This is a genomic window from Longimicrobium sp., from assembly GCF_036399255.1.
Taxonomy (GTDB): Bacteria; Gemmatimonadota; Gemmatimonadetes; order Longimicrobiales; family Longimicrobiaceae; genus Longimicrobium.
Genome location: NZ_DASWNM010000123.1, coordinates 1 through 57,159, shown reverse-complemented (window position 1 = coordinate 57,159; position 57,159 = coordinate 1). Strand labels below are relative to the sequence as shown.

The following is a 57,159-nucleotide window of genomic DNA, read 5'->3' as shown; positions in this document are numbered from 1 at the left end:
GGGCGGTGCTGTGGATGGTGGGCGGCCACGTGGTGAAGACGGGGCTCGCGCCGGTGCTCATCGACCTGATGCGCCGCGGCGCCGTCACGCACCTGGCGTCGAACGGATCGGCGGGGGTGCACGACTACGAGATGGCGCGCTGGGGCGGCACCAGCGAGGACGTGGAGGCGGGGCTGGCGGACGGAAGCTTCGGGATGGCGGACGAGACGGGGCGCGACATGAACGCCGCCTTCGCCCGCGGAATGCGCGAGGGGTGGGGGATGGGCGAGTCGCTGGCCCGCGACCTGGAGGGGCGCGACGACCTGGCGTATCCCGGCCTGTCGCTGCTGCTGCAGTCGCGCCGCCTGGGCGTGCAGTACACGCTGCACCCCGCGCTGGGCGCCGAGATCATCCACCAGCACCCCGCCGCCGACGGCGCCGCCATCGGCGACACGGGCCACCGCGACTTTCGCCGCCTGAGCGCCGCGCTGGCCAGGCTGGACGACGGCGGCGTCGTGATCAACGTGGGCTCGGCGGTGGTGATGCCGGAGGTCTTTCTGAAGGCGCTGACCGTCGCGCGCAACCTGAACGGCGGCGCGCCGCGCGGCTTCACCGCCTGCGACCTGGACATGAACCGCCACTACCGCCCGCGGATGAACGTCGTCGAGCGCCCCACGCGCTCCGGCGGAGGCCGCGGCTTCTCCATCACCGGCCATCATGAGATCATGGTGCCGCTGCTGGCGTGGGCCGTGGCGGAGCGCTGCGGTGAACGGGTGAGCGGGTGAAGGGGGAGGCGCGCCGGTAGGGGGCGATCCGGGCCGAAGGGATCGCGGGTTGAAGCCCGCGCGAGGAGAAGCCCCGGCCAGGGCTCGCGGAGCTCGCCAGGCGGGGCTTTGCGCGATCGGAGGCGGTGGCGCCGGAGTGCGGGCCCGGCGCACGCGAGCAGGTGAAGCCCGTTCGGTGAGGAACGAACCGAGACGGGGCCTGTGGCCCTTTCAGCCGCGGGCTTTGGCCCGTGGGGGTGGCGCCGCGGGATCGGATCGACGCGGGCGTCACCCGCTCACCCGCTCACCCCTTCACCGCAGGCGCGGCAAGCACCGATCAGATCTCCTGGATGTTCACCGGGCCATTGGTGGTCACCACGCGGATGGTGGGGCCGCCGCCGTTGAGGTCGGTGCTGATGCGGCCGCCGGGACGGTAGCCGCGTCCGCCCTCGCGGCGCGGGGGACGCATGCCGCGGGGCGCGTTGATGGGCCCGTGCATCGTCCCGCTTTCCAGGTGCGCCGCGTAGCCGCGCGGCATCCGCAGGGTAACCGGCCCGTTCACCGTCTCCACGTCCAGCCCCTCGCCGCTCCAGCGCCGCCCGGCCAGCGTAACGGTGATGGGCCCGTTCTGCGCCCGCGCGTTCACGTCGCCCGCCATCCGGTCCAGCGAGATGGGGCCGTTGTGCGCCCGCAGCTGCACGGTGCCCGCCAGCCGCTCCACCGCGATGGGGCCGTTCTGCGTCCGCACGTCCAGGTTGGTGCGGGCGGGGACCAGGATCTCGTATCCCACGGCCCAACCGCGGCCGTCCCCGCTGACGTCCGGCCCCGTGGCGCCGATGGTGCCGGAGGTGTTCACGCGAATGCCGCGCGCCATCTCGCGCGCCTCGTCGGCCGTGCGGGCGTTGGTCTGGATGCGGGCGCGCACCACCACGTCGCGTCCGTCCCAGGCGCGCACGGTCACGCCGCCGTTCTGCCCCGCGTCCACGCGCACGGTGCCGCGCGCGGGAATGCGGGTTTCGCGCACCTCGCAGTGCACCTGCCGGTTGTCGTTGCCCCACTGGTTGCGGCGGCAGCGCTCCGCCCAGTCCTGCGACGAATCCTGCGCCGCGGCCGGCGCGGCGATCGCGACCAGCGCGACAAGAGAGAAAAGGCGTGCAGTGCGCATCATGAGCTCCGAAAGCGTGGGATGGATCAGGGGCGGCACCGCGCCGCCGTCTGCTCGGTTGCTCTGATGCGGGGCATCCACAAAGGGTTTGGACGCGACGCGCTCCGCGTACGGGACGTACGATGAGGACGGCGCTCCGAGGTGCCGGCGTGCGGGCGCCGGCGGTGGCGTTCTCATCGCCAGCCGGAAACACGGCCGGCCCCGCAACCGTGCGGGGCTGGCCCTGTATCCCATCAGCCCGGGTGCGACCCCGGGCCTCGTGCGGAAAGAAAAACGAGGACGCGTGCAGGCTGTACCCTGTCCCCTGTCCCGCCTATCCCCTCAGCGCCGCCTCGGCCATCCGGTTCGCCGCCGCCGCTTCGCCGGGCACCGCCAGCTCCTCGATGAACATCACCTGGTCCTGGTTCAGCACCACGTAGCCAAAGGCGTGGCCGCTCTGCAGGCAGCGCGCGTTGGTGACGGAGATGAAGCCCTTGAGCGTCGACAGGTGGTCCGCAAGGCGGCTGCCGGGCGAGCGGTGCAGGTCGCCCTCCAGCACGCGGCCGCCGCACAGGTGAAAGCGATGGGGCTGCGCGCGCTTGTTGCCGACCAGTGCGGAGGACCCGGGATTGGCGGGGCGGGCGACCAGGGTGGGGGTGGCACGTGCGATCATGGGCGTTCCAGCCGGAAGAGAGTGCGTGGAGGATGACGCGGCTCTCCTAGGCAACGGCGGGACCACCCCGGAAGACCCGGCTTATCCCCATCCACTGGAACGATTTAGATCGTTTCGGCGTATGGGGCGGCGGATACGGAGAATCGACCGGCGGCGGGACGGAGCGGGGCGAATGTCCGGCAATCCGCCAGATGGAATGCGGCGGACGGAGGGGGTGTACGAAATCCGTACGCCGTACGGGGCCCGGACACGACGACGCCGCGGGAACGCTGTCCCCGCGGCGGCAGCCAGCCTGCGGTGATGTCGTGCGGAGGCGCCGGTCAGCGTCCCTCGTCGCGGAACACGCCGCCAAAGCGGCCGGAGCCGGCGGACGGGCGCACGCCGGGGGCGTCGTGGCGGGCCAGGACGCGGTTGGTGACCGTCGCGGCGATGTGCTCGTCCATGGGAAGCATCTCCATGTACAGCTCCAGCGCGCGGTCCACGTCCACCTCGTCGCGCAGAATGTCGAGCAGGTCGAGCACGTTGGCTACGTGCGTCTCCACGATCGCCTCTTCGGCGCGCGCGGCGGCGATGAGGAGCTTGCGCTTGGCCTCGTTGCTCAGGCGGCGGCGCCGCAGCCAGTCGAACATCGGTTCCCTGTCCTTCGTTTGTAGCAGCGTTGTGCGGGGCCCTCAATCTGACCACCCGCCCCGGCGGGCCGCAAGCCCGGAAGGGGCTTGGATGCGGGACGCGTTCCAGTGTATATTCTTGCGGGTGACCACCGTGCCGTCCATGCGCGCGGCCCCGCCCCCGAAACCCGCCCGCTCACGGGCCGTGCCCCATCTCCCGCCTTTTTGAAGGGCCAAGGGAAAGGCTGAATGGGAACTTCATATCTGAGCTCCGAAGAGTACGACGAGCTGGCGCACAAGCACTACGACGCCGGCGACTACGACGAGGCGCTCCAGGTGCTTCGCGAGGGCCTGAAGCAGTACCCCGAGTCCGTCCTGCTGCAGGTGGGGCTGGGGTACACGCGCGTGGCCCGCGAGGAGTACGCGTGGGCGCGCCAGTGCTTCGAGCGCGCGCTGGAGCTGGACCCCGAGTACGAGGACGCGTGGGTGGGGCTGGGCGAGTCGCTGCTCAAGTTCGGCCGCGTGGACGAGGCGCTGGAGTGCTTTGGCCAGATCGACGAGATGGGCCTGGCCGACGACCTCGAACTCGGCCTTACCGTGGGCCGCGCCCTGTACCGCGAGGGGCTGTTCACCGACGCCCGTGCCCGCTTCTCGGCGCTTTCCGCGGCCCATCCCGACTCGGCGGAGCTGGCGGCGGCGCGCGGCTACACGCTGCACGCCCTGGGCGACGACCTGGGGGCGCGCCGCGAGCTGCGCCGCGCCGTGCGGCTGGACGGCGAGCTGCACGAGGCCCGCATCTACCTGAGCCACCTGCTGCACGACCGCAACGACCCGCGCGGCGCGCTGGCCGAGCTGGAGCAGGTGCCGCCCGAGGAGCACTGGGACACGCTCTCGCTCTGGCGCTACATCGAGCTCAAGACGCAGCTGGACGGGGTGGCCGAGGACGACCCCTGGTTCATGCCCTGGCGCGAGCGGCTGGCCGAGCTGGACGCCGAGCCCGACGACATCGACCACCTGCTGGCCGAGGTGGAGGCGAACTTCGAGGGGGCGGTGGACGAGGGGGCGCAGGCGGCGCTGGAGCTTTCGGCGCAGATGGACTTCATCATGAAGATCCTGGGCCAGCCCCCCACCGACGGCGCCCAGCACTCGCCGGCCGCGCACCGGGTGCGGACGGCCGAGGGCTCGGTGTTCGAGGGGTCGTGGGACGACATCGTGGCGGGAATGCGCGACTCGTGCGGCGAGCCGGCCATTACGCTGACGGCGTTCATGCGCCGCGCGGCGCGGCAGATCCAGGAGCGCACGGGGCGCGACGTGCCCTGCCACAGCGCCGAGGCGTTCCTCAAGGCGGGGGCCCGCATGGGGCTGCTGCACATCGAGGAGTGACCCGCATTCCGGAGCCGGTGACCATTCTGCCCCCGCTCGCGCGCCGCCGGCCGTGAGCTTCGATCCCGAGAGCACTCTTCGCCCGCTGCGGCAGCGCGCGTCCGACGTGGACGCGCTGCGCGCCGGCGCCCCCGCCGCCGCGCTGGTGGTGCGCGTGGCCCGCGCGGCCGAGACCACGCTGCGCCGCATGCTGCGCGACGACCCCACCGCCCCGGTGGAGCTGCGGCTGCGGGCCCTTAGTGCCGACGACCTGTCCACCCCCGACCTGCTGGCCGAGCTGCGCCGCCGCAACCGGCTTCCCATGGAGCTGGCGGCCGGGTTCCACGACCTGGACCTGGCCTGCGAGCGCATCTCGGGCGGGGCGGACCCGGGGCCGCGCGACGCGCAGCTGGCCATCCACGTGGCCGACGGGCTGCAGGCGCACGTCCTCTCGTTTCCCGCGGACGGCCTGCTGGAAGACCCCGCCCTCCCGGACCCGGACGAGTCCGTGCTGGTGCACGACGACGAGGAGCTGGTGCACGCCGTCCCCGCGTCGCGCCGCGGGGTGCCGCGCGAGACGCTGATCGCCCTCGCGGCGCTGGTGATCCTGCTGATCGTCGCCATCCGCCTGCGCGGCGGGGGCGACGACGACGCGCTGCGGCGCGGCGAGGCCGAGCTGCGCGCGGGCCGCGTGGCGCAGGCGGAGGCGTCGTTCCGCGCCTACGCCGACGAGCACCCGCGCGAGCCGCAGCCGCGGGTGTACCTGGCCCGCATCTACCGCGAGGCGGGACGCATCCCCGACGCCGAGCGCGAGATCCAGGCGGGGCTGCGCGCCGCGCCGGAGGATGCCGGGCTGCGCGTGGAGCAGGGCTACCTGCTGCTGGACACCGGGCGCCCGGCCGACGCCGTCCCCGTCTTTCGCCAGGCGGTGCTGGGCGACAGCACGTCGCAGCGCGCGTGGGCGGGGCTGGTGAAGTCGCTGCGCGCCACCGGCCGGCCGACGGACGCGGAGCAGGTGCTGCGCCGCGCCCCCGCCGGCCTGCGCGCGCTGATGCGCACGGCGGACGCGCGGGATACGGCGGCGGCGACGACCCAGGCTCCGGCGGGGACGGCGGAGCCCTGACGCGGAGCGGGTGAGCGGGTGAACGGGTGAACGGGTGAACGGGTGAGGGATAAGCGGGCAGGATGAGCGGATGAATCCGCTGCTGGAAAAGCGACAAGCCCCGTCTCCGCTCGCCAAGGCTCGCGGAACGGGGCTTCGACCGCTTATATAACGGCGACCCGGGAGTGCGACGTCCGGTCCACCGCGACCGGAAGCTTCTTTCTCACGCACTCACGCACTCACGCACTCACGCACTCACGCACTCTTCCGTGGACGCACTCGACCGGCTGTACCGGCGCGTATCGCTTGCGCTGGCCCGCGACCCGGGCCGGGCGCTCACCATCGGCGCGCTGTACCAGGAGGTGGTGCCGTACCGGCTGATCCGCACGGAGCTGGGCTTCGCGGAGCTGGCGGAGTACGAGCACGCGCTGCTGCGCCTGCTTTCCGGCGAGCGCGAATACCTGGAGACGGAGCAGCCCGAGGTGGCGGAGGAGTTTCGCCGCGAGCTGCAGGCACCCAACCCCATCCTGGGCATCTACCGCGACTACGCGGACGTGGGGGTGCAGCCCAACCCGTTCGCCCCGCAGCCGGGGGACCTGACGGCGCCGCCGCCGGTCGTCGTGGCGGTGCCCGCGGCACCGGCGCCGGCGCGGGTGGAGCTGCCGCAGCCGGCGGAGCCCGCCGCCCGCGCGGCCGAGCCGGCCATCCCCCCGCGGCCGCGCCCCAAGCCCTGTCCCGGCTGCCGCGCGGCGCTGCCGGTGGACCGCGACGCGCGCTTCTGCCCGTTCTGCGGCAAGTGCCTGGTGCCGGTGCCGTGCGCCGACTGCAGCGCCATGATGGAGCCGGAATGGAGCTTCTGCGCCACCTGCGGCGCGCCCCGGCACGCCGGTGCGACGGCCGCCCCGCCGCGCCCGGAACAACGCTTGCGGTAGCGGCGCACGTTCAGGCGGCCCCGCCCGGTGCATGCATCGGCGGCGGTCGGGGTTTACAGGTGTTGCGGACGGAGCCGATGCGGAACGTGCGGTGGATGACGGCGGCGGCGCTGCTGCTGGCCGTTTTTGTCTCGGGATGCAGCCGGGGCGGTGAAGGTGGGGGCGGGGGTGGCCGGCGGCCGGCGGCGAAGGGTACCGCGGCGCCGGGCGATTCCGGCCCGCCGCCGGGGCAGCTTCCGCAGGGCGTAACGGCCCGGCAGGGGAGCGAAGGCCGCACCCTGTATCGCGAAAGCTGCGTGATGTGCCACGGCGAAGGCGGCGCGGGCACGCCCCTGGGCCCGTCGCTGGTGGACGACGAGTGGAGCGCCGGCGACGGCCAGTTCGAGGGCATCGTCCAGGTGGTGACGGCGGGCGCTCCCGCGACCGAGCAGTTCGGCGTGCCCATGCCGCCCAAGGGGAACGGCGCGTTCACCGACGCGCAGATCCGCGCCGTCTCGGCGTACACGTACTCGCTGTCGAGACCGGCGGGCGCGCGGTAGCCGCCGGCGTCCGCAAGACACCCCCTGCATCCGGCCTCGTTCCCTCTCGGGGGACGGGGCCGCCTTCATGCGGGCGGGCGCCGTCCGCGCGGGTCCGCGCCGGACGCCGCCCGCGGCCCTCCAAGAACGAAAACTGCATGTTCCGCCCGCCGTGATCGGTACGGACGCATTTTCCGCGGCCGAGCTGGCGCTCCGTCTGCACGAGAGCGCCGGCTCCCTTTCCGCATTCCGCGCCCTGATGGACGGAGTGCGGGAGGCCCTGCCCGTCACCCGCGCCTGGTGGGTGGGGCACGAGTCCGCCGAGCCGTGGCCCGACGAGGCGGACCCGCCCGCCGGCCCCGCCGCCCGCGCCGAGGGCGAGGGGGGCGTCGAGCGCGCGGCCCCCGGCGACCCGTGGGGAGACGGGGTGCCGCCGGGCGCCGAGGCGCTGGTCCTGGCGCTGGGCGACGGCATGGGCGGGGTGGTGCTGCTGGGCGACGCGGGCGCGCTGGGCGAGCCCGAGGGCTGGGCGCGCGTCCGCACCGCGCTCGCCGCCGTGGCCCGCCGCGAGACGGAGCGCGACACCCTGCTGCACCGGGCCGAGGAAAGCGAGGCGCTGCACATCCTGGGGCTGGCCGCCAACCGCACGCTTGACCCCGACGAGGTGCTGAGCCTGGTGGCGCGCTTTACCCGCACGCTGCTGGGCGCGCACTACGTCACCGTGAGCACCCGCGACGGCGACCACGTGCGCACCATGGCCGCCGTGGGGCTGCGCGCCAACGATCCCCTGCTGGACGACGATCCCCTGGCGCTGCGCGTGCTGCAGGCCGAAAGCCCCCTGCCCCTGGGCGGCGAGGGGGGCGTGGCGCCGGAGGAGTTCCCCTTCCACGCCACGGAGGGGATGCAGGCCGGGCTCGGCGTGCCGCTCTCCCTGTTCGGCGACACCTTCGGCGCGCTGGTGGTGGGGTACCGGCGCCCGTACACGCCCACGCCGCAGGACGTCCGCCTTACCCTTACCCTGGCCGGCCACGCCGCCGTGGCCATCTCCAACGCCCGCCTGCACCGCGCCCTGGCCGAGCGCAGCCACGACCTGGCGCGGGCGCTGGACGAGCTGCGCGAGACGTCCACGGCCAAGGAGCGGTTCTTCGCGTCCATGAGCCACGAGCTGCGCACCCCGCTCAACGGCATCCTGGGGTACCAGGGGCTGGTGCTCGAGGGGATCGCCGGCGAGGTGCCGCCCATGGCGCGCGGGTACCTGGAGCGCGCCAACCGCGCCGGGCGCACGCTGCTGCGCATCGTGGACGACGTGCTGGACTACGCGCGCATCGAGGGGGGCCGGGTGGAGCTGAACGTTCAGCCCGCCACCGTGGCCGAGCTGGTGGAGGAGGCGGTCTTCACCGTGCAGCCGCTGGCGGCCGACAAGGGGCTGCGCCTGGTGTCCGGAGATGCGCCACCGCGCAGCATCCGGACGGACCCCGGGCGCGTGCGGCAGATCCTGGTGAACCTGCTCTCCAACGCCGTCAAGTTCACCCCCGCGGGGGGCGAGGTGGCGGTGCTGGCCCGCGAGCTTCGCCGGCGGGGAGGCGCGGTGAACGGGCTGGAGCTGCGGGTGCGCGACACCGGCCCGGGGATCGCGCCCGACGACCAGGCCCGCGTGTTCCTGGAGTTCGAGCAGGTGCGGGGAACGCAGGGGGGCACCGGGCTGGGGCTGCCCATCTCGCGCAAGCTGGCGCGGATGCTGGGCGGCGACCTTACGCTGGAAAGCCGGCTGGGCGAGGGCTCCACCTTTGTGCTGCGCCTGCCGCTGGAGGCCCCCGTTCCGGGCACGGCCCTTGCCACTTGAGCCGGCCGTCCGAGAAACGCCCTTTCCTTTGCCGGTGACGTAACGATGTATACCATGCGCACATGGCTTCGCTCCGCCGCGATCTTCGCGGGCGTGCTTTCCTTCGCCTCGTGCACCGACGGACAGGCGGAGGGGATCACCGCGCCCGCGACGGCGCTGTCGTCCGCCTCCACCGGCCCCGCGCTGCTGGAGTGCCCGGCAGAGACCTCGACGAGCACGTCGTCGCTCATCGGGCCGCTGGGCGGGGTGGTGAGCGTGGGCGGCCACCAGCTGGTCGTTCCGCCGCTGGCGGTGCTGCTGCCCACGCAGTTCACGGTGACGGTGCCTGCGTCGCAGTACCTGCGCGTGGACGTCACCGCCGGCAACGGGCAGCACTACCAGTTCCAGAAGCCGGTGAGCCTTACCCTGAGCTACGCCCGGTGCACGCGCAGCAACATCCAGAAGGAGAACCTGCGCATCTTCTACGTGGATGACGCCAACGTCATCCTGCAGGACATGGGCGGCACCGACGACAAGAACGCCCGTACCGTCACCACGGGAACGGACCACCTCAGCGGGTACGTGATCGGCCAGGGCTGATCCAGGGGCGGCCCGGACGGGGAGTGGCCGGTTTACCGGGCCTCGCGGAGAGGGAGCGCCGCGGGGCCCGTTTGCGCGAAAGGATGAAGCCCATGCGGGAGACGGCGGCGGCGCTGCGGACACGCGCGGCGGCGGCGGAGCGGGAGGGCGGCTGGGCGGCCGCGGGCGCGGCGTACGGCGCGCTCTTCGACGCCGCGGTGCGGGAGCGCAGGCTGGCCGTGGCGGCCGACGCCCTGCGCGGCCAGGCGCGGGTGCGGCAGCAGGAAGAGCGGTACGAGGAAGCCGACGAGTTCGCCTGCCTGAGCCTGGAGATCGCCGAGCGCAGCGGGCTGTGGCAGGCCGCGGCCCGCGCGGTGAACACCTGCGCCGCCATCCGCTACCTGCAGCGCGACTACGGCGAGGCGCGCCGGCTGTTCGAGGCGGCGCTGGAGCGGGCGCTGGACGTGGGTGACGACGTGCTGATCGGCTGGACCTGCCTGAACCTGGGGGTGCTGGCCAACATCCGCGGCGACCTGCGCGAGGCGCGCACCCGCTACCTGGAGGGGATCGCCTCGTTCGTGCGCTCCGGCAACAAGCAGAACGCCGCCCAGGTGTACAACAACCTGGGGATGGTGTGCGCCGACCTGCGCGAGTGGATGGAGGCGGAGGTCTGCTTCGACCGCGGGATCGAGATCGCCGGGCGCGTGGCCGACGTGCCGCTGCTGGCCGCCCTGTACGCCAACCGCGCCGAGCCGCTGCTGCGGCTGCGCAACCTTGCCCGGGCGCGCGAGTCGCTGGACCGCGCCGAGGAGCTGGCGGCGCGGGTGGACGCGCGCGGCACCCTGGCCGAGGTGGCCCGCTTCCGCGGGATGGCGGCCCGGGCCGAAGGGAACCTTGCCGAGGCGGAGGCGCACTTCAGCCGGGCGCTGGCCATCGCGCGCGAGGCGGGGATGGAGCTGGAGGAGGCCGAAGCGCTGCGCGAGGCCGGCGACCTGCGCCGGCTGCTGGGCGACGAGGCCGGCGCCGCGGATGCGCTGCGGCGCGCCCGCGACCTCTTTGCCCGCTGCGGCGCCCAGGGCGACGCCGAGCGGGTGGAGGAGATGCTGGGCGAAGCCGTGCCGGCCGCGGCCTGATCCGGCCTGGAGCACGACGGCGCGCGGGGGATGCGGATGCGCATCCTCCGCGTTTTCTCGTGCACGATCCTCCGCCGTCCACGGTCCCGCGCGCTCGCCTTGCCGCCCCCGCGCATCCGCCGGTACTTTCCGCGCCGACGATCCTCCATCCAATCCCCCGATCTTTACGGAAGCGCGACAGGATGCCGAAAGTAGCGGTGCTCCCCGGCGACGGCGTGGGCAAGGAAGTGACGCGCGAGGCGGTCAAGGCGCTGCGCGCGGTGACCGCCGGGACGGACCTGGAGCTGGACCTGGTGGAGTGGCCCCACGGCGCCGACCGCTACCTGGAAACCGGCGAGGCCATCACCGACGCCGAGTTCGACGACCTGCGCGCCAACTACCAGGCCATCCTGCTGGGCGCGCTGGGCGACGCGCGCGTGGCGGGGAACGAGCACGCGCGGCAGATCCTGCTGGGAATGCGCTTCAAGCTGGACCTGTACGTCAACTTTCGGCCCGTGCGCCTGTTCCACGAAAGCCACACCCCCCTGCGCAACAAGCGGGTGGAAGACGTGGACATGGTCATCTTCCGCGAGAACACCGAGGGCGTGTACGTGGGGATGGGCGGCACCTTCAAGCAGGGCACGCCCGACGAAGTGGCCATCCAGGAGGACGTGAACACGCGCAAGGGCGTGGAGCGCATCATCCGCGCGGCGTTCGAGTGGGCGCGGGCCAACGGCAAGACGCGCGTGACCATGAGCGACAAGTCGAACGCGATGGAGTTCGCGGGCGGGCTGTGGCGGCGCGTGTTCAAGATCGTGTCCGCCGAATACCCGGACATCGAGAGCGAGGCCGCGTATGTGGACATGCTGGCGATGGACATGATCCGCCGCCCGGAGCGCTACCAGGTGATCGTCACGGGCAACCTGTTCGGCGACATCCTGAGCGACCTGGGCTCGCAGCTGGCGGGCGGGCTGGGGTTGTCGCCGTCGGGCAACATCCACCCGGGGCGCATCGGCCTCTTCGAGCCGGTGCACGGCTCCGCGCCCGACATCGCCGGCAAGGACCTGGCGAACCCCTTTGCCGCCGTCCTCACCTCCGGGCTGATGCTGGAGCACCTGGGCCGCCCCGACCTGGGCAGGCGCCTGGAAGCCGCCGTCCGCGACTGCATCGTCGCCGGCGAGACGACGACGGACCTGGGCGGCACCCTCGGCACCGCCGCCGCCGGCGACGCCATCGTGCGGCGGCTGCAGGCCTGATCCGCGGCTCCCGGCGGAACTCCGGACCGTCCATCTGAAAGGCCCTGCCCCGGATTGCCCGGGCAGGGCCGTTCACCGGCAGAAGGGCCGGCCACGTCCTGCACCTCAGCCTCATCCCTGGAATACGATGTCGGAACAGCTCGGGCTCAGCGTCGATCCTCCCGCGCCGGTTCTTGAGCTGCGTGACCGGCTCGGCGCGGAGTGGCCGTGGATCATGGCCTCACGCGAGAAGTCCGCGGCCATGATGGAACGGCTGCGCGCGGAGCTGCGCGCGCTGATTCCGCCGGAGACGTCCATGGTGGTGTACGGGTCGCTGGCGAGGCACGAGCTCACCGACCGGAGCGACATCGACTGGACGTTGCTGGTGGATGGAATCGCGCATCCCGAGCACCAGGACCGGGCGGACCGGATCCGGGCAAGGCTCACCGGCATGGGCTTACGCCAGCCCGCGCCCGGTGGTCCGTTCGGCAACCTGACGTTCAGCCACGACCTGATCCACAGGATCGGCGGCGACGACGACACCAACCGCAACACCACACAGCGCCTGCTCCTGCTGCTGGAATCGGCGCCCATCGGCCACGCCGCCGCATACGAGCGCGTCGTGCAGAACGTGCTGCAGCGCTACGTGGGAGAGGACATCGTGAGTCCCGGCGACAGCGCGTACCGCGTCCCCCGCTTTTTGCAGAACGACGTGGTGCGGTACTGGCGCACCATGGCGGTGGACTTTGCGCACAAGCGGCGGATGCGCGGCCCCGAAGGGTGGGCTCTTCGCAACGCGAAGCTGCGTCTTTCGCGCAAGCTCATGTACGCGGCGGGCCTGATGAGCTGCTTCTACTGCGATGCCCTTTTCCATGCCCGAGCCCGTACGCATCCCCTGCGCGAAGCACAGCAGGTAGAGGACTACCTCGCCGGGCTGGTGCGCACGAAGCCTCTCGACATCGTGGCTGGGGTGATGCTAGATTACTTCGGTGTGCTTTCGGGTGCGGCGGAAAGGCTGTTCGGCGCGTACGACGAGTTCCTGGGCCTGCTGCACGACGAGAGCCGGCGCGAGCACCTGAAGAAGCTCAGGCCCGACGCGGCCGACGAGGACGCCGAGTACCAGCGGGTGCGGGACATGGGGACGCGTTTTCAGGACGCCCTCACCGAGATCTTCTTCACGTGCGATACGCCGCTGCGCGACCTTACCATCCGGTACGGAGTGTTCTGATGGGCGGCATCGGCTTCTCCACCGGCTCCGTGGCCAGGTCCGACATCGACCGGGCCCTGCGGGTGCTGCGGGCGCACGACACGGCCGCGGTGGAGCTCTCCGCGCTGCGCACCCATGAGCTCGCGCCGCTGGTGCGCGCGATCCCGCATCTCGACCTCGATGGGTACGAGCACGTTTCCGTGCACGCTCCCAGCGCATTCTCCGCGGCCGACGAGCCCGACATCGCGGCCGCGCTGCTGCCGCTGGCCCGGCGCGGGTGGCTCGTCATCGTGCATCCGGACACCCTCCACGACCATGCGCTGTGGAGGACCTTTGGTCACCGGCTGGCGATCGAGAACATGGATCGCCGCAAGCCGGTGGGCCGCACCGTCCAGGATCTGTGGCCGGTATTCCGCCAGCTTCCCGAAGCGTCATTCTGCCTGGACCTGGCGCACGCGTTCCAGTGCGACGCCACGCTCGGCGAGGCGGGTCGCCTGCTGTCTGCGTTCGGCGGCCGATTGGCCGAGGTACACGTCAGCGAGCTCGATTCCCAGAGCAGGCACGTGCGTCTTACCCCGGCCTGCATAGACGCGTATCAAGCCCTTGCGGAGCGGATCCCGCTCCACGTTCCGGCCATCATCGAAGCACCCGTTCAGCCCCACGAGATCGCGGCAGAGCTGGAGGCCAGCCTTGTCGCGCTGGGCCGCCTGGTGCCCTGCGCCGCCTGACGCGATCCGCGGGAGCGCGCATGATGATTCGACGCGACCGGGCCTCCTGGCTTCGGTCGCGTTCTGTCTTACGGGCAACGAATCCAGCCCCAGTTCGTCTCCACCGCAAGCGGACAGGTAAACCGTGAAGATTTTCAGAAGTAGTCTGGCGGCTGTGCTGGCACTCTCGATTTCAGCCTGCGGTGCGCCCGCGGCCGGTCCGGCGCCGTCCGTGGCTGCGGCGGATGCGGGGCGGCTGGCGGAGCTGTACCGGGCGCAGGACTGCTTCGGGCTGCGGGACGCGCTGGCGGGGATGCGGGCGGGGGACGCGACGACGGACTTCTACCGCGCGGCGGCGGCGGTGGCGTTCAACCGGCCGGACGAGGCCATCGGCGAGCTGCGGCGGTTCCTGGCCTCGCCGCAGGCGGCGGCGGACGCGGCGCGGCGGCAGACGGCGTACGAGCTGCTGGGCGACGCCTACGTGCGCACCTTTCGCTACGCCGAGGCGGCGGAGGCGTACGCGGCGCTGGAGGGCGGGATGGCGGCGGACTCCGCCGGGCGCGAGAACGCGGGGAACGTGCGCGGCCTGTGGGCGGCGCTGGCCGGCACGCCCGCGCAGACGATTGAGGCGCCGGGACCGGTGCGCGTGGCCACCACGCGCGACCGCGCCAACCTGGTGAACGTGGAGGTGGAGTCCGGCGGCCAGCGGATCGGCTTCGTCTACGACACCGGCGCCAACCTCTCCACCGTCACCGAGTCCACCGCGCGGGAGATGGGGTTCCGCATGCTGGAGGGCACGGTGCGCGTGGGCTCCAGCACCGGCGGCGACGCGTACGCGCGCATGGCGGTGGCGCCGGAGCTTCGCATCGGCGGGGCGACGGTGCGCAACGCGGCGTTCCTGGTCTTTCCCGACAGCGCACTCGCGTTCCCGCAGATCTCCTACCAGATCCGCGGCATCATCGGCTTTCCCGTGATCGCCGGCTTCGGGGCGACCACAATGACGCGCGGCGGCGAGCTGGTGCTGGGCGACACGGCGCAGGCGGAAGCCGGCGGCGAGCAGAACCTTTGCCTGCGCGGGCTGATGCCGCTGGTGGCGGCGGAGCACGCGGGCCAGCGGATGCACTTCGGGTTCGACACGGGGGCGCAGTCCACGGCGCTGTACCCGCCGTTCCTGGCCGCCCGCCGCGCGCTGGTGGAGGCGGGCGGCGCGCCCACACCGGTGCAGACGGGCGGCGCGGGCGGGATGCGGCAGGTGCAGGCGTACACGCTGTCGCCGCTGGTGCTGCGCATCGGCGGGCGGGAGGCGACGGTGCCGCAGGTGCGCGTCTACGCCGAGCGCACCACGGACGACAGCGAGCGCCTGTACGGCAACCTTGGCCAGGACGTCATCCGCCAGTTCGAGTCGATGACGCTGGACTTTCGCCGGATGCAGCTGCGGTTTCGGTAGGGCCCTGCTCCCTGTAGAACAGAAGCAGATGAGGCGCGGAGAGGTTTCTCCGCGCCTCTTCGTCGTAGTGCGTTCCGTCAGCCGCTCAGGACCCCCGCTGGCGAGAAAATCCGGTATCGGCCGCGAGACGGTCGCGGCGCGGCGACTGGACGGGCGCATGGAGAGTCTGCGGAGGCGCGGACTCGACATCGGCTGCATCGAAGACCTCATCGCACGCTTCCTTCAGAACGGCGGGATGCCTTTCCGCGATCTGCAGAAGCCGCCGCGTGGGACCCTCCGGCTCCCGCTTTCCCTGCTCCCACGCACGAACGGAGCTGGCGCTCACGCCCAGCATCTGGCCGAAGATTGCCTGTGACACGGACAGCTTGTGGCGAATCTCCCGAATGAGGTGCGGCGGGTAGTACGGCGGCAACTCGAGGTGCGCCTTGCGGGCGGTAACCTCCACCGTGTGCACCCGTACGTCCGTCGCCTCGCCCCGCGTGTAGGCGAGCGCCTCTTCAAGCCCCTCAATGAGGAGCTTGCCCCACTTGCTATGCTCTTCGCTCATTACTCCTCCATCTTCAAGCGCTCTACCAGCTTCGTCAGCTTGCGGTATTCCGCAGGCGTAAGGTCAGGGACCTCACTCTTGGGGAACACGGCCATCAGAAAGACGCGCGAGCGAACCTCAACGTAAAGATAGACCACGCGTCCGCCGCCACGCTTTCCCCGCCCCGACGCTGCGACGCGCAGCTTCCGGAGCCCACCCGTGCCTGTGATCACACGGCCTGCCCTGGGGTCCGCGTTCAGAATCCCCTGCAACGTCGCAAGGTCGTCATCGTCCAGAAGCCCTTCGGCGCTGGCATCGAATGACCGCAGCAGTACGAAGTGCAGGAGTTGGGGCTTGGACACCAAAGTATAACACTCCGTGTCATAGCCGGGAACAGGTGTGCAGAGTGAACACGCGAAGGTAAAGCGCGCGCCCGGAGAGCGGAAGAGCGGAGATGGGCGGAGATTGCAACAGTCTGGACGCTGGCGCGTCCAAACCGCTCGTTATGAGAAACCAGCGGAACGGTTCACCACAGCCCCAGCTTGGTCAGGTCGTCACGCAGTTTGAGGAGGGCGAGGTCCTTCATCTTGGCTTCCAGCATCACGTCGAAGGGCACGTCGCCGGCGGCGGCAAGGAAGCTGGCGAACTCCCACGGGTGCACGTAGTCGGCGTGCTGGCTGAGCAGGGGCGGCGCGGTGACCTCCTTCTTGCCGCGCAGCACGGTGCGTGAATCCAGTTTGGGCGAGGAAAAGTGCACCTTGGGCATCACGCCCGCGGGCCAGGTGGCCACCGCCGCGCGGCAGGCTTCGCCGATGGACAGGGTGCCGGGGTTCAGCAGGTGGTGCTGGTGGTCGAAGACCACGGGAATGCCGATGGCCTCGTGCACCCGCAGGCAGTCCTGCACGGTGTACAGCGTCTCGTCGTTCTCGATCACCAGGCGGCGGCGGCCGGCGTCGGACAGGCGCGGATGGTTTTCGACGAAGCGCTGCATGGCCGCGTCCTTGTTGCCGTACGCGCCGCCCAGGTGCAGGATGACGATGGCCTCGGGCCCCTGCTCCATGGCGTCGAGCAGCTCCGCCTGGCTGTCGACGTCCCAGATCCCCTTGTCGTTGATCTTTGGGTCCAGCGCGGAAAGCAGCACGTACTGCGAGGGGTGCAGCGACAGGCGGATGCCGCGCTCCCGCGCCGTGCGGCCCAGCTCCGCCAGCCCGTCGCGGCACTCGGCGATCTGCCCGTGGAACTGCGGCAGGTCCGGGTGCGTGCAGTAGGGCACGAAGTCGGACGAGATGCGGTACATCCGCACGTCGATCTCGTCCAGGTAGTCCAGGATCTCGCGCAGCATGTCCATCGACACGCGCAGGTGGGGATTGGACTGCCACCGCCGCGCGTCGTTGCTCTTCATCCCCTCGCGCCCGACCACCTTTACGGCAAACCCCAGCCGCCGCGGCCACTCCCGCTTCGCCATCCCCATCCGCTCCTGATCGTGCGTATCGTTCGCCCCAAAATGCCGGAGGCGCGGCCGTAGACCGGCCGCGCCCCCGCATGCTTCACGCCCCGTCCGCGCGGCGGCTCAGGCGTCCGGGCGCTGCACCAGCACCCACACGGTCTCGGTGCTGCCGCTGTAGAACATGCTGATCACCACGTTCTTCTGCCGCCCGTCGCGAAAGCGGAACTGGTAGGGAAACACCGTGTGCAGGTTCCGGTTCTCCACCCCCTCCACGAACTTGCCGTAGAACTCCTGCACCTTGGTGCACGGCGCCACCTCGTCGAAGAAGCTGCGCCCGAGGGCCTCGGACTTGTCCATGCGGGCCAGGCTGCTCTCCGTCTGGTTGAACTTGAGCACGGTGCCGCTGCGGTCCAGCTGGATCATTCCCACGGGAAGTCCGTCGAGCTCCGCCTCGGTGAGCACGTCGGCGCGCTCGAGGACGTTGTTGGGTGCGTTGAGGGTGGCCTGCATGGGGCGATTGCTCCTTCATTACGGGTAGTTCCCGGGAGTAGATACTGCTACACCCGGCGGTTGCAGCGTCACCCGCCGCATCCGCCAGAATCGTACCCGACTGTATAATGTTTGTCAACAGTTACTCCCTTGGTGTTACGAGACGCTGAATCCCCCGCCCGTCCGGTGCCTGCCGACCCGATGGAACGTGTGTTGCAACCCTCCCGCGCTCCCGGTGAGCGCCTTCAGGAACTGCGATGTGCGCCGATGTTGTTGCGGCACCGGGACATCGGCCACCACACACCCGAGGGAGAAGCCCGTATGGCGAACAACGACATGGACCGCGTGGTTCCGCTGGGCCAGCTGGACGACTTCAAGGTGGCCGAGGGCGACCCCGACGTGCGCGGGTGGGAGGTGCTGGCCTCCGATGGAAAGAAGATCGGCGAGGTGGACGAGCTGCTGGTGGACACCGGCGCCATGAAGGTGCGCTACCTGGACGTGGACGTGGACCAGGGGATGGTGGCCGGCGGCACCGACCGCCACGTGCTCATCCCCATCGGCTACGCGCGGCTGGACCAGGACCGCGACTGCGTGATGGTGGACGCGCTGGCCTCGGCCGACCTGGGCGGCGTTCCCTCGTACGACCAGGGGCCGCTCACCCGCGACTTCGAGACCTCCGTGCGCCAGAGCTTCACCGCGCGCGGCGGCACGTCCGCCGGGATGGGCGCGGGAACGTCCGCCGGGATGAGCGCGGGAATGGGCGCGGGGACGGCCCAGGGGATGTCCACGGGCATGAGCGCGGGATCGTCCACGGGGATGGGCGCGGGAACGTCTACCGGGATGGGCGTGGGCTCCACCGGCATGGGCTCGGGGATGATGGACACGGCGGGGCTCGACAACACCCCGGGGATGGTCACCGGGCTGGGGATGGCGGCCGCGGCCGGCGGCCTTTCCGACACCGGGACCACCGGGATGCGCACGGGCGCCTCGGACCTGGACGACCGCGGCAACCGGATGGGCTCCACGGGCGCGTCCGCGGGCGTGATGTCGTCGATGGACGACGGGCTGCGCGGCGGCGAGCGGATGGGCGCGGGGTCGCAGGGCCCGGCGGGCGGGCTGGACCGCGAGGAGTCGCGCGGCGGCGGGATGGGCGCGCTGAACGAGCGGGCGGACGAGCTGGGCTACGACCGCGACGCGGTGCGGATGCGCGGCGACGCCAGCCACAGCGCCGGACTGGCCGGATCGGACTACCTGCACAACGCGGACGAGGACTTCTACGCCAGCGATGCGTTCGACGACACGGCCTTCTACGGCTCGCGCCGCGGCGGCGGGACGTCGGGCTCGGCGGATCGCGGCCTGGGCGGCGGACCCACGCTCGGCGGGGGAGGCGGCGGGATCAACGACCTCAGCCGCGGGACGGGCGGCGCGGACCAGGTGGACTCGTTGAGCGGAAGCGGGCTGCAGCGCGGTCCCCGCGAAATGCCCTCCGCCGACATGGGCGCGGACGAGGACGAGACGCGGCGGCTGGCGCAGGACGCGCGCGAGCTGCGGCGCGAAGACCACCAGAACCGCGACGTGGGCGGCGGAAGCCTCTGATCCGCGGCATTCTTCGGGGGGCGCTTTCGCCGGCGGGCGGGGGCGCCCCCGCGTTCGTGGCATCCGCCCGCGCCGCGCTGTAGATTGCCGATCCCATGACGCTCTCCATTCTGCCCGCCCGCCGTGGGCCGTGGATCCTGGCGCTCGACGTGGGCTCGTCGTCCGTGCGGGCGCAGTGGGTGGACGCCGCCGGCGCCGCGCTCACGGCGGACGTGGCCGCCCGCGCGGAGCACGCGTGGCGCCTCTCGGACGACGGCGCGATGGAGGCGGACGGCGATGCGCTGGCGGACCTCTGCATCCACGTGATCCACGCGGCGGTGGAGGCGGGACGCGCGGCGGGGATCCGGCCGGCGGCGGTGGCCATCGCGGCGTTCTGGCACGGCCTGGTGGGCATCGGGGCGGACGGGCGGGCCGCGACGCCGCTGTACGGCTGGGGCGACGGGCGGGCTCGCGCGGCGGCGGACGCGCTGCGGGCGCGGCTGGACGAGGCGGCGACCCACCGGCGCACCGGGTGCTTTCTGCACGAGCTGTATCCGGCCGCCAAGCTGGTCTGGCTCCGGGGCCCCGGCGGCGATAGCTTGCCGCCCGCGAGCGCCTGGGCCAGCATCGGCGAGCTGCTGATGCTGCGCCTGTTCGGCGAGCTTCGCACGTCGCTGTCGATGGCGTCCGGCACCGGGCTGCTGGACCTGCGCACCGGCGCGTGGGATGGCGAGATGCTACGCGCCGCCGGCATCACCGCGGGCGTCCTGCCGCCGGTGGACGACGCGCCGTTCCGCGGGCTGACGGCGGAGTTCGCGGCGCGCTGGCCGGAGCTGGCGGACATCCCCTGGTTTCCGCCGCTGGGCGACGGCGCGTGCGCCAGCCTGGGGATGGGCGCGGCGGGGCGGCGGATCGGATTGTCCGTCGGCACGTCGGCGGCGGTGCGGGTGCTGCGGGAAGACGCGGTCCCCACGGTGCCGGACGGGCTCTGGTGCTACCGGGTGGACGCGCGCCGGACGGTGTGCGGGCGGGCGCTCTCCAACGGCGGCGCCGCGTTCGCGTGGCTGCGGCGCACGCTGCGCCTTCCCCCGCCGGACGAACTGGAGGCGCGGCTCGCGGCCATGCGCCCCGGCGCGCACGGGCTGACCATCGTCCCCCGCCTGCTCCCCGAGCGCCCGCCGCGCGGCGCGGGGCCGGAGACCGCGATGATCGCCGGGATGACGGCGGCGACGGGGGCGGTGGAGATCGCGCGGGCGTGGCTGGAGGCGTCCGCACGGGAGATGGCGGACGCGCTGGACGCGGTGGAGGCGGCGTTCGGGCCGGCGGACGAGGTGGTGGCCGGCGGCGGCGCGCTGAACGCATCCCCCGCGTGGACGCGGATCATCGCCGACGCGCTCGGCCGTCCCCTGCGCCTTTCGCCCCACGACGAGCCGACGCTGCGCGGGGCCGCGCTGCTGGCGCTGGAGCGCATCGGCGCGGTCGACGACGCGGTGGCACACGCCGCGGCGGACGGCGGCGAGCGGATCGCGCCGGACCCGGCGGCGCACGCGGTGTACCGCGCAATGCGGAGCGGGTTGGGCTGATCGCTTCGACGGGGATCGGTCCGCGTCCGCGGGGGCCCTTTCCCCCGACCGGCCTTTCGCTCGTTCCTCGCGACGGCGGTCGACCCCTCCCCCAAACTGCGGGGGAGGGGTGGTGGGGGCCGCCGGGTTGAATGCGCCGGGGCAGGGGCCCCAGCGGGCGCCAGTTCGATGCAAGTCGTCGAGCCCCGATCCACCGGCAACCCCAACCTCCCCCAGCAGTTTTGGGGGAGGTGGCGAGCCTAGGCGAGCCGGAGGGGGCGCCCGCGGACGCAGCCCGGATCGTCCGGAGCACGATTGAATTCTCCTCTCTCCCATGCAGTTTATGGGGGAGAGGCCCGGAGAGGGGGGCCCCCGCCGCTCGCGCAGACCCTCCCCGTGCGCGATCGAATTCTCCCCTCTCCGCGAGGAACGAGCGGGGAGGGAGCCGGGGGAGGGGCCCCCAGCGGGCGCCAGTTCGATCCGCTTCGCCTCGTCGGCAACGCCAACCTCCCCCAGCAGTTTTGGGGGAGGTGCGAGCCTAAGCGAGCGGAGGGGGCGCCGGCCCGCGGCAGAAAACTCAGCCCCACCGCATCCAACTGAACCAGCCAGGACGATCGATGGCCTCCGACGCCCAGAAGCTCGACCAGCTCTGCATCGACACCATCCGCACGCTGTCCATGGACGCGGTGCAGGCGGCCAACTCCGGCCACCCCGGCACCCCCATGGCGCTGGCGCCGCTGGCGTACGTCATCTGGACGCGCCACCTGCGCCACAACCCGGCCGACACCCACTGGCCGGACCGCGACCGGTTCATCCTTTCCGCCGGCCACGCGTCGATGCTGCTGTACTCGATGCTGTACCTGACCGGCTACGGCCTCACCCTGGACGACCTCAGGAACTTTCGCCAGTGGGAGTCGCCCACGCCGGGCCACCCGGAGTACGGCCTTACCCCCGGGGTAGAGACGACGACGGGGCCGCTGGGGCAGGGGTTCGCGACGGGCGTGGGGATGGCGATGGCCGAGGCGCACCTGGCCGCGCGCTACAACCGCCCCGGGCACGACGTCATCAACCACTACGTCTACGCCATCTGCTCCGACGGCGACCTGATGGAGGGCGTGGCGGCCGAGGCGGCGTCGCTGGCGGGCCACCTGAAGCTGGGCAAGCTCATCTACTTCTGGGACGACAACAAGATCACCATCGAAGGCTCCACCGACCTGGCGTTCACCGAGGACGTGGCGAAGCGCTTCGAGGGGTACGGCTGGCACACGCTGGCGGTGGACGACGGCAACGACCTGGAGGCCATCGACGCCGCCATCCGCGCCGCCCAGGCGGACCCGCGCCCGTCGATGATCACCGTGCGCACCGTCATCGGCTACGGCTCGCCCAACAAGGCCGGCTCCGAAAAGGCGCACGGCGAGCCCCTGGGCGAGGAAGAGATCAAGCTGACCAAGCAGGCGCTGGGCTGGCCCTCGCAGGAGTCCTTCTTCGTCCCCGACGAGGCGCTGGCGCACATGCGCGCCCTGGGCGAGCGCGGCGCGCAGGCGCAATCCGAGTGGGAGCGGCGGATGGAGGCCTTCCGCACCGCCCACGCCGACGCGGCGGCGGCGCTGGACCAGGCGCTCTCGCGCACGCTGCCGTCCGGATGGGACGCGGAGATTCCCAGCTGGACCAAGGACGACAAGCCGATCGCCACGCGCGCCGCGTCGGGGAAGGCGCTGAACGCCATCGCCAAGCGGGTGCCCTGGCTGATGGGCGGCTCCGCGGACCTGGCGGGATCGAACAACACCAACATCGACGGCGGCGGCGACTATGGGCCGGACGACTACACGGGGCGCATCCTGCACTTCGGCGTCCGCGAGCACGCCATGGGATCGGTGATGAACGGGATGACGCTGCACGGCGGCGTGCGCGTGTTCGGCGGCACCTTCCTGATCTTCAGCGAGTACATGCGCCCGCCCATCCGCCTGGCCGCGCTGATGGAGCAGCCCACCATCTACGTCTTTACCCACGACTCCGTGGGCCTGGGCGAGGACGGCCCCACGCACCAGCCCATCGAGCAGCTGGCCTCGCTACGCGCCATCCCCGGCCTGATCGACCTGCGCCCGGGCGACGCCAACGAGACGGCGGAGGCGTGGCGCTTCGCGATGGAGCACACCGAAGGGCCCGTCTTCTTTTCCCTGACCCGCCAGGCGCTGCCGCACCTGGACCGCGAGACGCTGGGCGCCGCGTCGGGGCTGCGCCGCGGCGCGTACGTGCTGGCCGAGGCCGAGGGGGGCGACCCGCAGGCCATCCTCATCGCCACGGGTTCGGAGCTTTCGGTGGCGATGGAGGCGCGGGACCGGCTGGCGGGCGAGGGGATCCGCGCGCGCGTGGTCAGCATGCCCAGCTGGGCACTGTTCGCGCAGCAGGACAAGGCCTACCGGGACGAGGTGCTGCCGCCCGCCGTCCGCGCCCGCGTCTCGATCGAGGCCGCGCACCCCATGGGATGGGAGCGCTGGGTGGGGAGCGAGGGTACGGTGATCGGCATCAGCCGGTTCGGCGCGTCGGCGCCGGCCAAGCGGGTGTTCCAGGAGCTGGGCCTGAGCGCCGAGAACGTGGCCGCCAAGGCCAAGGAGTGCCTGGGGATGGGCGACGGCGGCGCGGAGCACGGCCGGGCGGCCGCGGGGCCGGCGGCGGAGGGAACGGACGAGAAGAGTGCGTGAGTGCGGACGTGCGTGAGTGCGGGAGTAGAAAAGATGATGATGCGGATGATCCGTCCCCCTCACCGCGTCCCCACTCCCGCACTCACGCACTGACGCACTCACGCACTTTCACCTGCGGGGAGAATAGAATCATGGATCCCGAGACCAAACACCCCACCGACGCCGTGCAGCCCGACCGCTCGGCGCTGCACGACCTGCACGCGCTGGGGCAGAGCGTGTGGCTGGACTACATTCGCCGCGGCATCCTGGACAACGGCGAGCTGGAGGAGATGATCCGCCGCTACGACCTGCGCGGCGTGACCAGCAACCCCAGCATCTTCGAGCAGGCCATCGGCGACAGCGACGACTACGACGACGCCTTCGACGCCCTGGCGGCCGGCCAGGGCGGCGCCACCGGGGCGTACGAGGCGCTGGCGGTGGAGGACATCACCCGCGCCTGCGACCTGTTTCGCGGCGTGTACGACGAGAGCAACGGGACGGACGGCTTCGTCTCGCTGGAAGTGTCGCCGGAGCTGGCGCACGACGAGGCCGGCACCCTGGACGAGGCGCGCCGGCTGTGGAAGTCCGTCGGCCGCCCCAACCTGATGATCAAGGTGCCGGGCACCGACGCCGGCCTTCCCGTCATCGAGCAGCTGCTGTTCGAGGGGATGAACGTCAACATCACCCTGCTCTTTTCCGTGGCCAACCACGAGCAGGTGATGGAAGCCTTCCTGCGCGGGCTGGAGCGGCGGATCGAGGCGGGGCAGCCGCTGGAGCGCGTGGCGTCCGTCGCGTCGTTCTTCGTTTCGCGCGTGGATTCCGCCATCGACGCGCAGCTCGACAAGCTTGCCGACGCCGCCACGGACGACGCGGCGAAGGAGCGCGCGCTGGGGCTGCGCGGCAAGGCCGCCGTGGCCAACGCAAAGCTGGCGTACCGCCGCTTTCAGGAGATCTTCTCGGGCGAGCGCTGGGAGCGGCTGGCCGCCGCGGGGGCGCAGGTGCAGCGGCCGCTGTGGGCCAGCACCAGCACCAAGAACCCGGACTACCGCGATGTCATCTACGTCGAGGAGCTGATCGGCGCACACACCGTCAACACCATGCCGCTGGCCACGGTGGAGGCGTTCGCGGACCACGGCGTCGCGGCGTCCAGGGTGGACCAGGACGTGGACCAGGCGGTGGCCGACATCGCCGCCCTCCGCGAGCTGGGGATCGACCTGGACCAGGTGACGGACCAGCTGCAGCGCGAGGGGGTGGAGAAGTTCGCCACGTCGTTCCGCGACCTGCTGCAGTCCGTGGACGCCAAGCTCGCCCGCGTGGCCCAGGCCTGACCTCACCCGGCGGGCCGTTCCAGACCGAATCGCTCCCCCCAGCCGCCGCGGCCGGGGGAGCGATTTGCTTGCGCGCAATGGTTGCGCCCGCCGGTGGATCCCATAAAATGTGACCATTCGGAGTGCATGGAGAAGGCGAAATGTCGCCTGGCGCACCTTGCGGGCGACGTGGGACGGCCGATCTGGGGAGTTTCCGCCACGGATCGTACCGCATCTGTCCCAGGACTCCTTGCACCCCGTGTGTCAAGATTTACGTCAAGTTGTTGCGGGACGGATGGTTGCGAGAAATGCCCCTCCGGGCCGGCCGCGGTATGGGGGTTGCTACACTCGGCTGTAGCAGTCACCCCATTGTGTTGCCGGAGCAGCAAGGTGGGGCAAGGCTGGGGGTTGCACGTTCAATGTGCGGTTCTTCACGAGCGGCGCCCCCCGACCATGCGAAGCAGCGTTCCTTCGCAGCCCTCAGCCTCCCGCTTCCCTGCTCCAGCCGCCTGCGTTCGCGGGCGGCGCGGACGGGCCGTCCCGGATCGGGACGGCCCGTCCGCACGTTGATAAAACGCGGGAGGGCCGTGTGCCCGCCCCGAACCCACAGCGCACATGGCGACGCTCAACTACAACCACCTGCTGTACTTCTGGATGGTGGCCCGGGAGGGGAGCATCGCCGCGGCGACGGTGCGGCTGGGGGTTTCGCAGCCGGCGGTCAGCAGCCAGATCGCGCGGCTGGAGCGCTCGCTGGGGGTAAAGCTCTTCGAAAAGAGCGGCCGCGGCCTGGCGCTCACGCAGGCGGGCACCACGGTGTACGCCTACGCCGACGAGATCTTTGCGCTGGGCCGCGAGATGCTGGAGACGCTGGAGCGCGGCGGCCGGCGGCCGCTGCGGCTGGCGGTGGGCGTGGCCGAAGGAGTGCCGCCCACGCTGACGCACCGGCTGCTGGAGCCCGCGCTCAAGCTGCCGCGCCCCGTGCGCCTGGAGGTGCGCCACGGCCCCCTGGCGCGCCTGAGCGCGGAGCTGGGCGCGCGCGAGCTGGACGTGGTGCTGAGCGACGAGCGCCTGCCCGCCGCCTCCGCCGTCCGGGCGCGCCCGCACCCGCTGGGCGAGTGCGGGCTCACGCTGCTGGCCACCCCGGCGCTGGCCGAACAGCTGGCGGAAGGCTTTCCCGGCTCGCTGGACGGCGCCGCGTTCGTGCTGCCGCCGGCCGGCGCCCCGCTGCGCCGCGCGCTGGACGCCTGGATGCAGGCCGGCGGGCGGGCCCTCACCGTGGCGGCCGAGATGGACGACTGGACGGCGCGGCTGCTGCTGGCGCAGTCCGGCGCCGGCGTGCTGGCCGTTCCCACCGCCGTCGCGGACGAGATGCGCACCCGCCACACGCTGCAGACCGTGGGCGAGGCCCCCGACGCCCTGCAGCACTTCTACGCGCTGACGGTGGAGCGCCGCCCCCGCCACCCCGCCGTCGTCGCCGTGCTGGAAGCCGCCCGCGGAGCGCCCATCCGCTGAAGGCGCGTGAGGCCGAATCCGCAAGAGAATGGGCCTCACACGGAGTCAACGGAGTCAACGGAGTTTTCTCGTGCCGTTTTCTATTTTCAGTGTGCGAAGAAGGAGCACGTGCGGGTGGTGATGGAGGCCGACTGATACCAGATTCTCAGCCCGATTGTGCATTCCCCCCAGGCCGTCTCATCCTCGGACCAGATCCTGAAAAAGAATAATCGTACGGAGGATACAGAGTCAGACAGAGAAAGCGAGCCAGGATATTATCCTGGTTCCTCTGTCTGACTCTGTTCCTCTGTACGCATGAAGGTGTTTTTTTCCCGGATTCGGCGTCACACCGAGGACACGGAGAAGACAAGAGGACAGGGTTTCTCCTCCGTGCTCTCCGTGCCTTCCGTGAGACGGCAGTAGAAGTCTGGGTGCACAATGAACTGCGGGATTCGGTATGACGCTTCCATCCAATGATTGAGGGCTCGCACAAAATCAAACGGAGTCAGCGGAGAAAAACTCCGTTGACTCCGTTGACTCCGTGTGAGGCCATCTTTTCAGCAGCCGGACTTACTCCTCCACCTCCGGCGGAACCGTCGCCGGGCGGGTAAGGCGCAGCAGGCTCACGCGGCGCTCGTCCGTCTGCTCCACGCGCAGCTCCATCTCGCCCTCGCCCCCCATCACCGCCACCGCGTCGCCCGGCTCGGGAACGCGCCCCAGCGTGCCGAAGACGAATCCGCCGACGGTATCGAACTCGTCTTCGGGAATCCGCAGGCCAAAGCGCTCGTTCACGTCCGAGATCAGCACGCCGGCGTCGATCAGCACGTCGCCCTCGGGGGTGGACTCGAACTCCGGCTCCACCTCGTCGAACTCGTCGTTGATCTCGCCCACGATCTCTTCCAGCAGGTCCTCCAGCGTCACCAGCCCGTACGTGCCGCCGAACTCGTCCAGCACGATGGCCACGTGCACCGCCTGCCGCCGCAGCTCCGACAGCAGCTCGTCCACCGGCTTGGTGTCGGGGACGAACAGGGCGGGGCGCAGGATGGAGCGCACGTCGAACGCCCCGTCGGCCGCGCCGCCGCGCTCGTGCAGCACGCGCAGCAGGTCCTTGGTGAGCACCACCCCCAGCACCGAGTCGATGGTCCCCTGGTAGACGGGGATGCGCGAGTGGCCTTCTTCCGTCGCCACCTCCAGCAGCCGCGCCAGCGTCACCTCCACCGGCACCGCCACCATCTCGGTGCGCGGCGTCATCACCTCGCGCACCACCGTCTCGCTGATCTCGAAGACGCCGCGCAGCATCTCGCGCTCGTCGTCCTCCATGTTCCCCGCGCCGCCCTCGCCCCCCGGCTCCATCACCAGCAGCCGCAGCTCCTCGGGCGTCTGGATCAACGGGTGAAAGCCGGTGGAGCGCACGCCGAACATCCGCACCACCCCGCGCACCACGAAGTTGAGCGGCCAGGTGATGGGCGTGAGGACGAAGGTGAGCGCCCGCAGCGGCGGCACGGCCAGGTGCGCCGTGATCCACTCGGCCCGGTGCACCGCCACCAGCTTGGGCACCTGCTGCCCCACCGTGGCATGGAGGAGCGAGACGAAGAAGAGCGCCAGGAAGATGGAGACCGCCGACGACGAGCCCAGCATGACGCCGAACAGGCGCACCGGTCCGGGCCCGAACAGGGGCACCAGGTAGGCGCGCGCCAGCAGCACGCCCTGGTAGCCCAGCGCGACGGACGCGAGCGAGCGCGCCACCTGGGCGGCGAACACCAGCTCTTCCAGCCGGTCCAGCGCGGGAAGCACGCGCGCGGCGCGGGCGTCGCCCTGGCGGATGGACTGCTCGATGCGGATGCGGCGAACCGCGATGAGGGCGAACTCGGCCGCCACCAGAAAGGCGTTGGCCGCGATCAGTCCCAGGATGGTGAGAAGGGAAAAACTGCCGGGGTCGGGATCCATGGATGGCTGCAGTTGTACCGCGTCCGGGGAGCGCTCCGGACTGCGGACCGGGCCCGCGGGCGATCCGGGAGGCGGTCAGTCCATCCGCCGCCTCCCCCAAATCGCCGCGCCGGGAACCCGTCAGGCCGCGGCGGTTTCCTGCTGCGCCGGGGCCTCCGACGCGGACGCCGCGTCGGCGTTGGCGATCACGGGGCTGCAGAAGCGCATGCCGATGGTCGCCAGCTCCTTCAGCTCCCGCTCGGCGAGGCCCGGATGGCGCTCTCCCAGGAACTGAATCGTATCCTTCATCCACTCCTCCTGCTGCTCGCGCGTCGCCTGCATGACGCCGCAGCGGTGGATGTGGCCGAACAGCTCGTTGCGCGCCTCGTCCATCGCGGTCGGGCGGCTGCTCTTGGTGCGTTCCCTGTTTCGGCTCAAAGGGCCTCCATTTCGGGTGTAACCGTCCCTCCGCAGAGGGCTCGGGAGATCGGGTGCGGTCGTGAAAAACGCGTTATTATAGCGGGTTTCCGGGCCCCGCGAAACGGGGGCCCGGAACACCGCCGGTCCGGGGATTGCTCGTGTGCCGCGAACAGCCGCGGCGCGGCCCCGTCCGCGCGTTCCCTTGATACCCCCGACTCCCGAAATGTGCCGCTCCCCAGCCTGCCGGGCCTGATCCGCGCCGTCCCCGGCCGCCACGTGCGCTGGCGGGACCTGGAGCTGCGCACGCACCAGGCCGACATCGGCGCCTACCGCATCCACTGGGCCGAGACCGGCACCGGCGAAGACGCGGTGGCGCTGCTGCACGGGCTGTCGGGCTCGTCGCGGTGGTGGGCGCGCAACATCCGCGGCCTTTCGGCCCGCTACCGCGTGCTGGTGCCCGACGTGGTGGGCTTTGGCCGCAGCCGGCTGGCGGCCGCGCCGCTCCCCGACGTGCCCGCGCTGGCCGCCGTGCTGGGCGAGTGGCTGCGCTTGGCGGCGGGCGGGGCGGCGCACGTGGTGGGGCACTCCATGGGCGGCCAGCTCTCCATCCACATGGCCGCGCGCTTCGGCGGCTGCATCAAGCGGCTGGTGCTGGTGGACGCGGCCGGCCTTCCCCGCCCCCTTACCCCGCGGCACGTGACGCGCTTTGCCTACGAGATGGCGCCGCCCTGGCAGTGGGGCGATCCCACCTTCCTCCCGGTGATGCTGGGCGACGCCCTTGCCGCCGGGCCGTGGAACGTGATGCGCGCCCTGCGCCACATCCTGCGCGACGACGTGCGCCCGCTGCTTCCCGACATCCCCCATCCCACCCTGCTGCTGTGGGGCGAGCGCGACGCCATCATCCCGCTGGCACACGGCGAAGAGATGCGGCGGATGATCCCCGGCTCGCGGCTGCTGGTGCTGCGCGGCGCCTACCACAACCCCATGGTGGACGCGCCCCAGGCGTTCAACGAGGCCGTGCTGGCCTTTCTGGCCGGCGAAGAGGTGGGCGAGTGACGGCGTACGGACGCCGCCTGGGCGCCGCGGCGGCGCAGTGGGCGGTCACGCACCGGGTGCGGGCGGACGGCTGGAACGTGCGCTACCGCGAGGCGGGCGAGGGGCCCCCGCTGGTGCTGGTGCACGGGCTGGGCTGCTCGGCGGACTACTGGGTCAGGAACGGGCCGTGGCTGGCGGCGGCCGGGTACCGCGTCATCGCGCCGGACCTGCCGGGCTTCGGGCGCACGGAGGGGCCCAAGGTCCTCTCCATCATCCAGCAGGCGTACGCCGTGTCGCTCTTCTCCGACGTGCTGGGGCTGGAGCCGACCGTGTACCTGGGGCACTCGCTCAGCTGCCAGACGGTGCTGGAGCTGGCCGCCACCGAGCCCGAGCGCGTGCGCGGCATCATCCTGGCCGCGCCCACGGGGGACCGCCGCAAGAAGCGGCTGGTGCGCGAGGCCATCGGCTTTCTGGCCGACATCCCCCGCGAGCCGCCGTCGCTGGTGCCGCTGATCGCGGACGCCTACCTGCGCGCGGGGCCGCTGCGCTGGGGGCGCACCTGGCTGGCCGGCAAGCGCCACGACGCCTTCGACGCCGCCGCGCGGGTGCGCGCCCCCGCCGTGGTGCTGGTGGGCGACCGCGACCCCGTGGTTTCCGTGCACTTCGCGCGCGCCATGACGTACGCGCTGGGCGACGCGCGCCTGCGCATCATCGAAGGCGCCGCCCACGCGCTCATCTACGACGAGCCCGCCGGCTTCAACGGCGCCGTGCTCCGCTTTCTCGCCTCCACGGTTCGCGCCGCGCGCCCCTGAGCGCCGTCCTCTATCAGCCATCTCAAAGGGCTGGACAGATCGACGCGCGGCGTGCATCTTGTCGCCGCGTGTTGTAAACTCTGCGAACTTACAAGCAGATCATCCGCGCTCCGCCTGACAGGCGGGGCGGCGACTTGCTGCGCCCTTGATCCTAACCCAGCAGATAGGTAATTTTATGCCGACTGTCCTGCGGGTCGATGGGTTTCGCCTTTCCTTCTTCGCTGGCGACCACGAGCCCGCCCACGTTCACTGTGACAATGGCGACGGCGTCGCGATCATCGAGATCGCGAGCGGCAGCGTGCGTCGCAAGCTGGGCAGCATCCGCGAAAAGGACGTTCGGCGGGCAGAGACGGTCGTAGCCGAGCACAGGGATGATTTGCAGCGTGCGTGGACCGAGTTCGCGTTCCGCCTGGGAGCAAGCAGATGAGCGAAGCCGACAAGGAGTTCCAGAAGCGCTACCGCGCCGCGAAGGAACTAGGCGAGCACCTGGACAAGACCGAGCCTCGTGCCGTGCACGCCGAGTACGATGCGGAGCGCGGTGTCATCATGGTGCAGTTGAGGTCCGGATGCTGGTTCGGCTTTCCGCCGGGCATGGGACCGGGCCTGGAGAACGGGACGCCGGAGCAGCTGGCGCAGGTCGAGGTCGTGTGGGGCGAAGGGCTGCACTGGGAGGAGCTGGATGCCGACATCTCGGTGCCGGGGCTGATCTTCGACCTGCTGGACGCGCCGGCGTGGTGGGCCCGCTGGATCGCCAGCCGGACCAGCGCCAAAAAGGCCGCCGCCTCGCGTGAGAACGGCAAGAAGGGCGGACGCCCCCGCAAGGCATCCGCCCCCAAGCCACCGCCGCCCGCCAAGGCCGCGTAGCCTCCGCGGCGCCCGGGCGCCCGCCGAACCACGGCCCCGCGCAGCGTGCGGGGCTTTTCGCGTTTCAACCGCCGGGTCACGGGTTCGGGACGGCTCCGGACGGTGCGTCCCCCCCTCCTCCTCCGCGTCCCGCTCTTTTCCTCCGCGCCCCCGGCGTGACATCTTCTTTCCCTGGCGGATCGGGGCCGGGACTTGCAGGCGCGGGCAAGGGCGGTCCGGGACGGACATCGACAAGAGCGGAGGCGCGAATGCGGCTGGGGATGGTGGGGCTGGGCAAGATGGGCGGCAACATGGCGCAGCGCCTTACGCGCGGCGGCCACGAGGTCGTCGTTCACGACCGGGACGAGGCGGTCACGCGCACCATCGCTCAGGCGGCGGGCGCGCGGGCGGCGACGTCGCTGGACGAGCTGGTGGGCGCGCTCGAGGCGCCGCGCGTGGTGTGGGTGATGGTGCCCGCCGGCGGAGCCACCGAGCAGGTGCTGCAGGACCTGGCCGGGCGCATGCAGCCCGGCGACGTGCTGATCGACGGCGGAAACAGCAACTTCCACGACACGCAGCGCCGCGCCACGGACCTGGCTGGCCGCGGCATTCACCTGATTGACGCGGGCACCAGCGGCGGCGTGTGGGGGCTTGAGAACGGCTACTGCCTGATGGTGGGCGGCGACGTGGACGCCGTGGGGATCTGCGAGCCGGCGTTCCTCACGCTGGCGCCCAGGGACGGCTACGCGCACGTGGGGCCCAACGGCGCCGGCCACTTTACCAAGATGGTGCACAACGGCATCGAGTACGGCCTGCTGCAGGCGTATGCGGAAGGATTCGAGATCCTGCACAAGTCGGGGATGGGGCTGGACCTGCGCCGCATCGCCGGCCTGTGGAACCACGGCAGCGTGGTGCGCTCGTGGCTGCTGGAGCTGCTGGAGCGCGCCTACGCCACGGAGGGGCAGGAGCTGGAGCGCATCCGCGGCTGGGTGGCGGACAGCGGCGAGGGGCGCTGGACGGTGCAGACGGCGCTGGACCTGGACGTCCCCGCGCCCGTCATCACTCTCTCCCTGCAGATGCGCTTTCTCAGCCGCCAGGACGAGTCGTACGGCGCGCAGGTGATCGCGGCGCTGCGCAACCAGTTCGGCGGGCACGCCATCAAGGAAGCGGCGCCGGGCGGCGAGGCGGCGCCATGAGCGACGATCCCCAGCTTCCCGAGGTCCCCCTTCCCCCCGCCACGGGCGAGACGCCGCTCCGCACCCCCATGGCGTCGCCCATGGCGCGCGTCCGCTGCCCGGACCCGCTGGTGCTCGTCATCTTTGGCGGCACGGGCGACCTGGCGCGGCGCAAGCTGATGCCGGCGCTGTGGAAGCTGAAGGCCGACGGGCTGCTGCCGGACGAGTTCGCCATCGTGGGCAACTCGCGCGAGGACATCGACGAAACCGCCTTTCGCGAACGGATGCGCGGCGCGCTGGAGGAGTTCGCCGAGGCGCCGGACGCGGCGGAGTGGGAGGCGTTCGCGAAGCACATCTACTACGTTCACGGCTCCACGGACAATCCGCAGACTTTCCAGGACCTGCGCGCGTGCCTCGAGGCGGCGGACGCGGAGCATGGGACGCGGGGGAACCGGCTGTACTACCTGGCGCTGCCGCCGTCCGTCATCGCGCAGACCTCGGAGGGGCTGGGGCGCGCGGGGCTGGTGTGCGAGCCCGAGGGGGAGTGCTGGTCGCGCATCATCGTCGAAAAGCCGTTCGGCCGCGACCTGAAGTCGGCCAGGGAGCTGAACGCGGCGCTGCTGCGCGTGTTCAGCGAGCCGCAGGTGTTCCGCATCGACCACTACCTGGGCAAGGAGACGCTGCAGAACCTGCTCATCTTCCGCTTCGCCAACATCATCTGGGAGCCGCTGTGGAGCCGCACCTACGTGGACCACGTGCAGATCACGGTGTCGGAGAGCGTGGGTGTGGAGGGCAGGGCGGGGTACTACGACACCAGCGGCGCCCTGCGCGACATGGTGCAGAGCCACCTGCTGCAGATCCTGACCCTGGTGGCGATGGAGCCGCCGGCCAGCTACGACGCCGACAGCATCCGCAACGAAAAGGTGAAGGTTCTGCAGTCCATCCCCCTCATCCAGGGCGACGACATCGCGCGCTACGCCGTCCGCGGCCAGTACGCGGCTTCGGGGGAGGGGGATGGGGCGATGCCCGGCTACCTGGACGAGGAAAAGGTGCCGGAGGGGTCGCGGACCGAGACGTTCGCGGCGGTGCGGCTTACGGTGGACAACTGGCGCTGGGCGGGGGTGCCGTTCTACCTGCGGACGGGCAAGCGGCTGCCGGCCAAGGCCAGCGAGGTGGTGATCCGCTTTCGCCCGGCGCCGCACCCGGTGCGCGACCTGGTGCAGGTGGACGACCCCGCGCCCAACGCGCTGGTGCTGCACATTCAGCCCGACGAGGGGATCTCGCTGTTCTTCGAGGCCAAGCAGCCCGGCCTGCGCGGCGAGCTGCGCCCGGTGAGCATGGACTTCGACTACTGCAAGGCGTTCAAGACCGAGTCGCCCGAGGCGTACCAGCGGCTGCTGCTGGACGCCATGCTGGGCGACGCAACCCTCTTTGCCCGCCGCGACGAGGTGGAGGCCGCATGGACGCTGGTCACGCCGCTGGCCGAGGCGTGGGAGGCGGCCGGCCAGCCGGAGCCGTACCCCGCCAACAGCTGGGGCCCGCGCGGCGCGGACGAGATGCTGGCGCGCGAGGGGCGGACGTGGGCGGTGCCGGGGACGCTGGGGGCGGTGCCGGCCGGGGGCGGCGGGGGGTGAACGGGTGAGGTCCGGGCCCGAACGTCCCCCGGGTTAGAACCCGGGAAATGCCAGAAGCCCCGCCCTGAGCGCGCCGCGCTAGCCCGGCGGGGCTTCAACAACATCCGCACTCGCCGACCGCCGAAGGGTCACCTCGGAGGCAGCCCACGCGAGCAGGTGAAGCCCTGTTTTGTGAGGAACGAGCAAAGACGGGGCTTATGGCCGTCCCAGCCGCGGGCTTTAGCCCGTGGCGCCCCGGCCCGTGGCGCTTTTAGCCCGTGGCGGGGTCCCGCCCCTCCGCCGCGATGGCGGAGCGGAGCGCAACGGGGGTGATGTCGAGGTGCGCCAGCGCGCGAAAGGGCACGCCCTGCGGCGATTGCAGCACGCCCATCAGCAGCAGCCCCGTCCCCACCTCGCGCGCCCCGGCAATGCGGGCCTCGCGCATGGCGAACTCGATGGAGCCCTTGGTGTCGTCCGCGAACGGCAGCACGGGCGCGCGAATGCCCCACGGTCGCGGCGGCGCGGCGCGCTCGATGCGGGCCTTGATGTCGTCCGGTGCAAAGCCCAGGCGGGTCAGCGCGCGCGACGGTACGCTCGCGGGATCCGCCAGCAGCGCCAGCAGCAGGTGCTCGGCGTGCACGGCGCTGGAGTTGGCGCGCTGGGCCTGCGCCGTCGCGTCGCCCAGCGCGTCGCGCGCGGCGTCGTCGAACGGCAGGTCCGGCGGGCGCGGCGGCGGAACGTTCAGCTTGTTGCGCCTGAAGAGCACGTCGCAGTCTCCGGTCTGGCAGGGTCCATCCATCGTAGCCCGGCACGTGCAGCCGGGCCCGCTGACCCGGAACGTAACGCGCATCCATCCATCGTGTCCACGCAGCCGCCCAACACCACCCTGACGGAGCGCGGGGGAGCGCGCGTCGCCGTGCACCCCGACGCGCGCGCCGCCTCCGCCGCCATCGCCGAGAGCTTCGCGGCGCAGGCCACCGAGGCGGTGCGGGCGCGCGGGCAGTTCAGCGTGGCGCTGACGGGGGGCAGCGGGCCTGTGCGGGCGTACCGGCTGCTGGCGGAGGAGCCGTTGCGGTCGCGGATTCCGTGGGAGGGCGTGCACCTGTTCTGGGGCGACGAGCGGTGCGTGCCGCCCGGCCACGCGCGCAGCAACTTCCGCATGGCCAGCGAGGCCTTCATCGCCCGCGTGCCGATCCCGCCGGAGAACGTGCACCGCATGCGCGGCGAGCTGCCTCCCCCGCGCGGCGCCAGGGCGTACGCGGAGGAGCTGGCGGCGTTCTTCGGCGCCGGCGTGCCGCGGTTCGATCTCATCCACCTGGGTGTGGGGCCGGACGGGCACGTGGCGTCGCTCTTCCCCTTCACCCCGCCGCTGCGGGAGCGCGACCGCACCGTCACCACCAACCTGCACCTTCCGCTGGGCGAGCCGCGCATCACCCTCACCCTGCCGGTGCTGAACGCGGCCGCGCGCATCGAGCTTCCGGTGCTGGGCGCCGACAAGTCCGCGATCGCGTGGGCGGTGCTGCGCGGCCCCATCGACCCGTTTCGCTATCCCGCCCAGCTCCTGCGTCCGATGGATGGGGAGATGGCCTGGATGGTGGATGCCGCCGCGGCGGGCCGGCTGATCGGGTGAGGGGGATGGCGGCGGCAAGACGACTGCTCGGCGGATAAAATCGAGCGGCGGTGCGCACCCTGCGCACCGCCGCTCCGTTGCATCTGCCGCGGATCAGGATCGATCCGGCGCCGGTCAGTTGCGGTCGCCGATGTCCAGCGCCTCGAAGGCGGCCCGGTGCTGGGTGAAGAACCGGATGTTGTCCTTCAGCACCCCGGGGGCCATGTCGTTCAGCGCCTGCTCGCCGCCCATCTGCACCATCACCGATCCAATGGTCGCCTGCACCATGGCCATGATGAAGGTGATGTACTCGCGGCTGCTCATCCCGGCCCCGTTGATGGCGTTCTTGATGCGCGGCTCGCTGTCCATCGCCGCGGCGATGTCGGCGATGTTCATGTCCTCGGGGTCCTCGGACTCGAAGCGATCCTCAATGTCGAACTCCTCGCCCTCCAGCTGCTTGAGCGCGTTGGTGGCGCGCACGAACTTGTCCAGGCTGGCGGTGGTGAGCCGGTAGTTGGCCACCGCCGGGTCGCTGAAGATCGCGGGCATGTCCTGGCCGGGCTGCGCCGACGCCTGCGACACGTCCGCCGACACGGCGGCAAGGGAAAGGCCGGCCAGCGCCAGCACACGGGCAAACACGCGCGGAAGGCGCACGGAGAACGCAGCGTTCATCGGAAAAGCTCCTGCGGAGGATGGATGAGGTCAGTGGGGCCAGCGGACGGGGCGGTCACGTAAAGTAAGCGGGTGACGCATCCGCGGCTACGGGCGCGGAGAGTGATACGGGGGATCGCCGCCAGAGTTTCAGCGTCGCTTCCGGCTCATCCTCCGCACACACGCGCGGCCCGCCCCAGTTGATTGGACGAGCCGCTTGTCACGAGCAGATTCGGATTACCGGTCCGCCGCCGGAACGGTGTAGCGCAGGACGGCCGGCTCGGGATCGTGGCGCACGGCGTAGATGTTCTGCCCGTCGTCCGAAACCGCGATCCCCAGGACCGGCTGATCCAGCGGGAGCACGCGCTGCCGAAGTTGGCGAGCCTCGTGCAGCCCCCGATCGGGCGAGTACGTTACGGGAGCGGCCGCCGAGAGGGTCACGACTGAGAAGAGGGCGAGACAATGCAAGGGCTTCAGCATGAGGTCACCGCATCGAGGAGGAGGGTGGCTGGAGGCGTGGATCAGGGAACGTCCAGCACCACCCGGTACCGCTGACCGGGTAGGAAATCGACGGGCTGTTGATCGACTACCCGGTCGCCCCGGCTGGCGGTGACTACCGCGCGCGTGCCACCAGACGGATCGAAGCTGAAGTCTGCCTGACGCTCGCCCGCGATCTCCCGTGGAGGGGTGCACTGCGTGGGGCCGCAGACAGAGACGGAAACGGGCGCGTACGAAGGATTGAGAACGGTCACCCTGACGGCGGGCCCCGAGGACAGGTCTCCGCCCTTTCCGCCCAACGCACATCCCGAAGCTACGCCGGTCCAGGCCACGGCCAGCATTGGTCGTGAGATCAGTCTCGCCATGGCGCGACACTCCTTTTGAAGCAGAACGTTTGACCATGAATGTATCGACGAATTTCATCGCGCAAGCCTTTTGACCAAAGGAGCGCTTGGCAGTGTGTCCTGGGGGGAGGATTTGGCCGGGAAAAGAAAGCGCGCGGCCCCATCGGGACCGCGCGCTTCGTTTACTCGGCTCTGCGGGGTGCGCTACTGCAGCACCGGCAGGCCCCCCGGCACCCTGCCGTCCAGCCCCGCGCCCAGCGGCACCTTGATGCACGCGGCGAAGTGGCCGCCGCCCTTGTCGGCCAGGGGCGGAACGATCTGCGCGCAGTCCGCGTCCTTGAGCGGATGGTGGCAGCGCGGGTGGAACGGGCAGCCGGGCGGCGGGTTGGCCGGCGAGGGCACGTCGCCCTGCAGCATGATGCGCTCGCGCCGGATCCGCGGGTCGGGGATGGGCACCGCCGAGAGCAGCGCCTGCGTGTACGGCATCAGCGGGTTGCGGTACAGCTCGTCGCTTTCCGCCAGCTCCACGATGCGCCCCAGGTACATCACCGCCACCCGGTCGCTGATGTGCTCCACCACCGACAGGTCGTGGGCGATGAACAGGTAGCTCAGCCCGAACTGCGTCTGCAGGTCCTGCAGCAGGTTGATGACCTGCGCCTGCACCGACACGTCCAGCGCCGACACCGGCTCGTCGCACACGATGAGCTCCGGCTCCACCGCCAGCGCCCGCGCGATCCCCAGGCGCTGGCGCTGCCCGCCGCTGAACTCGTGCGGGTAGCGGATGGCGTGCTCCGGCCGCAGCCCCACGATGCGCAGCAGCTCGGCGATGCGGTCCTTTGCCTTCTGCCCCGTGGCGATCTTGTGGATGGCCAGCACCTCGCGCAGCATGTCCGCGATGGTCATGCGCGGGTTCAGCGAGCTGTACGGGTCCTGAAAGACGATCTGCACCCGGCGCCGCATGCGCCGCAGCTCGTCCTTGCTCATGTCGAAGATGTTGCGCCCGTCGAACTCGGCCGAGCCCGCCGTGGGCTCGATGAGCTTGAGGATGGCGCGCCCCGTGGTGCTCTTGCCGCACCCCGACTCGCCCACCATCCCCAGCGTCTCGCCCTTGCCCAGGAAGAACGACACGCCGTCCACCGCCTTGACGTCGCCCACGTGGCTGTTGAAGAAGCCCTTCTTGATGGGGAAGTACTTCTTGAGCCCGCGCACCACCAGCAGCGAGCCCGGCGGCGGCTCCATGTCGTCCGGCGTCTGCCCGCGCAGGTCGCTGTCGCCCTTGGCGGGCGGCAGGGGCACGTCGCGCTCGCCCGGGTCCGCGTGCACCGCGCGCCCCACGGCGCCCACCTGCTCCGGGTCCGCGCCCGCGCGCTCCACCCCGGCGCCGATCAGCGGCTCCGCGCCCGCGTGCGGACGCTCGCCGCCGCTGCGCTGCCCGTCGGCCGCGCCGTGCCCGCCCGCGGGGGTGCGCCCCTCCGGCGTGTTCGGCATCAGGCCACCCCCTCTCCGCCGGCGTCCACCCCGGGCGCCAGGTCCGGGTCGCCGGCCAGCGGCGTGGCCGCCCCCGTCCCCGTCAGCGCGCCCTGCGGCGTAAAGCCGCCCGTCTCGCGCCGCACCTCTTCGCGCCGCTCGGGATACTTCACCAGCCAGCACTTGTTCTTGCGCCCCGGCCCGATGTCGAACAGCGGCGGCGCCTCCTTCTCCGTCTTTTCCCAGCCGTACGGGCAGCGGTCGTGAAAGCGGCACCCCACCGGCCAGTTCAGCGGCGAAGGCACCACGCCCGGGATCACCGCCAGCCGCGTCTTCTCGCCGCCCAGCTTGGGCATGGAGCGCAGCAGCCCTTCGGTGTACGGGTTCTGCGGGTTGTGGAAGACGTCGTCCACGGGCCCCTCCTCGAACACCTGCCCCGCGTACATCACGATCACCCGGTCACAGGTCTCGGCCACCACCCCCAGGTCGTGGGTGATGAGGATGATGGACATCCCCAGCTCCGACTGCAGCTTGTTCAGCAACTCCAGGATCTGCGCCTGGATGGTCACGTCCAGCGCCGTCGTGGGCTCGTCGGCGATGAGCAGCTTGGGGTCGCAGGCCAGCGCCATGGCGATCATCACGCGCTGGCGCATGCCGCCGGAAAGCTGGTGCGGGTACTCGTCCACCCGCTGGTGCGGGATGGGAATGCCCACCAGCTGCAGCATCTCGATGGCCCGGTCGCGCGCCTGCTTCTTGTTGAGCCCCTGGTGCAGCCGCAGCGACTCGACGATCTGGTCGCCCACGGTGAACACGGGGTTCAGCGAGGTCATGGGCTCCTGGAAGATCATGGCGATGTCGTTGCCGCGGATCTGCCGCATCCGCGCTTCGGTGGCCTGCGCCAGGTCTTCCATCTCGCCGCCGCCGCCGCGAAACAGGATGCGCGAGCCCTCCTGGATCTTCCCCGGCGGCTGGGGGATCAGGCGCATCACCGACAGCGAGGTGACGGACTTGCCGCTCCCCGACTCGCCCACGATGCCCAGCGTTTCGCCGGGGTTCACGTGGAACGACACGCCGTCCACCGCGCGCGCCACACCGCCGTCGGTGGTGAACCAGGTGCGCAGGTTCTCCACCTGCAGAATGGGCCCGCCCGCCGCGTCGCGGCTCGCCGCCCCCGAGATGTCCCGTTCCTTCAAATCAGCCCCCATTCCCTGAATACCACCATTGGATCCGGCATGGGGCTGCTCCACAGCCAGCGCGGATCAATCCAGAATTGCGGCAGCACAGTGCTGGTGAGCCGCGGCGGGTTCCCTTCCGCGGCAACCAGGCCGTAGCGCCGCTGTTCGTCCAGCCGGTACAGCTCCACTGTCTCTCGCAACGGATCGACGATCCAGTACTCCGCGACCTCCGCCTGCTCGTATTCGCGGAACTTCTGCTTGCGGTCACGCTCCCGGCTTTCTGGGCTCACGATCTCGATGGCGAGGTCTACCGCGCCCTGGACGTGGCTGGGCGTCAGCCGGTTCGCGTGCTCGGTTTTCAGAAAGAGCAGGTCAGGCACTCGTGCCACCCGGCCGATGCGCATGGCGACCTGCGATGAGCGAACGATCCCGGCGCCCGTGCTAACCACCAGTACACGCAGCAGCGTGATCAGAAAGTCCGAAATGTCCGCATGCCGATCCGACGTCGGGCTCATCTCCTCCACCTTCCCGTCCACCCACTCCGCACGAACGCCGTCGTACGAGGCCAGAAAGTCCTCGAAGCTGATCCAGTCCGGCTTGTGCTCCAGTTGCGCGATCATCGTGCTCGCCTCGCTCATGCCGCGGCTCCCCGCAGCAGTCCCCACTCCCGAAGTACCGTTCCGATGGTGGGAGAGGGTTCCTCCAGCAGCCATTCCGTCCTGAGCCAGAGGCCCGGGAAAACCTCGCTCTCCAGCACCCCGGAGCTCCCGTCGCACGCCGTCTCGTAGCTCCCATCGCTCGTCAGGCGGCAGACCTCCACCCACTTCTGCTCCGGATCGATCATCCAGTACTCGGGCACGCCGCCGAGCGCGTACTCCGCCCGCATCTGCAGGTCCCGCTCCCGCGTGGCATCGCTCAGGATCTCGAACACCACGTCCGCGGGTCCGTCGACGTACGTGGAGCGCACGCGCTTCTGGTAATGCTCATGCGTGAGGCACAGGTACTCCACTTCCCGGCCAGGACCGCCGGCAACGGCGCGCATCTGGAAGTTGAACAGCGAATACCCTGCGTCGTGCGCATCGAGCCAGCACTGCACCGTCGACATCAGGAGGCCCAGCAGCTGCTGGTGCCGGCCCGGCTGCCCTCCCTTCAGCACCACCTGCCCGTCGATCCAGTCCCCGTGCACTTCGCGCGGCAGCGTGAGGAACTCCTCGTAGCTCATCCGCAGGTCGGGATACAGCGCCAGCACGTCCGCCATCACGCCGGTGTCGACCAGCGGAACCCCGTCCGGCGTCTGCGGAATCCAGACACCGGGCGCGGCCCGCGCTACGCAGTCGTCCAGCGTGCCCCAGAGCATCTCACGTCCGCAGGCGCGGGTCCAGCGCGTCGCGCAGGCCGTCGCCCAGCAGGTTGAACGCCACCACCGTCAGCACGATGGCCAGGCCCGGGAAGGTGGCGATCCACCACGCCTGCGTCAGCGCGTCGCGGCCGTCCGACACCATGTTCCCCCAGCTGGGGGTGGGCGGCTGCACCCCAAGGCCCAGGAAGGAGAGCGACGCCTCCGTGAGGATGGTGAGGCCGATGCCCAGCGTGGCCGACACGATCACCGGCGCCATCGTATTCGGGATCACGTGCCGCACGATGATGCGCCAGTCGCCCATTCCCAGCGCCCGTGCGGCCTGCACGAACTCGCGCTCGCGCAGGCTCAGCACTTCGCCGCGGACGATGCGCGACGTTCCCATCCACCCCGTCAGCCCCAGCACCACCACCACCAGCCAGATGCTCTGGTTCTCGAACACCGCGATCACCACGATGAGCAGCACCAGGCGCGGGAAGGCCAGCATCATGTCGGTGAAGCGCATGAGCACCGAATCCACCCACCCGCCGAAGTAGCCGGCCAGCGCCCCGATCAGCGTGCCCAGCGTAACGCTGATCCCCACCGCCACGAAGCCGATGGAAAGCGAGATGCGGGCGCCGTACAGCACGCGGCTGAAGATGTCGCGCCCGAACTTGTCGGTGCCCATCAGGTGCTCGGCGCTGGGCGGCAGGTAGCGCGAGGTGATGATGTCGCCCTGCGCGGCCGGGTCGAACGGCGCGATGAGCGGGGTGACCAGGGTGATGACGTACAGCAGGATCATCACCAGCAGCCCCGCGATGGCCAGCCGGTTCTTCTTGAAGTGCCGCGCCGCGATGGCCCACTGGCTGTCGCCCCGCACCCGGCCGCGGGCCAGGTGCGCGGGGCTCACCGAGCGCCAGGTCCAGCGCAGCAGCACGGCGCCCAGCGCCAGCAGCGTGGCCAGGGCGATGTAGATGTCCACCCCCACCCGCCGCATCCCGGGGATCCCCTGGATCTTGGCCCACGACAGGTAGACGATGGAGAACAGGAACCCCCACGCCAGCGCCAGCATCACGATGCGCGCCCATGCGGCGCCCCCGGCGCGGACGGGCGCGCCGCCGCCCTGGGGCATGGCGGGCGGCATGGGCTCGGGCGGAACGGACTCTACGTCAGGAGAAGCGCGCACCATTGTCTACTCGTTCCGGATGCGGGGGTCGACCACGGCGTACAGCACGTCCGACAGCAGATTGCCGAAGACCACGATGGCCGCGATGACGAAGCTGGTGGCCATCACCAGCGGGTAGTCGCGGGCCAGGATGGCCTCCACGATGGTGCGCCCCATCCCCGGCCAGGCGAAGATCGTCTCCACCAGCACCGCGCCCGAAAGCAGGAAGGGCAGGTACAGCCCCAGCAGGGTGATGATGGGGATGAGCGCGTTGCGCAGCGCGTGCTTGAAGATCACCGTGCGCTCCGACAGCCCCTTTGCCCGGGCCGTGCGGATGAAGTCCTGGTGGATGACCTCGAGCATGGCGCCCCGCATGTACCGCGCGACGCCCGCCGCCGAGCCGATGCCCAGCGCCACCGCGGGAAGGAACAGGTGGCGCGCCCGGTCCAGCAGCTTGCCCCCCGCGCCCATGTACTCGTACTCGATCCCCGTCATCCCCGAGGCGGGGAACTGGAGGGGCCACCCTTCCTGTCCCGCCCGCAGCGAGAAGATCAGGATGAGCATCAGGGCGAACCAGAAGCTGGGCATCGAGTAGAAGAACAGCGCCAAGAAGGTGAGCACGTTGTCGGCCAGGCTGTACTGCCGCACCGCCTGCACGATGCCGATGAGCATGCCCACCACGAAGATCACCACCAGCGAGATCAGCGTGAGCTGCAGCGTGTTCCACAGCACCACGGGAAGGATCTCGTTGATGGGGCGCATCTGCCCGAACGAGTAGCCGAAGTCGCCCCGCACGAAGGACCAGAGCCAGCGGCCGTACTGCACGTGCAGCGGCTTGTCGAGCCCCAGGTTGCGGCGCATCTGCTCGATGACCTCGGGGCTCACGTTGGGATTGCTGAAAATCCGGTCCGTGGGGTCGCCCGGGGCCAGGTGCATCACGAAGAAGATGAGCGTCAGGATCCCCAGGAGCAGGGGAATGGCGCCCAGGAGCCGCCGCAGCAGGTAGCCGATCATCTCACCGTCCCGTGTCCCTCTGTGCCGTGTCGGCCCGGGCGCCCCCCGCGGGCCCGCCGGTTACCCACCACTCCCAGGCGTTCTGGTACGCGCCGTAGGTGTCCACGTCCACCCCGCGCAGCCGGCTGCTGCGGCCGGTGACCGGGTCGTAGTAGTAGAGCCAGGTGTAGGGCTGGTCCTGCACGATCCGCTCCGCGGCGGCGCGCCACAGCGGGTTGGCCAGCGCGGCGGTGGGCTGCGCCTCGGCCTGGGCCATCAGCCGGGTGACCTCGGGGTTGCGGTAGTCCACCACGTTGAGCAGGCTCTTTTCGCCCCAGATGCCGGTAAAGTTGGGGGTCAGCTCCACCCCCCAGCTGCCCAGCGCGGCCTGGTAGTCGCGCTCGCGGATCATCTTTTCCTGGAAGGTGCCCAGGTCGTACTGCTGCAGCCGCACGTCCACGCCCACGTCGCGCCACATGCGCTGCAGGATCTGCGACACGTCGGCCCGGCGCTGGTTGCCGGTGTTGGTGATCAGCGTAAAGCGGAAGGGCTTTCCGTCCTTTTCGCGGATGCCGTCGCCGTCGGTGTCGCGCCACCCCTTCCCCTCCAGGATCCGCTTTGCCCCCGCCGAGTCGAACGCCAGCGGCCGCATGCGCTGCGGGTCGTACAGTTCCTTGAACAGGGGCGAGTACGGCCCGGCGGCCACGGTGGTGTAGTCGTCCATCCGCAGCTGCCGGATCATCCCCGGCACGTCCATCGCCATTCCCAGCGCCCGGCGGATCTCGGGATCGGCGAACTGCGGCACGGTGCGCGGGTTGTAGGCGATGAACTCCCAGAACCGGTCCTGCTCGCGGTCGAATTGCAGGTCCGGTGCCCGCTGGCGCAGCAGGGGGACCTGGTCGAAGGGAACGGAGCGGGCAAAGTGCACCGTTCCGTTCTGCAGCTCCACCAGCCGGGTGGTGATGTCGGGGATCACCCGGAACACGATGCGGTCCAGCCGCGGCTTCACGCTGAAGTGCGGGTTGGGGACCAGGGTGAACTCCTGCCCCGGCCGCTGCGACCCCACCCTGAAGGGCCCGCTCACCGGCAGCGTCTCGGGGCGGGTGACCGTAGTGTGCGTGCGCAGCGCGGGGGGCGCCACCCCCTCGTGGGCGTGGCGCGGCGCGATCATCATCCCCGAGTCGAACAGCATCTCGGGGTAGCGGCGCTTGAAGTGAAAGGTGACCACGGAGTCGTTCTCGGCCACCACCGAGTCGATGTCGGCCACGTTGGACTGGCGCGGCGAGGTGGCCGTGGTGTCGGCGTACATCCGGTAGGTCCACACCACGTCGTGCGCGGTGATGGGCCGCCCGTCGGACCACCTGAGGCCGCTGCGCATGCGGTAGCGCAGCGCCGTGCTGTCGGCGCCCGTGTACTCGTAGTTCCACGCCAGCGCCATGGGCGACTGGTCGCTGAGCAGGTAGTGCAGCCGCCCGTCCTTCCAGTCGCCGCGGGTCAGGGACATGAACATGATGTCCATGAGCCCCTCGTCCACGCCGCCCTCGAAGAACAGGGGGTGGGCCAGGGAGATGTCGCTCAGCTCGGCCACCACGGCGGTGCCGCCCTGGCGCGGCGTGTCGGCGTCCGCGGCCTTGCCGGCCGGGCGCTCGCCGCCGCCGCGGTCGCCGTCGCCGCAGGCGGCCAGCGCCAGCAGCGCCAGCACGCCCATGCGGCGGCGGGCCGCCCCCTTCTCCCATCCCCGTGCGTTCATCCGGTCCGTCCGTGTGTCAGCGGTTGCGCATGTTGGGATTCAGGTACCACTGCCGCGCGTTCACCCAGTCGCCGCGCGCGTCGGGGTTCACGTTGCGCAGGCGCTCGTGCACGCCCTCCAGGCGCTGCGTGAAGTACAGAATGGTGTACGGCTGGTCCTGCGCGATCTGGCGCTGGTACTGGTTCCACACCGGCCGCGAGGCGTTGCGGTCCACGATGGTGGGAAGGGTGTCCAGCAGCCGGTCCGTCTGCGGGTTGCAGTACGACACCCACTGGTAGGGCTCGTCGCGCTTGTCGCAGTGGAACAGGTTGGCGTCGTCGATGCGGAACTCCGTCACCCAGGCGATGAGCACGGCGTCGTAGTCGCGGTTCTCCACGTCCTGGATCTTGTCGAGCATGCTTCCCCACTCCATCAGCTGGGTGCGCACGTCGATGCCCAGCTTTCGCAGCTGGCTCTGCACGATGACGATGATGTCCTCGCGCTCGCGGTTCCCCTGGTTGGTGATGATGGTGAACCGGAACGGCTGCCCCTTCGCGTTCTCGAGGATGCCGTCGCCGTTGCGGTCCTGCCACCCGGCCTCCGCCAGCAGCCGCTTGGCCCCGGCCGTGTCGTGCTTGAGCTCGGCGCCCGCCGTGGCGTCGTGGTTCCAGAAGATGGGCGGAATGGTGGTGTTGCCCAGCGACCCGTAGCCGCGCCGCACCGCCCGCACGATCCCCTCGCGGTCCAGCCCCATGGTGAGCGCCCGCCGCACCCGCGCGTCCTGGAACATCTCGCGCTTCTCGTTCCATCCCACCATCAGGAACTGGCGGTCGGGAAAGGAGACGATGCGCGCCACGGGCGAGGCCTCGATCTCCTGCGCCTGGTCGGCCGTGGGGGCGATGTAGTAGTCCAGGTTTCCCCGCAGCAGCTCGGCCATGAGCGTCGTCGGCTCGGGGATGATGCGGTACACCAGCCGGTCGGCGTACGGGCGCCCGCCCAGCTCCCTGGGGAAGTTCTCGTTGGCGGCGAACACCCAGCGCTGCCCCGGCAGGTGCTCCACGAACTTGAACGGCCCGTTGCCCAGCGGGCTTTTGGTGCCGAACGGGTGCGTCTTCATGGCCGAGGGCGCCGTTCCCTCCAGCACGTGCCGGGGTACGGGGGCAAAGGAGCGCCACGGGTCCATGAAGTCGGCGTGCGGCCGCATGCCGATCTTGACCGTGAACGAGTCCACCACCGTGGCGTCGGCGTAGTGCGTCCAGAAGGCGGTGTTGGGGAACAGCGTCTCCGGGTTGCGGGCCATGTCGTACGAGTACTTCACGTCGTACGCCGTCGTCTTCTTTCCGTCGTGCCAGAAGACATCGTTGCGCAGGTGAAAGGTGAGCTCGCTGGTGTCGGCGTTCACCTCCCACGAGCGGGCCAGCCAGGGCACCGGCTCGAACTTCTCGTCGTAGGTGATCAGCGGCATGAACAGCACGAACTGCTGCACCTGGTTGCCCGTGTGGTCCGAGCTGGTGAGCGGGTTCATGTCGGGGATGGCCCCGATGGAGCCCAGCACGATGGTGCCGCCGTAGCGCTGCGCCTCGGGAACGTCCGGCTCGTTGGCGGCGCGCTTCTGCGCGCCCCCCTTGGCGGGGGCGTCGCCGCCGCCGCCGCAGGCGGCCAGCAGGGAGAGCGCCAGCAGGGAAAGGTGCCTGATCCTCATGACTGAAATCCGGGTGCATCAGGGGGTCGGCGGACGGCCGGCGGCGGTCCGTAAAAACACGCGAAACGAGCCCCGCCGGGCGGGGCCCATCCCACGATGTACCTGCCTGCCGCGGCGCCGGTTCCGTCTGCCGCTACCGCTTCTGCGGAATCCACCAGTCCCGGATGTTTACGATCTTGCTGCGCGCGTCGGTCTCGACGTTGCGCGGGCGCGGGCCCACGCCGGCCATGTCCTCGAACCAGTACAGGAAGGTGATGGGCTGGTCCTGGTGCAGGACCTGGCTGTACTGCGCCCAGATCCCCCTGGCCTGCGCGGCGTCGGTGGTGCGCAGCCCCTGCTCCATCAGCGCGTCCGCCCGCGGGTTGCAGTAGCCGGTGCGGTTGGCCGAGTTGGCGACCTTGGCCTGCGCGCAGCTGAAGAGCGGCGACGGATCGACCTTGAACGTGTCCAGCGTCCAGTTGGCGAGCACCGCGTCGTACTCGCGCGCCTTGTAGCGCTGCAGCATGGACTGGAACTCCTGCGGCTGGATCTGCACGTCGACCCCCACCTGCCGCAGCTGCTGCTGAACGACCTGCGCGATGTCGGCGTGCAGGCGGTTGCTGGAGTTGATGGTGAGCGTAAAGCGCAGGGGCTGCCCGCCCTTTTCCAGGATCCCGTCGCCGTTGGCGTCGGCGAAGCCGGCCTGCTGAAGGAGCGCCTTGGCCCCGTTGGGATCGTACGCCAGCGGCGCCAGCTCGGTGTACATGGGGCTCCACGGCGGGATCATCCCGCTGGCCGGCACGCCGAAGCCCTGCAGCAGGCCGTCGATGACCTGCTGCCGGTTGATCCCCATGGTCATCGCCCGGCGCACCCGCGCGTCGGCGAAGAGCGGGCGCGTGTTGTTCCAGGCGAAGAAGGTGAACTCGCGCGACGGGTAGTGGCGCAGCTCCACCGAGTTCTGGTTCTTGATCTGCGCGGCCTGGTCCGGCAGCAGGGTGTAGCCGATCATGTCGGCGGTGCCGTTGATGAGCTCCGTGACCATGGTGGTAGCCTCGGGTGTCACGCGGAACACCACGCGGTCCAGGTTGGGGCGCCCGCCCAGCGCGGCGGGAAAGTTGGGGTTGGCCTCGAAGGTGGCCGACTGGTTGGCGCGCCACTCCTTGAAGAGGAACGGCCCGCTTCCCACGGGCTGCCGGTTGTACGGGTGCCGCCCCAGCTCGGCGGCGGGCACGCTGCCCAGCAGGTGCTTCGGCAGCGGCGGCCACCAGAACCCGTCCAGCGCCTGCGCGTGCGGCGCGACGAAGGAGAAGCGCACCGTGTGCGGATCGACCACCGTGGCGTCCTTTACCATGTTCATGTACGCGGAGCCCAGCAGCGACGCGGTGGCCGGGTCCTTGGCCATGTCGAAGGTGAACTTCACGTCCTCGGCGGTGACGGGCTTGCCGTCGTGCCACATGACGTCGCGGCGCAGAAAGAAGGTGACGGCGCTGTCCGTAAGCTCCCACCGCTCGGCCAGCCAGGGGACGGGCTGCAGCTTGGCGTCGTACTGGATGAGGGGGGTGAACAGCATGTGCTTGACCACGTCGTCGGTGGTCAGGTGCGTGTTGGTGACGGGGTTGAAGGCCTGGAAGTCGGCCAGCATGTCGATGGCGACGGTGCCCCCCTCCACCGGGGTGCCGCCCTTCTCTCCGGCCTTGCCGCGGTCCGCCGCGCCCCCGCCGTCTCCCCCGCCGCAGGCGGCGAGCCCCGCGGCACAGACGGCCGTCAGCAGGCGCCTGGCGATGGATGCGTTCATTCCTCCCCCTCCCCAATGGTCGGTGCGTAGCCGCCGGCGCAGAACCGCCGGCCCCCAGGGCGCGCCTAACGATGCCAAGTCCATGCCGGGTCTTCGTACCGCGCCCGGCGGGCCTTCGCGCGCGCCGCTTCCTCCCCCGTCATCTCCCCCCGCTCCAGCACGCCGCCCACCACTTCCGTCCATCCCTCCGCCAGCGCATCCACCAGCGCGTCCCACCCCGGCTCGCGCCCCAGCAGCGCCGCCAGCGTGGCGGGCGGCTCGGCCGTCGAGGGGGCGAAGCCGGGGAGCATGAGCCCCGGCACGGCGGACTGGTCGTCGTGGAGGGGGAGCGAGCCGTGCTGCAGCATCACCCCGTCCTCGCGCCGCTGCGCGCTCCCCACCAGCTTGCGGCCGCCGGCGGTGACCTCGCCCTCCACGGGCTGCTCGAAGCAGGGGGCCAGCGAGGGGAGCGGCGCGCGCTCCGTCCCCGCGGGCTGCAGCCGCGCATCCACCCCCAGGCGGCGCAGGCCGGCGACCAGGGCGCGGTTGATGGCGGCGTACGCCTGCCGCGGCGTGCCGAGCTCGTCATCCCGCGCGGCGACGGAATAGGTAAGCTCGCGGTGGTGGAGCACGGCGCGCCCGCCGGTGGGGCGGCGCACGACGCCGATCCCACGGCGGCCGATCTCGTCGCGGTCGTACCCGTCGGACGGCTGGTTGCGGCCCAGCGACAGGCAGGGCGGATTCCAGCGGTAGACGCGCAGCACGGGCGCGCCGCCCTGGCGGACGGAATCGGCCAGCGCCTCGTCGACCGCCATGTTCCAGGCACCCGGCGCGGGCGGCGTGTCGATCAGGCGCCAGCGCGTGGGCTCGTCCGGCGTTTGTGGCTGCATGTGTGCCGAGATTAGAGCGTGGACCGTGCGCGCGTCAAGGCGGACGAGGGTTGGGGGATTGGAAGCACCTGCCCGGGAGCCGGTTCAGCGCCACCCGCGGCGCCCCCTCCGCTCGCCTGGGCTCGCACCTCCCCCGAAACTGCCGGGGGAGGTTGGGTAGCCGAGCGCGGTGGTTCGGCGGCACGTGCACCGCGCTGGCAATTTCCGAGCAGCCAGGCGGCGCCCCGGGTTTCGTCCACGGTCTGAACAAGACTCTTGCGCGCGGTGCCAATACGTATTAGCTAATACGTATCATCATGCGAACCCACCGGCCCGACTCCACCCGCCCCGCGACGACGCACGACGTAGCCCGACGGGCGGGCGTCTCTCAGGCGACCGTGTCGCTGGTGCTGGGGGGGAACCCGCGGGCCCGGGTGTCGGCGCAGACGCGGGAGCGGGTGGTGCGGGCGGCGGGGGAGCTGGGATACCGGCCCAACATCCTGGCCCGCGGGCTGGTGCAGCGAAAGTCGTACGCCATCGGGGTGATGGTGCCGGACCTGAGCAACCCGTTCTTCCTGGACGTGGTGACGGGCGTGCAGCGGGTGGCGGCCGAGGCGGGGTACGCGGTGCTCCCCGGCGACGTGCGCGAGGTTCCGCCCCAGCGGCACCTGGACGCGCTGCGGGCCCGGCAGGTGGACGGGATCATCCTGGACGGGTTCGGCGCGCTGGCGCTGCAGGAGGGCGCGCTCGACGACGTGAAGGTGGTGCTGGTGGACGAGCCGTCGGAGCGGTGGCCGGGCGTGGCCAGCGACGCGCTGGGCGCCGGCCGGCTGGCGGCGGAGCACCTGCTGTCGCTGGGGCACACGCGGCTGGCCTTTGCGGGCCCCGCCACGGACGTGCACGGGCTGCGGATGCGGGAGCGCGGGTTCTTCCAGGCGCTGCGCGAGGCGGGGATCGCGCTGCCCTCCGAGCGGCTGCGGCGCGTGCCGCCCACGGTGACCGGCGGGCTGCAGGCCATGCGGTCGCTGCTGGCCCTCCCTTCTGCCCAGCGCCCCACCGCCTGCTTCTGCGCGGTGGACCTGCTGGCGGCGGGGGCGCTCAAGGCCTGCCTGACGGCCGGGGTAGCGGTGCCGGGGGAGATGTCGATCGTGGGCTGCGACGACGTGGAGCTGGCCCGCGTGCTCACCCCCGAGCTGACCACCATCCGCGTCCCCGCCCGCGAGCTGGGCGCCCGCGCCGCCCGCCTGCTGCTGAAGCAGCTGGAGGACGATACGTGGGTTCCGAGGCCTGGAAAGCCCCTGCCGGTGAAGCTGGTGGTGCGGGGGACGTCGGGAAGAGCAGGGAATAGGGAATAGGGAATAGGGAATAGGGGACAGGTTACAGCCAGCAACGGGGGGTGCTTCGGCTGGGATTGTCCCGGGCGGGTGAACCCGCGGCTGGAAAAGCGGGAAGCGCCGCAAACGGCGCGGGGCTGCGCTTCGTCTGGGTTCGCGGAAGCGCCCCGCAGGTTTTTGTGAAGTTTAAACCTCTCCCGCTTGCGGGAGAGGGTGCGAGCCTGAGCGAGCGGGTGAGGGCCCCCGCCGACGCAGACGGATCCCGGTTGGTTTCCGACTTTCGCACTCACGCACTCACGCACTTTCGCACTTTCGCACTTTCGCACTCACGCACTCACGCACTCACGCACTCACGCACTCACGCACTCACGCACTCACGCACTGTGTCCCGTCACGCCGTCATCACCGGAACCGGCAGCTACGTCCCCGAGCGGGTCGTCACCAACGCGGAACTCAGCGCCGCGCTGGGTGAGGACGTGGACGACTTCGTCCGCAACACGCTGGGAATCGGCGAGCGGCGCTGGTGCGCGGACGACCAGTCCACCGCGGACCTGGCGGAGCAGGCGGCGCGGCGGGCGATGGAGGACGCGGGGATCGGCGCGGGCGACGTGGACCTTCTCATCGTCTCCACCGACACGCCGGAGTACGTGTCGCCGTCGACGGCGTCGGTGCTGCACGGGCGGCTGGGGATGCGGGCGGACGCGGGCACCTTCGACGTAAACAGCGCCTGCGCCGGGTTCGCCACGGCGCTGGACGTGGCGTGGAAGTACCTGCGCGCGGACGAGCGATATCAGCGCGTCCTCGTCGTGGCGGTCTACGCGATGAGCAAGTTCCTGGACAAGGCGGACAAGAAGACGGTGACCATCTTCGCGGACGGGGCGGGGGCGATCGTGCTCGAAGCATCGGAGCAGGAGGGGATCCTGGCTTCGGAGCTGGCGGCGGACGGGTCGTTCAGCGACGGGATGGGCGTGTTCGCCGGCGGCACGGCGGAGCCCATCGACCCCGACGTGCTGCGGAGCGGAGTACGCAACCGGCTGCGCTTCGTCCGCAAGTATCCCAAAGAGGTCAACGAGGAAGGCTGGCCCCGCATCGTCCGCTCGGTGTTGGACAGAGTGGGGTCCAAGGTGGAGGACGTGGACCTGTGGCTTTGGACGCAGGTGAACCGATCCACCATCGTGGAGGTGATGGGCCGCCTGGGTGAGCCGATGGACAAGGCGCACACGGTGATGGGCAAGTGGGGATATACGGGATCCGCCTGCCTGCCGATGGCGCTGGACGACGCCGCGCGCGCCGGGCGCCTGCACCCCGGCGACCTGGTGGTCCTCACCGGCTCGGGCGCGGGGCTGTCGATGGGGTGCGTGGCGCTGCGCTGGACGCGGAACGGATCTCCCGGCTCCGCCCACGGTTCTCGTGAGGGGGCGGGGGAGGGGAACGGGCATGGCTGATACGGCCGTCTCCATCTTCCTGGAGCGCGTCCGCGCGGACGGCGACCGGCCGGCGCTGCGCCTGCTGGCCGCCGGCGGCGCCGCGCGCGACGAGACGCTGACCTGGCGCGAATGGGCCGGCCTTTCCCGCTCGTTCGCGGCGGCGCTGGTGGCCGCGGGGCTGCGCCCGGGCGAGCACGTGGCGGTCCTGGCCGGCAACGGCGTGGAGTGGCCGGTGGCGGACCTGGGGGTGATGATGGCGGGCGGCGTGTCCGTGGGCGTCTATCCCACCAGCGCGCCGGGGCAGGTGCGGCAGGTGCTGGCGGACTGCGGCGCGGTGGCGGTCGTCGTGGACACCGACGCGCAGCTGGAGAAGGTGCGTGCGGTGCGCCACGAGCTGCCGCACCTGCGCATCGTGGTCGCCACGCAGGCGGACGGCGAGATGGACGTGCTGTCGTGGGCGGAGTGGATCGCCTCGGGCTCGTCGGCGCTGGCGGCGCTGCCGGAGATCGGGCACGAGCTGGCGGAGCGGACGCACGGCGCGCGGGCGGACGACGCCGCCATCCTCATCTACACCTCCGGCAGCACGGGCGAGCCCAAGGGCGCCACGCTCTCGCACCGCTACGTGCTGGCCTCGGCCGCCTCCATTCGCGACACGCTGGGATTTCGCCACGGCGACACCGCCCTCTCGTTCCTCCCCTTCTGCCACGCCGCGGAACGCATCTTCGGCCTGCACACCCGCATCCTCGTCGGGATGGAGGCGGGGCTGGTGGCGGACCACGGGCGCATGTGGGAGGCCGCGCGCGACTTTCGCCCGACGATCTTTGGCGGACTGCCGCGCTTTTACGAAAAGGCGGCGGACGCGCTGCGGCGCGAGCAGGCCGCGGCGGTGGACGGGGAGCGCGTCCAGTGGGAGCGCACGCTGTTCCTGGGCCGCGAGCGCTCGCGCCTGCGCCGCGCGGGCGAGTCCGTGCCGGCGGAGCTGGAGCGCGAGTGGGCGCAGATCGGCGCGTCGCTGCTGGAGCGGGCGCGGGGGATGTTCGGCGGCCACATGCGGCTCGCGACCAGCGGCGGCGCCACGCTGCCGCTGCACGTGGCCGAGTACCTGGACGCGCTGGGGGTGACGGTGCTGGGCGGATACGGCCTTACCGAGCACCTGTGCGCCGCCTTCAACCGCCCCGACGCCTACGCGCTGGACAACGCCGGCCCGCCCATGGTGGGGACGGAGATGCGCGTCGCGGAGGACGGCGAGATCCTCATCCGCCGCGGCGCCCTGACCTTCAGCGGCTACCACGGGCGGCCGGCGGAGACGCGCGGCGCGTTCACGGCTGACGGCACGTGGCTGCGCACGGGTGACCTGGGATCGCTGGGCGACGACGGGGCGCTGCGGGTGCAGGGGCGCAAGAAGGAGCTGATCGCGCTGAGCAGCGGCAAGAAGGTCGCGCCGCTCCCCATCGAGGCCGCGCTGGCGGGCGACCCGTGGATTCACCAGGCCATGCTGTACGGCGAGGGGCGGCACTTCGTATCGGCCCTGATCGTCCCCGCGCGGCCGGCGCTGGAGGCGTGGGCTGGCGAGCACGCGGCGGATCCGGACGATCCCTCCGTGGCCGACGACCCGCGGCTGTACCGGTCCATCCAGGCGGCGGTGGACCGCGTGAACGCGGGGCTGTCGAACCCGGAGCGGGTGCGGCGGTTCGCCATCCTCCCCCTGCCGTTCGACGGCGACGACCTGACCCCCACCCTCAAGCTGCGCCGCACGGTCATCGCCGAGCGGCACCGCGACCGGCTGGACGCCCTTTACCAGGAACACTGATGGCGCGACGCAACTCTCTCCTGGCCCTGTTCCTGGGGACGCTGGCCTGCGCGGCGGCGTACGCATCCGCCTTTCTTCCCGGTGATCCGCCGGGGTGGTCGCCCTGGGCGCTGGGAATCGGCACGGCGACCGTGATGGTGGCCGCGTCGGCGCTGGGCGCGGCGCGGGCCGACACGGGGATCGGCCGGCTGAAGCTGCCCTTTGCCCTGGTGTTCCTGATCGTGGCGGGTGGGTTCGCGGCGGTGCTGATGATGCCCGCGCCCGACGCGGCGAACCCGCAGCTGTTCCTGGGGCTGCCGGCCGGCGCGGCCATCGTGCTGCTGGGGATCGGCATTCTGCCGCTGCTGGTGCTTCCCATCGCCTACGCCCTGACCTTCGAGGACATGACGCTGAGCGAAGCGGACCTGGCGCGCGTCCGCGAGGCCGCCCGCGCCTGGCAGGCCGCGCAGCAGCCGGCGTCCGCACATCCCATCGTGACCGCGAAGCCGGAGCCGGCGGAGGTGGTGGCGTGATGGCGCTGGGGATGATGCAGACCGGCGAGCTGCCGCGCCTGGCCCAGCCGACGATCATCGCGGTGGCGGTCGTCTACTTCGTCATCGTGGGCGCCATCGGGTGGTGGGCCACGCGGCAGACCAGGACGGCGAACGACTTCTTCGTCGCGGGCGAGGGGATCGGGCTGGCGGCGCTCACGCTGGCGGCCATGAGCGCCACGCTCAGCGGGTTCGCCTTCATCGGCGGGCCGGCGCTGGTCTACACGGCGGGGCTGGGGGCCATGTTCCTCATCCTTCCCGCCTCGGTGACGTCGTCCATGACCAGCTGGGCGCTGGCCAAGCGGATGCGGCTGCTGGGCGAGGTGCGCGGGCTGATCACCGTCCCCGACGCCATCGGGGCGCGGTACCGCTCGCCCGCGGCGCAGGGGCTTTCGGCGGTCGCCATCCTGATCGCCGTCATCGGCTACATGGCCACCAACATCCTGGCGCTGGGCCTCGTCATCGACGCCATCTTCGGCACGGGGCTCACCTGGGGCGTGTGGATCGGGATGGCCATCGTGCTGGGCTACTCGGTGGCGGGCGGCATTCTCGCGGGCGTCTACACGGACATGTTCCAGGGGTCGCTGATGGCGGTGGCGTCCGTCCTCGTCTTCATCTACACGCTCAAGGTGGGCGGCGGGATGGGCGCCATCTCGCGGACCATCCTGGAGAACGACGCGGCGTTCATGGGCCCGTTCGGCAAGATGGGCGCGGTGGCGGCGCTGTCGCTGTTCTTCGTGTTCGGTGTGGGCTCGATGGGGCAGCCGCACGTGATCCACAAGTTCTACATGCTGCGTGACCCGCGAAAGCTGAAGTGGTACCCGCTGCTGGTGACCGCGGCGCTGCTGGTGACCATGCTCCTCTACTTTGGCGTGGGCGTGGCGGTCAAGGCGCTGGTGGCGGGCGGGCAGATGCAGCCGCTGGCCAACCCGGACGACGCGACGCCGTTCTTTCTGCTGCGCTACACCCCCGTGCTGCTGGCCGGCCTCGTCTTCAGCGGCGTGGCGGCGGCCATCATGAGCACCGTGAACAGCTTCATGAACATCGGCGCCGCGGCCATCACCCACGACATTCCCGTGGCGCTGGGGCGGCGGGTGGAGAACGAGCTGCGCTGGGGGCGCATCAGCACGGTGGTCATCTCCATCGCGGCCGGGTTCCTGGCGCTGCTGCCGGGCGCGCTGGTGGCGTTCCTGGGAATCTTTGGCTGGGGGCTGTTCGCCAGCACGCTGGTGCCCGCGCTCGCCATCGGCCTGAACTGGGAGGGCGCCACCAGGGAAGGCGCCATCGCCTCCATCAGCACCGGCCTGGTGATCACGCTGTTCTTCGAGACGCTGTCGTACTTCAACGCCTACAAGTTCCCCACGGGCGTCACGGTGAGCGGCCTGTCGCTGGTGCTGTCGATCCTGGTCTTCTTCGTCGTCTCGTGGATGACCCGCGCCCGCGCCGCGGCGCAGCTGGACGGCGACGTGAAGCTGGTGATGTCGGTGTGAGGAAGGGGCTTCGGCTCTTCACGCGCCCGGCCGCTGCTACGTATTAGCAAACGCGGCAGTTCGCGCTGAAACGTAAGCCAAATCCCGGAATCTCAGGCACTTGAGCCCAGGTGCTCGGAACTCGGCACTTCGCACTCGGCACTTCCACACGGCGACGGATGACACAGGCGCAGATCGAAGTCGGCCAGTCGGCGGAGTTCACCAAAACCGTCACCGAGACGGACGTGGTGCTGTTCGCGGGGATCACGGGCGACCTGAACCCGGCGCACGTGGACCAGGTGTGGGCCGAGGCCAGCCGCTTTGGAGGGCGCATCGCGCACGGGATGCTGTCGGCGTCGTTCATCAGCACCGTGCTGGCGATGAAGCTGCCCGGGCCCGGCACCATCTACCTGTCGCAGACCCTGTCCTTTACCGGCCCGGTAAAGATCGGCGACACGGTGACGGCGCGGGTGGAGGTGGTGGAGCTGATGCCCAAGCGCACCGTGCGCCTGGCGACCACCGTCCACACGCACGACGGCACCCTGGTGATCGAAGGCGAAGCCGTGGTCCGCGCGCCGAAGGGGCGCGTCCCCGACGACCCTGAGCCCGCGGCCTGACGCGATCCCGACGGTTCGGCGCGAGGGGCGGGCGCCCCCTCCGGGCTCGCATTACTCGCCCACCTTCCCCAAAACTGCTGGGGGAGGTTGGGGTGGGGGCTGGCGTTGGGGCGCTTCGGCAGGGCTGGCGCGGAGGGTGAGCCGCCCCCCTCCCGGCCCTCCCCCGCAAACCGCGCGGGGGAGGGTGGTGCGAGACGAAGGTGGGGAGCGAGGTCGAAGTTCGGCACGGGCAGCGGGGCGCTTCGGCAGGGCTGGGCGCGATCGGCGGGCGCCCCCTCCGGGCTCGCATTACTCGCCCACCTCCCCAAAACTGCTGGGGGAGGTTGGGGTGGGGGCTGGCGGTGGAGCGCCTCGGCAGGGCTGGCGCGAGAGGGTGAGCCGCCCCCCCTCCCCGGCCCTCCCCCGCAAACCGCGCGGGGGAGGGTGACGCGAGACGAAGGTTGGGGAGCGACGCCGAAGTTCGGCACGGGCCTGCGGGGCGCTTCGGCAGGGCTGGGCGCGAGGGGCGGGCGCCCCCTCCGGGCTCGCATGACTCGCCCACCTCCCCCAAAACTGCTGGGGGAGGTTGGGGTCGGGGGCTGGCGGTGG

At 71.1% G+C, this 57,159-nt stretch carries 52 protein-coding genes (1 of these 52 only partly in view); 30 read left to right on the top strand and 22 right to left on the bottom strand.

Annotation, left to right across the window (positions count from 1 at the left end):
* A protein-coding gene (locus VGC13_RS23110) for a hypothetical protein (protein ID WP_331127666.1) crosses the window boundary here: on the top strand, window positions 1-764 show its 3' portion. It extends 253 nt beyond the left edge of the window; only the last 764 of its 1,017 coding nucleotides appear in the window; its start codon lies beyond the left edge, outside the window; the stop codon is at window positions 762-764.
* 316 nt (window positions 765-1,080) lie between these two features.
* Here the strand turns inward: VGC13_RS23110 and VGC13_RS23105 are convergent, their stop codons facing one another.
* From VGC13_RS23105 to VGC13_RS23095, 3 genes are all read right to left on the bottom strand, one after another.
* Complete coding sequence (locus tag VGC13_RS23105; protein ID WP_331127665.1) at window positions 1,081-1,908, bottom strand: hypothetical protein; 828 nt, start codon at window positions 1,906-1,908, stop codon at window positions 1,081-1,083.
* A gap of 313 nt (window positions 1,909-2,221) precedes the next feature.
* Window positions 2,222-2,560 (bottom strand): hypothetical protein, encoded by a 339-nt coding sequence (locus VGC13_RS23100; RefSeq protein WP_331127664.1) that lies wholly within the window; start codon window positions 2,558-2,560, stop codon window positions 2,222-2,224.
* 320 nt (window positions 2,561-2,880) lie between these two features.
* Window positions 2,881-3,189, bottom strand: a complete 309-nt coding sequence (locus VGC13_RS23095; protein ID WP_331127663.1) for a hypothetical protein — start codon at window positions 3,187-3,189, stop codon at window positions 2,881-2,883.
* A 228-nt stretch (window positions 3,190-3,417) separates the two neighbouring features.
* Here VGC13_RS23095 and VGC13_RS23090 point away from each other — a divergent pair, with 228 nt between their 5' ends.
* The 11 genes from VGC13_RS23090 (at window position 3,418) to VGC13_RS23040 (ending at window position 15,191) form a co-directional block, all read left to right on the top strand.
* Window positions 3,418-4,551, top strand: coding sequence for a tetratricopeptide repeat protein (locus tag VGC13_RS23090; RefSeq protein WP_331127662.1), 1,134 nt, complete (start codon window positions 3,418-3,420; stop codon window positions 4,549-4,551).
* Window positions 4,552-4,603: 52 nt separating this feature from the next.
* A complete protein-coding gene (locus VGC13_RS23085) occupies window positions 4,604-5,653 on the top strand; it encodes a tetratricopeptide repeat protein (RefSeq protein WP_331127661.1) in 1,050 nt (349 codons plus the stop codon).
* A gap of 248 nt (window positions 5,654-5,901) precedes the next feature.
* A complete protein-coding gene (locus VGC13_RS23080) occupies window positions 5,902-6,564 on the top strand; it encodes a zinc ribbon domain-containing protein (protein WP_331127660.1) in 663 nt (220 codons plus the stop codon).
* A gap of 77 nt (window positions 6,565-6,641) precedes the next feature.
* A complete protein-coding gene (locus VGC13_RS23075; protein WP_331127659.1) occupies window positions 6,642-7,103 on the top strand; it encodes a cytochrome c in 462 nt (153 codons plus the stop codon).
* Between the two features lie 151 nt (window positions 7,104-7,254).
* Window positions 7,255-8,925, top strand: coding sequence for a sensor histidine kinase (locus tag VGC13_RS23070; RefSeq protein WP_331127658.1), 1,671 nt, complete (start codon window positions 7,255-7,257; stop codon window positions 8,923-8,925).
* Window positions 8,926-8,979: 54 nt separating this feature from the next.
* Window positions 8,980-9,504, top strand: a complete 525-nt coding sequence (locus VGC13_RS23065; protein ID WP_331127657.1) for a hypothetical protein — start codon at window positions 8,980-8,982, stop codon at window positions 9,502-9,504.
* 83 nt (window positions 9,505-9,587) lie between these two features.
* Window positions 9,588-10,616, top strand: coding sequence for a tetratricopeptide repeat protein (locus VGC13_RS23060; protein ID WP_331127656.1), 1,029 nt, complete (start codon window positions 9,588-9,590; stop codon window positions 10,614-10,616).
* A 182-nt stretch (window positions 10,617-10,798) separates the two neighbouring features.
* Window positions 10,799-11,851, top strand: coding sequence for an isocitrate/isopropylmalate dehydrogenase family protein (locus tag VGC13_RS23055; protein WP_331127655.1), 1,053 nt, complete (start codon window positions 10,799-10,801; stop codon window positions 11,849-11,851).
* Between the two features lie 127 nt (window positions 11,852-11,978).
* On the top strand, window positions 11,979-13,058 hold the full coding sequence (locus VGC13_RS23050) for a nucleotidyltransferase domain-containing protein (protein WP_331127654.1): 1,080 nt from the start codon (window positions 11,979-11,981) through the stop codon (window positions 13,056-13,058).
* The gene (locus VGC13_RS23045; protein WP_331127653.1) at window positions 13,058-13,765 is read left to right on the top strand and encodes a hypothetical protein; all 708 of its coding nucleotides are present in this window, start codon (window positions 13,058-13,060) and stop codon (window positions 13,763-13,765) included. The genes VGC13_RS23050 and VGC13_RS23045 overlap by 1 nt, the downstream gene beginning before the upstream one ends.
* Before the next feature lie 211 nt (window positions 13,766-13,976).
* Window positions 13,977-15,191, top strand: a complete 1,215-nt coding sequence (locus VGC13_RS23040; protein ID WP_331127652.1) for a retropepsin-like aspartic protease — start codon at window positions 13,977-13,979, stop codon at window positions 15,189-15,191.
* A gap of 85 nt (window positions 15,192-15,276) precedes the next feature.
* Here VGC13_RS23040 and VGC13_RS23035 read toward each other — a convergent pair whose 3' ends face one another.
* From VGC13_RS23035 to VGC13_RS23020, 4 genes are all read right to left on the bottom strand, one after another.
* Window positions 15,277-15,738 (bottom strand): helix-turn-helix domain-containing protein, encoded by a 462-nt coding sequence (locus VGC13_RS23035; RefSeq protein WP_331127651.1) that lies wholly within the window; start codon window positions 15,736-15,738, stop codon window positions 15,277-15,279.
* On the bottom strand, window positions 15,738-16,079 hold the full coding sequence (locus VGC13_RS23030) for a type II toxin-antitoxin system RelE/ParE family toxin (protein WP_331127650.1): 342 nt from the start codon (window positions 16,077-16,079) through the stop codon (window positions 15,738-15,740). Before VGC13_RS23030 ends, VGC13_RS23035 begins: the two co-directional genes overlap by 1 nt.
* Window positions 16,080-16,243: 164 nt before the next feature.
* Window positions 16,244-17,182: a UV DNA damage repair endonuclease UvsE gene (gene uvsE, locus VGC13_RS23025; protein ID WP_331127649.1), complete on the bottom strand. Its 939-nt coding sequence runs from the start codon at window positions 17,180-17,182 to the stop codon at window positions 16,244-16,246.
* 105 nt (window positions 17,183-17,287) lie between these two features.
* Window positions 17,288-17,674, bottom strand: a complete 387-nt coding sequence (locus VGC13_RS23020) for a PAS domain-containing protein (RefSeq protein WP_331127648.1) — start codon at window positions 17,672-17,674, stop codon at window positions 17,288-17,290.
* A gap of 300 nt (window positions 17,675-17,974) precedes the next feature.
* On the opposite strand from VGC13_RS23020, the gene VGC13_RS23015 reads away from it, so the two are divergent.
* From VGC13_RS23015 to VGC13_RS22995, 5 genes are all read left to right on the top strand, one after another.
* Window positions 17,975-19,249, top strand: a complete 1,275-nt coding sequence (locus VGC13_RS23015) for a PRC-barrel domain-containing protein (protein ID WP_331127647.1) — start codon at window positions 17,975-17,977, stop codon at window positions 19,247-19,249.
* Window positions 19,250-19,344: 95 nt separating this feature from the next.
* A complete protein-coding gene (locus tag VGC13_RS23010) occupies window positions 19,345-20,811 on the top strand; it encodes a gluconokinase (RefSeq protein ID WP_331127646.1) in 1,467 nt (488 codons plus the stop codon).
* A 596-nt stretch (window positions 20,812-21,407) separates the two neighbouring features.
* Window positions 21,408-23,492 carry a transketolase gene (tkt, locus tag VGC13_RS23005; RefSeq protein WP_331127645.1) on the top strand — a complete coding sequence of 695 codons (2,085 nt, stop codon included), beginning with the start codon at window positions 21,408-21,410 and terminating at the stop codon, window positions 23,490-23,492.
* Between the two features lie 131 nt (window positions 23,493-23,623).
* Complete coding sequence (gene tal / locus VGC13_RS23000; protein ID WP_331127644.1) at window positions 23,624-24,799, top strand: transaldolase; 1,176 nt, start codon at window positions 23,624-23,626, stop codon at window positions 24,797-24,799.
* 594 nt (window positions 24,800-25,393) lie between these two features.
* The gene (locus VGC13_RS22995) at window positions 25,394-26,290 is read left to right on the top strand and encodes a LysR family transcriptional regulator (RefSeq protein WP_331127643.1); all 897 of its coding nucleotides are present in this window, start codon (window positions 25,394-25,396) and stop codon (window positions 26,288-26,290) included.
* 549 nt (window positions 26,291-26,839) lie between these two features.
* Here the strand turns inward: VGC13_RS22995 and VGC13_RS22990 are convergent.
* Window positions 26,840-28,216 (bottom strand): hemolysin family protein, encoded by a 1,377-nt coding sequence (locus VGC13_RS22990; RefSeq protein WP_331127642.1) that lies wholly within the window; start codon window positions 28,214-28,216, stop codon window positions 26,840-26,842.
* 120 nt (window positions 28,217-28,336) lie between these two features.
* Window positions 28,337-28,588 carry a hypothetical protein gene (locus tag VGC13_RS22985; RefSeq protein WP_331127641.1) on the bottom strand — a complete coding sequence of 84 codons (252 nt, stop codon included), beginning with the start codon at window positions 28,586-28,588 and terminating at the stop codon, window positions 28,337-28,339.
* Between the two features lie 252 nt (window positions 28,589-28,840).
* Here VGC13_RS22985 and VGC13_RS22980 point away from each other — a divergent pair, with 252 nt between their 5' ends.
* From VGC13_RS22980 to zwf, 6 genes are all read left to right on the top strand, one after another.
* Window positions 28,841-29,671 (top strand): alpha/beta hydrolase, encoded by an 831-nt coding sequence (locus tag VGC13_RS22980; protein WP_331127640.1) that lies wholly within the window; start codon window positions 28,841-28,843, stop codon window positions 29,669-29,671.
* On the top strand, window positions 29,668-30,462 hold the full coding sequence (locus tag VGC13_RS22975) for an alpha/beta hydrolase (protein WP_331127639.1): 795 nt from the start codon (window positions 29,668-29,670) through the stop codon (window positions 30,460-30,462). The genes VGC13_RS22980 and VGC13_RS22975 overlap by 4 nt, the downstream gene beginning before the upstream one ends.
* A 175-nt stretch (window positions 30,463-30,637) precedes the next feature.
* A complete protein-coding gene (locus VGC13_RS33715) occupies window positions 30,638-30,889 on the top strand; it encodes a DUF4160 domain-containing protein (protein WP_414683012.1) in 252 nt (83 codons plus the stop codon).
* A complete protein-coding gene (locus VGC13_RS22965; protein ID WP_331127637.1) occupies window positions 30,886-31,326 on the top strand; it encodes a DUF2442 domain-containing protein in 441 nt (146 codons plus the stop codon). The genes VGC13_RS33715 and VGC13_RS22965 overlap by 4 nt, the downstream gene beginning before the upstream one ends.
* Before the next feature lie 248 nt (window positions 31,327-31,574).
* Window positions 31,575-32,501 (top strand): phosphogluconate dehydrogenase (NAD(+)-dependent, decarboxylating), encoded by a 927-nt coding sequence (gene gnd, locus VGC13_RS22960; RefSeq protein ID WP_331127636.1) that lies wholly within the window; start codon window positions 31,575-31,577, stop codon window positions 32,499-32,501.
* The gene (gene zwf / locus VGC13_RS22955; protein WP_331127635.1) at window positions 32,498-34,114 is read left to right on the top strand and encodes a glucose-6-phosphate dehydrogenase; all 1,617 of its coding nucleotides are present in this window, start codon (window positions 32,498-32,500) and stop codon (window positions 34,112-34,114) included. Before gnd ends, zwf begins: the two co-directional genes overlap by 4 nt.
* 250 nt (window positions 34,115-34,364) lie before the next feature.
* Here the strand turns inward: zwf and VGC13_RS22950 are convergent, their stop codons facing one another.
* Window positions 34,365-34,859, bottom strand: a complete 495-nt coding sequence (locus tag VGC13_RS22950; RefSeq protein ID WP_331127634.1) for a Clp protease N-terminal domain-containing protein — start codon at window positions 34,857-34,859, stop codon at window positions 34,365-34,367.
* A gap of 93 nt (window positions 34,860-34,952) precedes the next feature.
* Here VGC13_RS22950 and pgl point away from each other — a divergent pair, with 93 nt between their 5' ends.
* The gene (gene pgl / locus VGC13_RS22945) at window positions 34,953-35,723 is read left to right on the top strand and encodes a 6-phosphogluconolactonase (RefSeq protein WP_331127633.1); all 771 of its coding nucleotides are present in this window, start codon (window positions 34,953-34,955) and stop codon (window positions 35,721-35,723) included.
* 114 nt (window positions 35,724-35,837) lie between these two features.
* On the opposite strand, the gene VGC13_RS22940 is transcribed toward pgl, so the two are convergent.
* The 12 genes from VGC13_RS22940 to VGC13_RS22885 form a co-directional block, all read right to left on the bottom strand.
* Window positions 35,838-36,374: a hypothetical protein gene (locus VGC13_RS22940; protein ID WP_331127632.1), complete on the bottom strand. Its 537-nt coding sequence runs from the start codon at window positions 36,372-36,374 to the stop codon at window positions 35,838-35,840.
* A gap of 216 nt (window positions 36,375-36,590) precedes the next feature.
* Window positions 36,591-36,716 (bottom strand): hypothetical protein, encoded by a 126-nt coding sequence (locus VGC13_RS22935; RefSeq protein ID WP_331127631.1) that lies wholly within the window; start codon window positions 36,714-36,716, stop codon window positions 36,591-36,593.
* Between the two features lie 683 nt (window positions 36,717-37,399).
* Window positions 37,400-38,434: a dipeptide ABC transporter ATP-binding protein gene (locus VGC13_RS22930; protein WP_349264254.1), complete on the bottom strand. Its 1,035-nt coding sequence runs from the start codon at window positions 38,432-38,434 to the stop codon at window positions 37,400-37,402.
* A 248-nt stretch (window positions 38,435-38,682) separates the two neighbouring features.
* Entirely contained in the window at window positions 38,683-39,855 is a 1,173-nt protein-coding gene (locus tag VGC13_RS22925; protein WP_331127629.1) for an ABC transporter ATP-binding protein, read from the bottom strand.
* Entirely contained in the window at window positions 39,852-40,475 is a 624-nt protein-coding gene (locus tag VGC13_RS22920) for a Uma2 family endonuclease (protein WP_331127628.1), read from the bottom strand. Before VGC13_RS22920 ends, VGC13_RS22925 begins: the two co-directional genes overlap by 4 nt.
* Complete coding sequence (locus VGC13_RS22915; RefSeq protein ID WP_331127627.1) at window positions 40,472-41,194, bottom strand: Uma2 family endonuclease; 723 nt, start codon at window positions 41,192-41,194, stop codon at window positions 40,472-40,474. Before VGC13_RS22915 ends, VGC13_RS22920 begins: the two co-directional genes overlap by 4 nt.
* Before the next feature lies 1 nt (window position 41,195).
* Window positions 41,196-42,359, bottom strand: a complete 1,164-nt coding sequence (gene opp4C, locus VGC13_RS22910; protein WP_331127626.1) for an oligopeptide ABC transporter permease — start codon at window positions 42,357-42,359, stop codon at window positions 41,196-41,198.
* Window positions 42,360-42,365: 6 nt separating this feature from the next.
* On the bottom strand, window positions 42,366-43,352 hold the full coding sequence (locus VGC13_RS22905) for an ABC transporter permease (protein ID WP_331127625.1): 987 nt from the start codon (window positions 43,350-43,352) through the stop codon (window positions 42,366-42,368).
* 1 nt (window position 43,353) lies between these two features.
* A complete protein-coding gene (locus VGC13_RS22900; RefSeq protein ID WP_331127624.1) occupies window positions 43,354-45,081 on the bottom strand; it encodes an ABC transporter substrate-binding protein in 1,728 nt (575 codons plus the stop codon).
* Between the two features lie 16 nt (window positions 45,082-45,097).
* Window positions 45,098-46,762 (bottom strand): ABC transporter substrate-binding protein, encoded by a 1,665-nt coding sequence (locus VGC13_RS22895; RefSeq protein WP_331127623.1) that lies wholly within the window; start codon window positions 46,760-46,762, stop codon window positions 45,098-45,100.
* 133 nt (window positions 46,763-46,895) lie between these two features.
* The gene (locus VGC13_RS22890; protein ID WP_331127622.1) at window positions 46,896-48,536 is read right to left on the bottom strand and encodes an ABC transporter substrate-binding protein; all 1,641 of its coding nucleotides are present in this window, start codon (window positions 48,534-48,536) and stop codon (window positions 46,896-46,898) included.
* A gap of 65 nt (window positions 48,537-48,601) precedes the next feature.
* Complete coding sequence (locus VGC13_RS22885) at window positions 48,602-49,405, bottom strand: lipoate--protein ligase family protein (RefSeq protein ID WP_331127621.1); 804 nt, start codon at window positions 49,403-49,405, stop codon at window positions 48,602-48,604.
* A 296-nt stretch (window positions 49,406-49,701) separates the two neighbouring features.
* On the opposite strand from VGC13_RS22885, the gene VGC13_RS22880 reads away from it, so the two are divergent.
* From VGC13_RS22880 to VGC13_RS22855, 6 genes are all read left to right on the top strand, one after another.
* A complete protein-coding gene (locus tag VGC13_RS22880; protein ID WP_331127620.1) occupies window positions 49,702-50,739 on the top strand; it encodes a LacI family DNA-binding transcriptional regulator in 1,038 nt (345 codons plus the stop codon).
* A 362-nt stretch (window positions 50,740-51,101) separates the two neighbouring features.
* Complete coding sequence (locus VGC13_RS22875; RefSeq protein WP_331127619.1) at window positions 51,102-52,163, top strand: ketoacyl-ACP synthase III; 1,062 nt, start codon at window positions 51,102-51,104, stop codon at window positions 52,161-52,163.
* Entirely contained in the window at window positions 52,156-53,955 is a 1,800-nt protein-coding gene (locus VGC13_RS22870) for an AMP-dependent synthetase/ligase (protein ID WP_331127618.1), read from the top strand. Before VGC13_RS22875 ends, VGC13_RS22870 begins: the two co-directional genes overlap by 8 nt.
* Entirely contained in the window at window positions 53,955-54,467 is a 513-nt protein-coding gene (locus VGC13_RS22865) for a hypothetical protein (RefSeq protein WP_331127617.1), read from the top strand. Before VGC13_RS22870 ends, VGC13_RS22865 begins: the two co-directional genes overlap by 1 nt.
* Window positions 54,467-55,975 (top strand): sodium/proline symporter, encoded by a 1,509-nt coding sequence (locus VGC13_RS22860; protein WP_331127616.1) that lies wholly within the window; start codon window positions 54,467-54,469, stop codon window positions 55,973-55,975. Before VGC13_RS22865 ends, VGC13_RS22860 begins: the two co-directional genes overlap by 1 nt.
* A 158-nt stretch (window positions 55,976-56,133) precedes the next feature.
* Window positions 56,134-56,571 (top strand): MaoC family dehydratase, encoded by a 438-nt coding sequence (locus VGC13_RS22855; RefSeq protein WP_331127615.1) that lies wholly within the window; start codon window positions 56,134-56,136, stop codon window positions 56,569-56,571.
* The last annotated feature ends 588 nt before the right edge of the window (window positions 56,572-57,159 follow it).

Coding starts and splice junctions, on each gene's coding strand:
- VGC13_RS23105 (WP_331127665.1), bottom strand. CDS start 1,908: ATGCGCACTGCACGCCTTTTCTCTCTTGTCGCGCTGGTCGCGATCGCC.
- VGC13_RS23100 (WP_331127664.1), bottom strand. CDS start 2,560: ATGATCGCACGTGCCACCCCCACCCTGGTCGCCCGCCCCGCCAATCCC.
- VGC13_RS23095 (WP_331127663.1), bottom strand. CDS start 3,189: ATGTTCGACTGGCTGCGGCGCCGCCGCCTGAGCAACGAGGCCAAGCGC.
- VGC13_RS23090 (WP_331127662.1), top strand. CDS start 3,418: ATGGGAACTTCATATCTGAGCTCCGAAGAGTACGACGAGCTGGCGCAC.
- VGC13_RS23075 (WP_331127659.1), top strand. CDS start 6,642: ATGCGGAACGTGCGGTGGATGACGGCGGCGGCGCTGCTGCTGGCCGTT.
- VGC13_RS23065 (WP_331127657.1), top strand. CDS start 8,980: ATGCGCACATGGCTTCGCTCCGCCGCGATCTTCGCGGGCGTGCTTTCC.
- VGC13_RS23060 (WP_331127656.1), top strand. CDS start 9,588: ATGAAGCCCATGCGGGAGACGGCGGCGGCGCTGCGGACACGCGCGGCG.
- VGC13_RS23055 (WP_331127655.1), top strand. CDS start 10,799: ATGCCGAAAGTAGCGGTGCTCCCCGGCGACGGCGTGGGCAAGGAAGTG.
- VGC13_RS23050 (WP_331127654.1), top strand. CDS start 11,979: ATGTCGGAACAGCTCGGGCTCAGCGTCGATCCTCCCGCGCCGGTTCTT.
- VGC13_RS23045 (WP_331127653.1), top strand. CDS start 13,058: ATGGGCGGCATCGGCTTCTCCACCGGCTCCGTGGCCAGGTCCGACATC.
- VGC13_RS23035 (WP_331127651.1), bottom strand. CDS start 15,738: ATGAGCGAAGAGCATAGCAAGTGGGGCAAGCTCCTCATTGAGGGGCTT.
- uvsE (WP_331127649.1), bottom strand. CDS start 17,182: ATGGCGAAGCGGGAGTGGCCGCGGCGGCTGGGGTTTGCCGTAAAGGTG.
- VGC13_RS23020 (WP_331127648.1), bottom strand. CDS start 17,674: ATGCAGGCCACCCTCAACGCACCCAACAACGTCCTCGAGCGCGCCGAC.
- VGC13_RS23015 (WP_331127647.1), top strand. CDS start 17,975: ATGGCGAACAACGACATGGACCGCGTGGTTCCGCTGGGCCAGCTGGAC.
- VGC13_RS23010 (WP_331127646.1), top strand. CDS start 19,345: ATGACGCTCTCCATTCTGCCCGCCCGCCGTGGGCCGTGGATCCTGGCG.
- tkt (WP_331127645.1), top strand. CDS start 21,408: ATGGCCTCCGACGCCCAGAAGCTCGACCAGCTCTGCATCGACACCATC.
- tal (WP_331127644.1), top strand. CDS start 23,624: ATGGATCCCGAGACCAAACACCCCACCGACGCCGTGCAGCCCGACCGC.
- VGC13_RS22995 (WP_331127643.1), top strand. CDS start 25,394: ATGGCGACGCTCAACTACAACCACCTGCTGTACTTCTGGATGGTGGCC.
- VGC13_RS22990 (WP_331127642.1), bottom strand. CDS start 28,216: ATGGATCCCGACCCCGGCAGTTTTTCCCTTCTCACCATCCTGGGACTG.
- VGC13_RS22985 (WP_331127641.1), bottom strand. CDS start 28,588: ATGGACGAGGCGCGCAACGAGCTGTTCGGCCACATCCACCGCTGCGGC.
- VGC13_RS33715 (WP_414683012.1), top strand. CDS start 30,638: ATGCCGACTGTCCTGCGGGTCGATGGGTTTCGCCTTTCCTTCTTCGCT.
- VGC13_RS22965 (WP_331127637.1), top strand. CDS start 30,886: ATGAGCGAAGCCGACAAGGAGTTCCAGAAGCGCTACCGCGCCGCGAAG.
- gnd (WP_331127636.1), top strand. CDS start 31,575: ATGCGGCTGGGGATGGTGGGGCTGGGCAAGATGGGCGGCAACATGGCG.
- zwf (WP_331127635.1), top strand. CDS start 32,498: ATGAGCGACGATCCCCAGCTTCCCGAGGTCCCCCTTCCCCCCGCCACG.
- VGC13_RS22940 (WP_331127632.1), bottom strand. CDS start 36,374: ATGAACGCTGCGTTCTCCGTGCGCCTTCCGCGCGTGTTTGCCCGTGTG.
- VGC13_RS22930 (WP_349264254.1), bottom strand. CDS start 38,434: ATGGAGCCGCCGCCGGGCTCGCTGCTGGTGGTGCGCGGGCTCAAGAAG.
- VGC13_RS22920 (WP_331127628.1), bottom strand. CDS start 40,475: ATGAGCGAGGCGAGCACGATGATCGCGCAACTGGAGCACAAGCCGGAC.
- VGC13_RS22915 (WP_331127627.1), bottom strand. CDS start 41,194: ATGCTCTGGGGCACGCTGGACGACTGCGTAGCGCGGGCCGCGCCCGGT.
- VGC13_RS22905 (WP_331127625.1), bottom strand. CDS start 43,352: ATGATCGGCTACCTGCTGCGGCGGCTCCTGGGCGCCATTCCCCTGCTC.
- VGC13_RS22900 (WP_331127624.1), bottom strand. CDS start 45,081: ATGAACGCACGGGGATGGGAGAAGGGGGCGGCCCGCCGCCGCATGGGC.
- VGC13_RS22895 (WP_331127623.1), bottom strand. CDS start 46,762: ATGAGGATCAGGCACCTTTCCCTGCTGGCGCTCTCCCTGCTGGCCGCC.
- VGC13_RS22890 (WP_331127622.1), bottom strand. CDS start 48,536: ATGAACGCATCCATCGCCAGGCGCCTGCTGACGGCCGTCTGTGCCGCG.
- VGC13_RS22885 (WP_331127621.1), bottom strand. CDS start 49,405: ATGCAGCCACAAACGCCGGACGAGCCCACGCGCTGGCGCCTGATCGAC.
- VGC13_RS22880 (WP_331127620.1), top strand. CDS start 49,702: ATGCGAACCCACCGGCCCGACTCCACCCGCCCCGCGACGACGCACGAC.
- VGC13_RS22870 (WP_331127618.1), top strand. CDS start 52,156: ATGGCTGATACGGCCGTCTCCATCTTCCTGGAGCGCGTCCGCGCGGAC.
- VGC13_RS22865 (WP_331127617.1), top strand. CDS start 53,955: ATGGCGCGACGCAACTCTCTCCTGGCCCTGTTCCTGGGGACGCTGGCC.
- VGC13_RS22860 (WP_331127616.1), top strand. CDS start 54,467: ATGGCGCTGGGGATGATGCAGACCGGCGAGCTGCCGCGCCTGGCCCAG.
- VGC13_RS22855 (WP_331127615.1), top strand. CDS start 56,134: ATGACACAGGCGCAGATCGAAGTCGGCCAGTCGGCGGAGTTCACCAAA.